This window comes from Lysobacter sp. CA199 (assembly GCF_052078715.1).
Lineage (GTDB): Bacteria > Pseudomonadota > Gammaproteobacteria > Xanthomonadales > Xanthomonadaceae > Lysobacter.
In genome coordinates, this window is the sequence record NZ_JBQJIL010000004.1 from 236,962 (window position 1) to 292,891 (window position 55,930).

The 55,930-nt window shown below is 67.7% G+C and carries 49 protein-coding genes, 1 tRNA gene and 1 pseudogene (1 of these 51 cut by a window edge); 28 read left to right on the forward strand and 23 right to left on the reverse strand.

Annotated elements, in window-relative coordinates:
- The first annotated feature begins 382 nt into the window (after positions 1 to 382).
- The 3 genes from ACTOWJ_RS08405 to folE all read left to right on the forward strand — a co-directional run bounded on the left by ACTOWJ_RS08405 (position 383) and on the right by folE (position 3,428).
- Positions 383 to 2,074, forward strand: coding sequence for a GGDEF domain-containing protein (locus ACTOWJ_RS08405; RefSeq protein ID WP_441334152.1), 1,692 nt, complete (start codon positions 383 to 385; stop codon positions 2,072 to 2,074).
- Positions 2,075 to 2,277: 203 nt separating this feature from the next.
- Positions 2,278 to 2,619, forward strand: a complete 342-nt coding sequence (locus tag ACTOWJ_RS08410) for a hypothetical protein (RefSeq protein ID WP_441334153.1) — start codon at positions 2,278 to 2,280, stop codon at positions 2,617 to 2,619.
- Between the two features lie 215 nt (positions 2,620 to 2,834).
- Entirely contained in the window at positions 2,835 to 3,428 is a 594-nt protein-coding gene (gene folE / locus ACTOWJ_RS08415; protein WP_336087190.1) for a GTP cyclohydrolase I FolE, read from the forward strand.
- A gap of 179 nt (positions 3,429 to 3,607) precedes the next feature.
- Here folE and ACTOWJ_RS08420 read toward each other — a convergent pair whose 3' ends face one another.
- Together ACTOWJ_RS08420 and gltB are read right to left on the reverse strand one after the other, a co-directional pair.
- On the reverse strand, positions 3,608 to 5,134 hold the full coding sequence (locus ACTOWJ_RS08420) for an FAD-dependent oxidoreductase (protein ID WP_441334154.1): 1,527 nt from the start codon (positions 5,132 to 5,134) through the stop codon (positions 3,608 to 3,610).
- Positions 5,135 to 5,477: 343 nt separating this feature from the next.
- Positions 5,478 to 9,947: a glutamate synthase large subunit gene (gene gltB, locus ACTOWJ_RS08425; protein ID WP_441334155.1), complete on the reverse strand. Its 4,470-nt coding sequence runs from the start codon at positions 9,945 to 9,947 to the stop codon at positions 5,478 to 5,480.
- Between the two features lie 511 nt (positions 9,948 to 10,458).
- Between gltB and ACTOWJ_RS08430 the strand changes: the two genes are divergently transcribed.
- The 3 genes from ACTOWJ_RS08430 to ACTOWJ_RS08440 all read left to right on the forward strand — a co-directional run bounded on the left by ACTOWJ_RS08430 (position 10,459) and on the right by ACTOWJ_RS08440 (position 13,206).
- Positions 10,459 to 11,730, forward strand: a complete 1,272-nt coding sequence (locus ACTOWJ_RS08430) for a TCR/Tet family MFS transporter (protein WP_441334156.1) — start codon at positions 10,459 to 10,461, stop codon at positions 11,728 to 11,730.
- An 86-nt stretch (positions 11,731 to 11,816) separates the two neighbouring features.
- Complete coding sequence (locus tag ACTOWJ_RS08435) at positions 11,817 to 12,047, forward strand: hypothetical protein (RefSeq protein ID WP_441334157.1); 231 nt, start codon at positions 11,817 to 11,819, stop codon at positions 12,045 to 12,047.
- Between the two features lie 79 nt (positions 12,048 to 12,126).
- Positions 12,127 to 13,206, forward strand: coding sequence for a DNA topoisomerase IB (locus ACTOWJ_RS08440; RefSeq protein WP_441334158.1), 1,080 nt, complete (start codon positions 12,127 to 12,129; stop codon positions 13,204 to 13,206).
- Here the strand turns inward: ACTOWJ_RS08440 and ACTOWJ_RS08445 are convergent.
- Genes ACTOWJ_RS08445 through ACTOWJ_RS08455 form a run of 3 tightly spaced genes read right to left on the reverse strand, consistent with a single transcriptional unit; the run spans position 13,176 to position 14,373 of the window.
- Complete coding sequence (locus ACTOWJ_RS08445) at positions 13,176 to 13,532, reverse strand: DUF6053 domain-containing protein (protein ID WP_441334159.1); 357 nt, start codon at positions 13,530 to 13,532, stop codon at positions 13,176 to 13,178. The genes ACTOWJ_RS08440 and ACTOWJ_RS08445 overlap by 31 nt on opposite strands.
- On the reverse strand, positions 13,457 to 13,894 hold the full coding sequence (locus ACTOWJ_RS08450; protein WP_441334160.1) for a barstar family protein: 438 nt from the start codon (positions 13,892 to 13,894) through the stop codon (positions 13,457 to 13,459). Before ACTOWJ_RS08450 ends, ACTOWJ_RS08445 begins: the two co-directional genes overlap by 76 nt.
- A complete protein-coding gene (locus ACTOWJ_RS08455) occupies positions 13,891 to 14,373 on the reverse strand; it encodes a ribonuclease domain-containing protein (protein ID WP_441334161.1) in 483 nt (160 codons plus the stop codon). The genes ACTOWJ_RS08450 and ACTOWJ_RS08455 overlap by 4 nt, the downstream gene beginning before the upstream one ends.
- A gap of 122 nt (positions 14,374 to 14,495) precedes the next feature.
- Between ACTOWJ_RS08455 and ACTOWJ_RS08460 the strand changes: the two genes are divergently transcribed.
- Positions 14,496 to 14,930, forward strand: a complete 435-nt coding sequence (locus tag ACTOWJ_RS08460; RefSeq protein WP_441334162.1) for a hypothetical protein — start codon at positions 14,496 to 14,498, stop codon at positions 14,928 to 14,930.
- A 57-nt stretch (positions 14,931 to 14,987) separates the two neighbouring features.
- On the opposite strand, the gene ACTOWJ_RS08465 is transcribed toward ACTOWJ_RS08460, so the two are convergent.
- The 4 genes and pseudogenes from ACTOWJ_RS08465 to ACTOWJ_RS08480 form a co-directional block, all read right to left on the reverse strand.
- Positions 14,988 to 15,395 (reverse strand): I78 family peptidase inhibitor, encoded by a 408-nt coding sequence (locus tag ACTOWJ_RS08465; RefSeq protein WP_441334163.1) that lies wholly within the window; start codon positions 15,393 to 15,395, stop codon positions 14,988 to 14,990.
- Positions 15,396 to 15,661: 266 nt separating this feature from the next.
- A complete protein-coding gene (locus tag ACTOWJ_RS08470) occupies positions 15,662 to 15,967 on the reverse strand; it encodes an I78 family peptidase inhibitor (RefSeq protein ID WP_441334164.1) in 306 nt (101 codons plus the stop codon).
- Between the two features lie 533 nt (positions 15,968 to 16,500).
- Positions 16,501 to 17,319, reverse strand: a pseudogene (locus tag ACTOWJ_RS08475) (ribonuclease H-like domain-containing protein); the annotation flags it as partial.
- 224 nt (positions 17,320 to 17,543) lie between these two features.
- Entirely contained in the window at positions 17,544 to 20,024 is a 2,481-nt protein-coding gene (locus tag ACTOWJ_RS08480) for a DEAD/DEAH box helicase (protein ID WP_441334165.1), read from the reverse strand.
- Between the two features lie 127 nt (positions 20,025 to 20,151).
- On the opposite strand from ACTOWJ_RS08480, the gene ACTOWJ_RS08485 reads away from it, so the two are divergent.
- From ACTOWJ_RS08485 to ACTOWJ_RS08495, 3 genes are all read left to right on the forward strand, one after another.
- On the forward strand, positions 20,152 to 20,670 hold the full coding sequence (locus ACTOWJ_RS08485; RefSeq protein ID WP_441334166.1) for a YcxB family protein: 519 nt from the start codon (positions 20,152 to 20,154) through the stop codon (positions 20,668 to 20,670).
- A 255-nt stretch (positions 20,671 to 20,925) separates the two neighbouring features.
- Positions 20,926 to 22,398, forward strand: a complete 1,473-nt coding sequence (locus ACTOWJ_RS08490; RefSeq protein WP_441334167.1) for an Hsp70 family protein — start codon at positions 20,926 to 20,928, stop codon at positions 22,396 to 22,398.
- Positions 22,399 to 22,501: 103 nt separating this feature from the next.
- A complete protein-coding gene (locus ACTOWJ_RS08495) occupies positions 22,502 to 23,179 on the forward strand; it encodes a DUF938 domain-containing protein (protein ID WP_441334168.1) in 678 nt (225 codons plus the stop codon).
- 190 nt (positions 23,180 to 23,369) lie between these two features.
- Here ACTOWJ_RS08495 and ACTOWJ_RS08500 read toward each other — a convergent pair whose 3' ends face one another.
- A complete protein-coding gene (locus ACTOWJ_RS08500) occupies positions 23,370 to 23,975 on the reverse strand; it encodes a YiiX family permuted papain-like enzyme (protein WP_441334169.1) in 606 nt (201 codons plus the stop codon).
- Positions 23,976 to 24,530, reverse strand: coding sequence for a GNAT family N-acetyltransferase (locus ACTOWJ_RS08505; RefSeq protein WP_441334170.1), 555 nt, complete (start codon positions 24,528 to 24,530; stop codon positions 23,976 to 23,978).
- 149 nt (positions 24,531 to 24,679) lie between these two features.
- Here ACTOWJ_RS08505 and ACTOWJ_RS08510 point away from each other — a divergent pair, with 149 nt between their 5' ends.
- Positions 24,680 to 25,495, forward strand: coding sequence for a nucleotidyltransferase domain-containing protein (locus ACTOWJ_RS08510; RefSeq protein ID WP_441334365.1), 816 nt, complete (start codon positions 24,680 to 24,682; stop codon positions 25,493 to 25,495).
- A 235-nt stretch (positions 25,496 to 25,730) separates the two neighbouring features.
- Here the strand turns inward: ACTOWJ_RS08510 and ACTOWJ_RS08515 are convergent, their stop codons facing one another.
- The 3 genes from ACTOWJ_RS08515 to ACTOWJ_RS08525 form a co-directional block, all read right to left on the reverse strand.
- Positions 25,731 to 26,357: a thymidine kinase gene (locus ACTOWJ_RS08515; RefSeq protein ID WP_441334171.1), complete on the reverse strand. Its 627-nt coding sequence runs from the start codon at positions 26,355 to 26,357 to the stop codon at positions 25,731 to 25,733.
- 80 nt (positions 26,358 to 26,437) lie between these two features.
- Positions 26,438 to 27,223: a hypothetical protein gene (locus tag ACTOWJ_RS08520; protein WP_441334172.1), complete on the reverse strand. Its 786-nt coding sequence runs from the start codon at positions 27,221 to 27,223 to the stop codon at positions 26,438 to 26,440.
- Between the two features lie 65 nt (positions 27,224 to 27,288).
- Positions 27,289 to 28,062 (reverse strand): SEL1-like repeat protein, encoded by a 774-nt coding sequence (locus tag ACTOWJ_RS08525; protein WP_441334173.1) that lies wholly within the window; start codon positions 28,060 to 28,062, stop codon positions 27,289 to 27,291.
- 121 nt (positions 28,063 to 28,183) lie between these two features.
- On the opposite strand from ACTOWJ_RS08525, the gene ACTOWJ_RS08530 reads away from it, so the two are divergent.
- The 11 genes from ACTOWJ_RS08530 (at position 28,184) to ACTOWJ_RS08580 (ending at position 38,976) form a co-directional block, all read left to right on the forward strand.
- Complete coding sequence (locus tag ACTOWJ_RS08530; protein WP_441334174.1) at positions 28,184 to 30,163, forward strand: UvrD-helicase domain-containing protein; 1,980 nt, start codon at positions 28,184 to 28,186, stop codon at positions 30,161 to 30,163.
- 164 nt (positions 30,164 to 30,327) lie between these two features.
- Positions 30,328 to 31,065, forward strand: a complete 738-nt coding sequence (locus ACTOWJ_RS08535; RefSeq protein WP_441334175.1) for a class I SAM-dependent methyltransferase — start codon at positions 30,328 to 30,330, stop codon at positions 31,063 to 31,065.
- 85 nt (positions 31,066 to 31,150) lie between these two features.
- Positions 31,151 to 32,176: a DUF4272 domain-containing protein gene (locus ACTOWJ_RS08540; protein WP_441334176.1), complete on the forward strand. Its 1,026-nt coding sequence runs from the start codon at positions 31,151 to 31,153 to the stop codon at positions 32,174 to 32,176.
- A 307-nt stretch (positions 32,177 to 32,483) separates the two neighbouring features.
- Complete coding sequence (locus ACTOWJ_RS08545; protein WP_441334177.1) at positions 32,484 to 32,993, forward strand: GNAT family N-acetyltransferase; 510 nt, start codon at positions 32,484 to 32,486, stop codon at positions 32,991 to 32,993.
- Positions 32,990 to 33,508, forward strand: coding sequence for a GNAT family N-acetyltransferase (locus ACTOWJ_RS08550; RefSeq protein ID WP_441334178.1), 519 nt, complete (start codon positions 32,990 to 32,992; stop codon positions 33,506 to 33,508). The genes ACTOWJ_RS08545 and ACTOWJ_RS08550 overlap by 4 nt, the downstream gene beginning before the upstream one ends.
- Before the next feature lie 205 nt (positions 33,509 to 33,713).
- Entirely contained in the window at positions 33,714 to 34,181 is a 468-nt protein-coding gene (locus ACTOWJ_RS08555) for a RidA family protein (RefSeq protein WP_441334179.1), read from the forward strand.
- 91 nt (positions 34,182 to 34,272) lie between these two features.
- Positions 34,273 to 35,133 (forward strand): alpha/beta fold hydrolase, encoded by an 861-nt coding sequence (locus tag ACTOWJ_RS08560; protein ID WP_441334180.1) that lies wholly within the window; start codon positions 34,273 to 34,275, stop codon positions 35,131 to 35,133.
- A gap of 229 nt (positions 35,134 to 35,362) precedes the next feature.
- Complete coding sequence (locus tag ACTOWJ_RS08565; protein ID WP_441334181.1) at positions 35,363 to 36,295, forward strand: 5'-nucleotidase, lipoprotein e(P4) family; 933 nt, start codon at positions 35,363 to 35,365, stop codon at positions 36,293 to 36,295.
- A gap of 307 nt (positions 36,296 to 36,602) precedes the next feature.
- Positions 36,603 to 36,677: transfer RNA gene (locus ACTOWJ_RS08570), tRNA-Ser, on the forward strand.
- Positions 36,678 to 36,690: 13 nt separating this feature from the next.
- The gene (locus ACTOWJ_RS08575; protein ID WP_441334182.1) at positions 36,691 to 38,259 is read left to right on the forward strand and encodes a hypothetical protein; all 1,569 of its coding nucleotides are present in this window, start codon (positions 36,691 to 36,693) and stop codon (positions 38,257 to 38,259) included.
- A gap of 51 nt (positions 38,260 to 38,310) precedes the next feature.
- Positions 38,311 to 38,976 (forward strand): hypothetical protein, encoded by a 666-nt coding sequence (locus tag ACTOWJ_RS08580; RefSeq protein WP_441334183.1) that lies wholly within the window; start codon positions 38,311 to 38,313, stop codon positions 38,974 to 38,976.
- A gap of 25 nt (positions 38,977 to 39,001) precedes the next feature.
- Here the strand turns inward: ACTOWJ_RS08580 and ACTOWJ_RS08585 are convergent, their stop codons facing one another.
- The 4 genes from ACTOWJ_RS08585 to ACTOWJ_RS08600 are packed head-to-tail and all read right to left on the reverse strand — an operon-like array spanning position 39,002 to position 43,622.
- Entirely contained in the window at positions 39,002 to 40,006 is a 1,005-nt protein-coding gene (locus ACTOWJ_RS08585; RefSeq protein WP_441334184.1) for a Csu type fimbrial protein, read from the reverse strand.
- Entirely contained in the window at positions 40,003 to 42,369 is a 2,367-nt protein-coding gene (locus ACTOWJ_RS08590) for a fimbria/pilus outer membrane usher protein (RefSeq protein WP_441334185.1), read from the reverse strand. Before ACTOWJ_RS08590 ends, ACTOWJ_RS08585 begins: the two co-directional genes overlap by 4 nt.
- Complete coding sequence (locus ACTOWJ_RS08595) at positions 42,344 to 43,108, reverse strand: fimbrial biogenesis chaperone (protein ID WP_441334186.1); 765 nt, start codon at positions 43,106 to 43,108, stop codon at positions 42,344 to 42,346. Before ACTOWJ_RS08595 ends, ACTOWJ_RS08590 begins: the two co-directional genes overlap by 26 nt.
- A 10-nt stretch (positions 43,109 to 43,118) precedes the next feature.
- Positions 43,119 to 43,622 carry a Csu type fimbrial protein gene (locus tag ACTOWJ_RS08600; protein WP_441334187.1) on the reverse strand — a complete coding sequence of 168 codons (504 nt, stop codon included), beginning with the start codon at positions 43,620 to 43,622 and terminating at the stop codon, positions 43,119 to 43,121.
- A 346-nt stretch (positions 43,623 to 43,968) separates the two neighbouring features.
- Between ACTOWJ_RS08600 and ACTOWJ_RS08605 the strand changes: the two genes are divergently transcribed.
- The 3 genes from ACTOWJ_RS08605 to ACTOWJ_RS08615 all read left to right on the forward strand — a co-directional run bounded on the left by ACTOWJ_RS08605 (position 43,969) and on the right by ACTOWJ_RS08615 (position 49,917).
- Positions 43,969 to 45,069, forward strand: coding sequence for a hypothetical protein (locus tag ACTOWJ_RS08605; RefSeq protein ID WP_441334188.1), 1,101 nt, complete (start codon positions 43,969 to 43,971; stop codon positions 45,067 to 45,069).
- Positions 45,070 to 45,626: 557 nt separating this feature from the next.
- Complete coding sequence (gene plsB / locus ACTOWJ_RS08610; RefSeq protein WP_441334366.1) at positions 45,627 to 48,404, forward strand: glycerol-3-phosphate 1-O-acyltransferase PlsB; 2,778 nt, start codon at positions 45,627 to 45,629, stop codon at positions 48,402 to 48,404.
- 262 nt (positions 48,405 to 48,666) lie between these two features.
- Positions 48,667 to 49,917 carry a hypothetical protein gene (locus ACTOWJ_RS08615; RefSeq protein WP_441334189.1) on the forward strand — a complete coding sequence of 417 codons (1,251 nt, stop codon included), beginning with the start codon at positions 48,667 to 48,669 and terminating at the stop codon, positions 49,915 to 49,917.
- A gap of 138 nt (positions 49,918 to 50,055) precedes the next feature.
- On the opposite strand, the gene ACTOWJ_RS08620 is transcribed toward ACTOWJ_RS08615, so the two are convergent.
- From ACTOWJ_RS08620 to ACTOWJ_RS08640, 5 genes are all read right to left on the reverse strand, one after another.
- The gene (locus ACTOWJ_RS08620) at positions 50,056 to 50,703 is read right to left on the reverse strand and encodes a hypothetical protein (RefSeq protein WP_441334190.1); all 648 of its coding nucleotides are present in this window, start codon (positions 50,701 to 50,703) and stop codon (positions 50,056 to 50,058) included.
- A gap of 10 nt (positions 50,704 to 50,713) precedes the next feature.
- Positions 50,714 to 51,367 carry a hypothetical protein gene (locus ACTOWJ_RS08625; RefSeq protein ID WP_441334191.1) on the reverse strand — a complete coding sequence of 218 codons (654 nt, stop codon included), beginning with the start codon at positions 51,365 to 51,367 and terminating at the stop codon, positions 50,714 to 50,716.
- Positions 51,364 to 51,987 carry a hypothetical protein gene (locus ACTOWJ_RS08630; protein ID WP_441334192.1) on the reverse strand — a complete coding sequence of 208 codons (624 nt, stop codon included), beginning with the start codon at positions 51,985 to 51,987 and terminating at the stop codon, positions 51,364 to 51,366. Before ACTOWJ_RS08630 ends, ACTOWJ_RS08625 begins: the two co-directional genes overlap by 4 nt.
- A 185-nt stretch (positions 51,988 to 52,172) precedes the next feature.
- Entirely contained in the window at positions 52,173 to 52,370 is a 198-nt protein-coding gene (locus ACTOWJ_RS08635; RefSeq protein WP_441334193.1) for a hypothetical protein, read from the reverse strand.
- Between the two features lie 66 nt (positions 52,371 to 52,436).
- Positions 52,437 to 52,646, reverse strand: coding sequence for a YdcH family protein (locus ACTOWJ_RS08640; RefSeq protein ID WP_441334194.1), 210 nt, complete (start codon positions 52,644 to 52,646; stop codon positions 52,437 to 52,439).
- A gap of 97 nt (positions 52,647 to 52,743) precedes the next feature.
- Between ACTOWJ_RS08640 and ttcA the strand changes: the two genes are divergently transcribed.
- The 3 genes from ttcA to ACTOWJ_RS08655 all read left to right on the forward strand — a co-directional run.
- A complete protein-coding gene (gene ttcA / locus ACTOWJ_RS08645; protein ID WP_441334195.1) occupies positions 52,744 to 53,655 on the forward strand; it encodes a tRNA 2-thiocytidine(32) synthetase TtcA in 912 nt (303 codons plus the stop codon).
- A 164-nt stretch (positions 53,656 to 53,819) separates the two neighbouring features.
- On the forward strand, positions 53,820 to 54,731 hold the full coding sequence (locus ACTOWJ_RS08650) for a recombination-associated protein RdgC (protein ID WP_441334196.1): 912 nt from the start codon (positions 53,820 to 53,822) through the stop codon (positions 54,729 to 54,731).
- A gap of 473 nt (positions 54,732 to 55,204) precedes the next feature.
- Positions 55,205 to 55,930: the 5' portion of a M48 family metallopeptidase gene (locus ACTOWJ_RS08655; protein ID WP_441334197.1), read on the forward strand. 75 nt of this gene lie beyond the right edge of the window; the window shows 726 of its 801 coding nt (coding positions 1-726); it begins with the start codon at positions 55,205 to 55,207; its stop codon lies off the right edge, out of view.

Sequence of the window (55,930 nt, forward strand, 5' to 3'; positions counted from 1 at the left end):
TGAACGCCCGCAGGCTATGCCTGCGGGCCGGATCGCCAAGCCGACGGGCCCGTACGCTTGAGCCGCGCTTGCGAACCAAAGGTTCGCGCGGCGCTGAACGCCCGCAGGCTATGCCTGCGGGCCGGATCGCTGGGTGGATGGCTTCGTAAGCTTGAAGAAGTGCGAGCCTCGGTCGGCAACAGCCACTCCCCGAGGCCACCTTTTCCAAATCGAGAATCGGTTGAGGGGCGTCGTCGGATCGAGCGGCCCGGGCGAACGCGAACCCCCGATCCCGCGGCTTCCCGAGGCAAATTCAGGCGCGAAAAGCACCCGATCGGCCGTCCCGCGCCATGCCGACTCCGGCTAGACTTCAACGCTCACTGTGGCGGAGGCGGACCTGGGTATGCGCAAGGCCCTGTGGGCGCTGATGATCGCGTTGGCCTGCGCCTGCCTGCCGGTCGCCGCGCAATCGCTGAAGGTCGAAGTGCTGCTGACCGACACCGACCTGCAGACGCCGCCGGTCGGCGCGCCGGTGATGCGCAGCCTGGTCGCTGAGCGCCCCGAGGACGCGATTCGCTTCGGCCTGCCGCGCCGTCAGGCGGGGTACTGGCTGCGCCTGACCAGTCAGCGCTCGATCAAGCCCGGCGATGGCCAGATGCTGGTGGTACGCGGTCCGCGCGCGATGGGTCCGCTGCTGTATTACCCGCCCGGCGCAGCCAGCCCGCGCGAGATCGAAGACGCCGAGCACGGCGGCGTGCCGCTGATGCGGCGCGGCTGGGTGCTGTCCCTGCCCAACGGCTGGCCGACCTCGACGGTGGCCTATGTGCGGGTCAAGGGCCGCGCGGCAATGAGCGAGATCCGCCTATCGTTCGCCACCATTCCCGAATTGGCCCGGCAAGAGCGCGGCGACGCGCGTTTCATGGCCGCCGCATTCACCGCGATGATGCTGATGGCGGTGGCGATGGTCGGGGTGTGGGTCGCGTTCCGCGATTTCGTCTATCTGGGCTACGGCGCGTATCTGGGCTGCATGGCCACCTACCTGCTGCTGCGCTCGGGCGACGCCTCGGAAATGTGGGGGCTGGCCGGGATGGCCAGCGAACCGGCGGTCGGATGGGCGCTGGCGACATTGGCGACCATCTTCCAGGTCGGTTTCAGCCTGCGCTTCCTGGATTTGCCGCGGTTGATGCCGCGCACCGCCTGGGTGCTGCGCAGCATCCAGTGGGCGAACATGTTCTGGCTGCTGGTGCTGGTGGTGTTCCGCGAGCACGTCTACAGCTGGTGGTACATCGGCGGCAATGCGCTGTTGCTGCTCGGCGTGCCGCTGATGCTGGTGATCGCGGTGGTGGCCTGGCGCAAGGGCGCGCCGTATGCCGGCTATTACCTGCTGGGCTGGACGCCGATGCTGGTGCTGGCCGCGGCGCTGGCGGCCAACATCCTGGGGCTGCAGGACGCCGAGTGGGCCGAACGCGGCCTGGCGCTGACCGCGGTATTGGAATCGGCGGTGCTGGCGCTGGCCTTGAGCCAGCACGCGGCCAACCGCCATCGCATCGTGCTGTTGGCGCGGCAGTCGGTCGAACGCGATCCGCTGACCGGCGCGCTCAATGCCCAGGTGCTGGAACAGATGCTGCAAGCCTGGTCCTCGCCGGGCAGTCTCAACGTCAACACCTACGGTCTGCTGCTGGTGGACGTGGACGGCTTCGGCGAGGTCAACGCGCGCTACGGCCGCGCGGTCGGCGACGCGCTGTTGCAACAGGCGCTCTCGCGCATGCGCGGCGTGCTCAGTCCGGACGACACCATCGCGCGCATGGAGGGCGATTGCTTCGGCATCGTCAGCGAATGCGAACGCGCCGAATGCGAACTGTTGGCGCGGCGCATCGGCGAGGCATTCGCGCAGCGACCGTTCCGCATCGACGGGCATGAGATCAGCATCAGCGTGAGCATCGGTCTGGCCATGTCGCAGCGCGGCGAGCAGGTGCCGGCGTTGTTCGAGCGCGTGCGCCTGGCCCTGCGCAACGCCACGGCGGCCGGCCGCAACGCGGTCAGCGTGGCCCAGAGCAGCGGTCGCGACACCGCGGTGATCCTGCAGGCCGAATGAGCCTGCCGGCATCGCCGGCCTGAAGCTTCGCCTGGCGCGGTTCCGGTGGCGAAATCCTCACGCGACACTAACGCAGCTGAGCCGATCGGCGCCGTTAGCTGAACATCCGCGCCCACGTGGCGCATCTTCACCTGCATTGCATCGGTCTGGGCCTAGCTTGGGTCCACGGACGCGTTGGGCGTTTAGGCATGTCGATGCAAGCCATGAGCAATCACAACGAAACGGACGTCGGCGCAGCGGTCGCCCAGGCGATCGACATGGGCGAATACCGAGAACACTTCCACCGCGAGTTCCGCTTTGCCCCGTACTACAGCGCCGGACGCGAATGGCCCGATTACGAGCCGGCCTATCGCTACGGTTACGACAGCTTTCTGCATTGCGGCGGTCGCCGCTTCGAGGAGGTCGAGGAGGAACTGGCGCGCGACTGGACCCATTGCCGGGCCGCGTCGCGACTGCACTGGACCGAAGCGCGCGATGCCGTGCGCGACGGTTGGCATCACATTGAGCGCAATCTGCCCCACGCGCTTGACCGGCCTCTGCGCTGACACCCCCGCGCACCGGCCCTGCTCCCTAGGTCTCTCTCCCCCGGGGAGTCTGCTGGTCGCCCTTGTCGGGCGACCTTTTTTTGCGCGGGATTCGAGATTAGGGATTTGGGATTGGAAAACGACGGCTATTGCCAAACCCGAATTGCCAAACCCGAATCCCCAAACCCGAATCCCGGCTTGATAGCATTCGGGTCCCACCGAACGGGCCCGCATCAATGGCCGACACCCCCGAAAAACCCAATCGCGCGCAAGCCGAAGCCGCGGTTCGCACCTTGCTGGCCTGGGCCGGCGAAGATCCCGCCCGCGAGGGCCTGCTCGACACGCCCAAGCGCGTGGTCGAGGCCTACGGCGACTGGTTCAGCGGTTACACCGACGATCCGCGCGAGTACCTGGCGCGCACTTTCGAAGAAGTGGCCGGTTACGACGAAATGATCGTGCTGCGCGACATCGAGTTCGAAAGCCACTGCGAGCACCACATGGCGCCGATCATCGGCAAGGCGCATGTGGGCTATCTGCCCAGCGGCAAGGTCGTAGGCATCAGCAAGCTGGCGCGGGTGGTGGAAACCTATGCGCGCCGTTTCCAGGTACAGGAAAAAATGACCGCGCAGATCGCTCAGTCGATCCAGGACGTGCTGCAGCCGCTCGGCGTGGGCGTGGTGATCGAAGGCGCGCACGAATGCATGACCACCCGCGGCGTGCACAAGCGCGGGGTCAGCATGATTACTTCGAAGATGCTCGGCATGTTCCGCGACGACGCGCGCACCCGCGCGGAGTTCTTGCGATTCATCGACGTGGGCCCGGGGCGCTGAGTTTGGGTTCCCGCTAATGAGCTCCCTCTCCCGCTTGCGGGAGAGGGCTGGGGTGAGCGTGCGCAATGTAGCGGTCTCGCGTCGTAACTTAGATCGCTTGCCCCCTCATCCGCCCCCCGCCTTCGCGGGGGCAGGCTCTTCGGGCACCCTCTCCCGCTTCGCGGGAGAAGGGTAAATTGTCAGCCGAACTTCGCCAGCTTCGTCTCATCCTGCACCGCCGCTCGCTCGCTCAACAGCGACACGATCCCCGCCGCCGCCTCGCGGCCTTCGAACGCCGCGGTCACCACCAGATCCGCGCCGCGCACCGCGTCGCCGCCGGCGAACACCTTCGGATTCGTGGTCTGGTAAGGCAAGCCCGCAGCCGCCTTGCGCTTGGTCGCGCAGCTGCCGGAGGTCGCCAGCACCTTGATCCGGCCGTTGTCGGTCAGCTCGATGCCCTGCTGCGCCAACCATGCCGGCGGATCGGGCTGGAAGCCGAAGGCGATGATGACCACATCCGCGTCGAGCACCGACTCGCTGCCTTCGACGATTTCCGCGCGCTGACGGCCGCGCGCATCCGGCGGGGCCAGGCGGGTTTCGGCCACGCGCACGGCGTTGACCGTGGTGTCGTCGCCGAGCAGTTCCATCGGCTGACGGTTGAACAGGAACTCCACGCCTTCCTCGCGCGCATTGGCGACCTCGCGCGCCGAACCGGGCATGTTGGCCTCGTCGCGCCGGTACACGCAGCGCACTTGCGCCGCGCCCATGCGCACCGCGCTGCGCACGCAGTCCATACCGGTGTCGCCGCCGCCGAGCACGATCACGCGTTTGCCGCGCAGATCCGGCAATTCGAGCTGATCTTCCCAGCCGGCGATCGGCGCCGAGCGCAGGGTTTCACCGTCGCCGTGCACCACGCGGCCGTTCTGCACCAGGAACGGCAAGGCAGGCAGCACGTTGCGCAGGTCCTGTCCCGGCAGGCCGCCGTCGGTATAGCGGTACGAGCCCAGGCCCAGGAACACCGCGTCGAATTGTTCGATCAATGCATCCAGGGTGATGTCGCGGCCGATCTCCACGCCGAGGCGGAACTGCACGCCCATGCCTTCGAGCACTTCGCGTCGTTGAACCATCACCGATTTTTCCAGCTTGAAGCTGGGAATGCCGAAGTGCAGCAGACCGCCGATGGCCTCGTAGCGGTCGAACACCACCGCCTGGATGCCGGCGCGCGCGAGTCGATCCGCGCACGACAACCCGGCCGGGCCGGCGCCGACGATGGCGACGCGATGGCCGGTGGCCTTCACCGTCGACAGATCCGGACGCCAGCCGTCGGCGAGCGCGTTGTCGACGATGTATTTCTCCACCGCGCCGATGGTGACCGCGCCGAAGCCGTCGTTGAGCGTGCAGCTGCCTTCGCACAGACGGTCCTGCGGGCACACGCGGCCGCAGACTTCGGGCAGCGGATTGGTTTCGTGGCACAGCGCCGCGGCTTCGTGCAGGCGGCCTTCGCGCGCCAGTTCGAGCCATTGCGGAATGTAGTTGTGCAGCGGGCAGGCCCAGCCGCAGTAGGGGTTACCGCAATCGAGACAGCGGCCGGCCTGCTTCTTGGCCTCGACCTCGGCGAAGCGGCCGTAGAGCTCGCCCCAGTCGCCGTTGAGGCGCAACTGCAGCGGAATGCGCGAGGGCATTTCGCGCGGGGCGTCGCGGAATTGGAAGACTTGCTTCTTGGTCATTGCTGCGGGCCCGGTTGGCGTTGTCGATGGGTGGCGGTGGCGATTGGAGCAACAGCAAGAGCGAATCCTCCCTGGCCCCCCTTTTTCAAAGGGGGAAACCCGATCGGTTTTTTCGATCGGGCGTGGAGGTGTTCGCTCGAGTGCTCGAATCGCGAATCAACAGCCATCGTCGTTACCGTCCTGACTATCGCCTTAGCCTTTGCCGTGCCCCCCTTTGAAAAAGGGTGAAGGGCCGCGGCTCGCGAACCGAAGGTTCGCGCGGTACTGAACGCCCGCAGGCTGTGCCGGTGGGTCGGAGGGCAGGGAGGATTCGCTCTTGCCGTTGCATTGAACACGCCTCCCATCACGCCGCACTCCTCAACGTCTCCGCCAGCGACTCCAAACTCGCCGCCTTCGGCTTGACCAACCAGAACTTGCCCAGGTAATCGCGCATCTCATCGAGGATCCGCCTTGCCCACGCGCTGCCGGTCAGCGCCACATGCGTTTCCAGCAGATCGTGCAGATGCGAGCGGTGATTCTCGAATCCGTCGGCGGAAATACGCAGGATGTCGATCAGCTCGTGGTTGTAGCGATCGACGAAATCGCGCTCGACATCGAGCACATAGGCCATGCCGCCGGTGAAGCCGGCGCCGAAGTTCAGACCGGTGCGGCCCAGCACCGCGACCACGCCGCCGGTCATGTATTCGCAGCAGTGATCGCCGGCGCCTTCCACCACCGCGGTGGCGCCGGAGTTGCGCACGCCGAAACGCTCGCCGGCGCGGCCGGCCGCATACAGCTCGCCGCCGGTGGCGCCGTACAGGCAGGTGTTGCCGAGAATCGGCGTCTCATTGGCGACATAACGCGCGCCGGCCGGCGGACGCAGCACGATGCGGCCGCCCGCCATGCCCTTGCCGACGTAGTCGTTGGCCTCGCCCGACAGTTCGAAGTTCAGGCCGCCGGCCTGGAATGCGCCGAAGCTCTGTCCGGCGGTGCCGGCGAAACGCAGGGTGATCGGCGCATCGTTCATGCCGCGATCGCCGTGGGCGCGGGCGATGCGTCCGGACAGGCGCGCGCCGATGCTACGGTCGGTGTTGCGGATCTTGTAGCTGTAATCGCCGCCGGCCTTGTCGGCGATGACCTGGGCCAGATCGGTTTCCAACTGCGCGGCCAGGCCGTCCAGCTCGGCCGGCGGCGCCGGCATGCCGCAATGGCCGCCGTGGGCCAGGCCGGAGCCGGCCAGCAGCGGCGACAGGTCCAGCCGCTGTTGCCGCGCGCTGTCGCCTTCGCTCTGCTTGAGCAGATCGGTGCGGCCGACGATTTCGCCGAGCGTGCGCACGCCCAGCGCGGCCAGCCACTGCCGCACTTCCTCGGCGAGCAGGCGGAAGAAGTTCTCCACTCGCTCGGGCAGACCGGTGAAATGGTCGCGGCGCAAGCCGGCGTCCTGGGTGGCCACGCCGGTGGCGCAGTTGTTGAGGTGGCAGATGCGCAGATACTTGCAGCCCAGCGCGATCATCGGCGCGGTGCCGAAGCCGAAGCTCTCCGCGCCGAGCAACGCGGCCTTGATCACGTCCAGGCCGCTCTTCAGGCCGCCATCGGTCTGAAGAATCACCCGATCGCGAAGATCGTTGGCGACCAGCGCCTGGCGCGCTTCGGCCAGGCCCAGCTCCCACGGCGTGCCGGCATAGCGGATCGACGACAGCGGGCTCGCGCCGGTGCCGCCGTCGTGACCCGACACCGTGATCAGGTCGGCCCCGGCTTTCGCAACGCCGGTGGCGATGGTGCCCACGCCCGCGTGCGACACCAGCTTGACCGAGATCAGCGCCTGTGGATTGACCTGACGCAGATCGTGAATCAACTGCGCCAAGTCTTCGATCGAATAGATGTCGTGATGCGGCGGTGGCGAAATCAGGCCGATGCCGGGCATCGCATAACGCAGCCGCGCGATCAGCTCGTTGACCTTATGCCCCGGCAACTGGCCGCCTTCACCGGGCTTGGCGCCCTGGGCGATCTTGATCTGCAGCACTTCGGCGTTGACCAGGTACTCCGGCGTAACGCCGAAGCGGCCCGAGGCGATCTGCTTGATCTTGGAGACCTTGTCGGTGCGATAGCGCGCCGGGTCTTCGCCGCCTTCGCCCGAATTCGAACGGCCGCCCAAACGGTTCATCGCGATCGCCAGCGCTTCATGCGCTTCGGGCGACAACGCGCCCAGGCTCATCGCCGCCGAGTCGAAGCGGCGCACGATGTCGGCGATCGATTCGACTTCTTCGATCGGGATCGCCTTCGACGGATCGGCGTTGAGCTCCAACAGATCGCGCAGCGCCGCGGTCGGGCGTTCGTTGACCGCTTCGGCGTAATGTTGCCAGTCGCTCCACTCGCCGCTGCCGACCGCGCGTTGCAGGCGCGTGACCACATCGGGATTGAACAGGTGGTATTCGCCGCCCGGGGTGTACTTGAGCAGGCCGCCGATCTCGGGCAAGCGGTTCGCGTCCCAGCCGATGTCGGCCAAGGTCTGGTTGTCTTCCTGCAGCAACTCGAAGCCGGCGCCGGCGATGCGCGAAGGCGCGCCGGTGAAGCACATATCCACGACTTCGCGATCCAGGCCGATGATCTCGAACAACTGCGCGCCGCGATAACTGCCGATGGTGGCGATGCCCATCTTCGAGATGATCTTGAGCAGGCCCTTCTTGATCGCGCGCCGGTAGCTGCGGCCGATCTGCGCGACCTCGCCGTGCTTGGTGCGCAGGATGCCGCGCGCGCCCAGATCGTGCAGGGTCTGGTACGCCAAGTACGGATACACCGCGGTCGCGCCGAAGCCGATCAGGCAGGCGAAGTGGTGCGGATCGCGCGCGGTGCCGGTTTCGATGATGAGGTTGGCTTCGCAGCGCAGGCCGACCTTGCACAGGTGCTGGTGGATCGCGCCGGTCGCCAGCAGCGCATGCATCATCAGCGCATCGCGGCGCGGGCGCCGGTCGGTGACGATCAGCAGTACGATGCCTTCTCGCGTGGCTTCCTCGGCCTGCGCGCACATCCGCAGCAGCGCGGCCTTCAGGCCTTCCTCGGCGGTGTAGTTCAGATCGATGTAACGGTGCGATTGATCGTACGGCGCCATCGACAGCAACTGGCGCAGCTTGCGTTGGGCCAGCACCGGCGAGTTGAGATGGATATGGCCGACGTTGCCCGGCCCGTCGACGAACACGTTGCCCTCGCGCCCGATCTGGGTCGCCAGCGACATCACGCAATCCTCGCGCAACGGGTCCATCGGCGGATTGGTGACCTGGGCGAAGGCCTGGCGGAAGTGGTCGTACAGCGGACGCACTTGTTGCGAGAGCACCGCCATCGGCACGTCGTCGCCCATCGAACCGGTGGCTTCCTGCTCGATCTCGGCCAGCGGGCGCAGCACTTGCTCGCGTTCTTCGCGGGTCAGCTGGAACAGCTTCTGGAAACCGGCCAGGGTTTCGTGATCGAAGGGCTCGGCGGCCAGATTGGGATCGATCAACTCGCTGTGCAGGTAGGTCATGCCCTGCTTGAGCCAGCGCTTGTACGGCGCGCGCGCGCGGTTGATGCGGTCGATGGCTTCCGAATCGAGCAGCTCGCCCTGGTACAGGTCGGCGGCGATCATCTCGCCGGGGCCGAGCTTGCCCTTGGCCTCGATTTCCTCGACCGGCAATTCCCACACCCCGGCTTCGGAGGCGATCAGGAAGTGGCGGTCGCGCGAGCGCAGCCAGCGCGCCGGGCGCAGGCCGTTGCGGTCGAGGGTGCAGGCGGCGTAGCGGCCGTCGCAGGTGACGATGCCGGCCGGGCCGTCCCACGGATCGGTGTTGAGCGCGTAGTACTCGTAGAACGCGGCCAGATCGGCATCCTTGTACTCCAGCGACTGCGTTGCCGGCGGAATCAGGATGCGCATGGCCTTGAGCAGATCCATGCCGCCGGCCTGCAGCACTTCGAGCATGTTGTCCAGGCTCTGCGAATCCGAGCCGTCGGTGCTGACCACTTGCTCGAACTCGCGCAGATCCAGGGTCGGGGTGCGCCAGGTATAGGCGCGCGCCTGCGCCCAGGCGCGGTTGCCGGCGATGGTGTTGATCTCGCCGTTGTGCGCGAGCAGGCGGAACGGCTGCGCCAGCGGCCAGCGCGGGGTGGTGTTGGTGGAGAAGCGCTGATGGAACACCACCGCGCTGGCGGCCAGTTCGGGCCGCTGCAGGTCCGGATACAGCTGCATCAGGCGGTCCGGCAGCACCATGCCCTTGTAGCCGATGCTGGCCGAGGACAGGCTGACCACGTAGAAGTCGCGGCTCGGGAAGGCGTCGCTTTCGCGCAGGCGTTGTTCGGCGCGGCGGCGCGCCAGGAACAAGGAGCGCTGGAATCCGGCCGGATCGAACGGCGCGGCGGCATCGACGAAGACCTGCTCGATGCGCGGCATGGTCTTGCGCGCCAGATCGCCGCAAGCGTCCAGATTCACCGGCACCACGCGCCAGCCGGTCACGCGCATGCCTTCGGCACGCAGGGTTTCGTTGAGGACGTCGCGGGCGTGTCCGGCCAGGTTCGCATCGTGCGGCAGGAACACCAGGCCGGCGGCGAAATGCGGGCCGGGGCGGATGTTGGCCTCGCGCGCGATCAGCCGCAGGAAGGCGTCCGGATGGCGAATGAGCAGGCCGCAACCATCGCCGCTGAGGCCGTCGGCGGCTACGCCGCCGCGATGGGTCATGCGCGAGAGCGCCTCGAGGGCGCGATCGACCAAAGCTCGGCTAGGGCGATCGTCGAGTTGCGCGATCAGTCCGAAACCGCAGCTGTCCCGCTCGTCGCGGGGGTCGTACAAACTTTGTTGCCTGGCTTGCATCGCATCTCCGGGACGTTAAGGGTTCCGTGGATCGCTAGCTCGCTACCGCATTCGCGTTGTGGTCTTGCCTGTCTCAGTGGGCCCGGCGGCCGCGCATCGAGGATGCGGCGGCCGCTCAGATCGGCTTCGACATGGTGCTTTGCCAACGCGAGTCGTGGTCGCGATATCGCTGTGTCGTTTGCCGTCGCGCAGGGAGCATTCGCCGCTGGCGCGGGATTTCTCCCGCACTGGCGGCGTAATGACCGAGCGTGTTCCGACTAAAGCACAAATTGTGCGATGCGGCAATTCACCCAAAGGCGCGGGAATTGCCGACGTTGCGGCGGCGCGTTTTTGTTAGCGCGCGTGCTTACATACGATTTTGTAAGTGAATGATCCTGCAAGAAAAATAGAAGCTTCGCCGGGCAATTGGTAACGTCGGAAACCATCTCCGGGTGACAATCGTCCCTGCCGGAGGGGTCCTCGCGCGCTAGACTGCGCCGATCGGATTACCTCAGGCCGGCCGCCTACTCCCATGACATCTGCTTCCGCTCCCGCTCCGGGCGCGCGTCGTGCTGCGCTCGTCTTCATTTTCATCACCGTCTTGATCGACGTGCTGTCGTTCGGCCTGATCATTCCGGTGCTGCCGCACCTGATCGAGCGCTTCGTCGACGGCAGCACCGAGCGCGCGGCGTACTGGGTGGGCCTGTTCGGCGCCGTCTACGCCCTGGTCCAGTTCGTGTGCTCGCCGATCCAGGGCAGCTTGTCGGACCGGTTCGGCCGGCGCCCGGTGATCCTGCTGTCGTGCCTGGGCCTGGGCCTGGACTTCATCTTGCTGGCGGTGGCCAACACCCTGCCGCTGCTGCTGATCGGCCGCATCATCTCGGGCATGACCTCGGCCAGCTTCACCACCGCCAACGCCTACATCGCCGATATCACCCCGCCGGAGCAACGCGCCAAGAGCTTCGGCATGATCGGCGCGGCGTTCGGCGTGGGCTTCGTGATCGGTCCGTTGATCGGCGCCTACCTGGGCGAGATCGATCTGCGCCTGCCGTTCTGGTTCTCGGCCGGGTTGGCGTTGCTGAATTTCTGCTACGGCCTGTTCGTGCTGCCCGAGTCGCTGCCGCCGGAGCGGCGCAGCGCGCGCTTCGACTGGTCGCACGCCAATCCGCTGGGGTCGTTGAAGCTGCTCAGGCGCTACCCGCAGGTGTTCGGTCTGGCTGCGGTGGTGTTCATCGCCAACATGGCGCATTACGTGTACCCGAGCATCTTCGTGCTGTTCGCCAGTTATCAGTACCACTGGGGCCTGCGCGAGGTCGGCTGGGTGATGATGGCGGTGGGCGTGTTCAACATCATCGTCAACGTGCTGCTGATCGGCCGCGTGGTGGCCCTGATCGGCGAGCGCCGGACGCTGTTGGTCGGGTTGAGCTGCGGCGCGATCGGTTTCGTCATCTACGGTTTGTCCGAGGTCGGCTGGTACTTCCTGCTGGGTCTGCCGATCAGCGCGTTGTGGGCGATGGCCGGGCCGGCCACCCAGGCCCTGATCACCCGCCAGGTCGGCCCGGAAGTGCAGGGCCGCATCCAAGGCTCGTTGATGAGCCTGATCTCCTTGGCCGGCGTGCTGGGTCCGGCGACCTTCGCGGGCAGCTTCGGTTACTTCATCGGCAACAGCGCGCCGATCCACCTGCCGGGCGCGCCGTGGTTCATCGCCTCCGGACTGCTGTGTCTGGGGTTGTTGATCGCTTGGCGCTATGCACGCGCGCCGGCCGCCTTGCCGGCCGCGAACGAGGCCGAAGCGGCGGCCTGAACGGATGCGCGTCCTCCCTGACCGATGGCACAGGTAGGGATCGGCGGCGCTCGGCATCTTCGCGGCGTACCGGCCCGGAGAATCCCATGCGCGCAGTCGTTCTTTCCGCACTGATCGCCGCGGCGCTGAGCGCCTGCGGCGGCCTTGAGTATCGCGACACCAATGCCGCCGTCGACGCGCGGCCCGAATGCGCCAGCGGCCCGCTGCGTCCCGGCGAAACGCCGCCGGCGTGGTGCGAGCGCAAGGTCGAGACCGTGCGCAGCGAGCGCCCGGACGAGAAGATCGATTTCAAGAAGAAGGACGACGACGGCCGCTGAGCGGTCCCGCGGTCCGGGCCAATACAAGCGCGACGCGCCCTTGCCGCTGCCTTGACGCGGCGGCCCGTATTGCTGGCGCATGAGCGGACCCGACCTTCCCGCCGCAGCCAATCGCCGCGCCGCGCGCGCGGCCGGCCTGCGTTACGTCAACGACGGCGAGCCGGGGCTGCGCCGGCTGCGCGCCGGCCGCGGCTTCGCCTACCGCGACGCGCGCGGGCGGGCGGTGCGCGCGGCCAAGACCTTGCAGCGGGTGCGCGCGCTGGCGATTCCGCCGGCCTATACCGAGGTGTGGATCTGTGCCGACGCGCGCGGCCACTTGCAGGCCACCGGCCGCGACGCGCGCGGCCGCAAGCAGTATCGCTATCACCGGCAATGGCGGTCGATCCGCGACGAGGGCAAGTTCGAGCGCGTGATCGGGTTCGGCCAGGCCTTGCCGGGACTGCGCCGGCGGGTGCGGCGCGATCTCAAACGGCCGGGCTTTCCGCGCGAGAAGGTGCTCGCGACCGTGGTGGCGGTGATGGCCGAAACCCTGCTGCGCATCGGCAACGACGAGTACGCGCGCAGCAACCGCTCCTTCGGTCTGACCACGTTGCGCAACCGCCACGTCGAGTTTCTGCGCGGCGGCCGCGCGCGTTTCCGTTTCCGCGGCAAGGGCGGGCAGGCGCAGCAGGTCGAACTCGACAACGCGCGCCTGACCCGACTGGTGCGCGCTTGCCAGCAACTGCCCGGACAGGCGCTGTTCCAGTATCGCGACGACGACGGCCGCGTGCAGCCGGTGGATTCGGGCGCGGTCAACGAGTATCTGCACGAGGCGATGGGCGCGGATTTCACCGCCAAGGATTTCCGCACCTGGGGCGGCACGCTCGCGGCGTTCCGGCGCTTGGCCGCGTTGCCGCTGCCGGCGCCGGCGCGCAACGGCGCGCCGAGCGAACGCGCGCTGACGTTGGTCCAGAACGCGGTGATCGGCGAGGTCGCGCAGGCGTTGCGCAATACGCCGGCGGTGTGTCGCAAGGCCTACATCGACCCGGCGGTGTTCACCGGTTGGCGCGACGGCCGGCTGGTGCGTCATGCGCGCGATGCGAGCGGCGAACTGCAATGGGAACGCGCGGTGCTGCGTTTTCTGCGCGCTCAGCGGCGCGGGGGTGAGCGAGGCGGGTGAGCGTGGTGGAGGCGGCAGGACGTTGCGTCGGTTGGAGGTCTTCGCTGTTGCGGGAGGGCTTGGGCTGTTGTGGGAGGGCCTTCAGGCCCGACGCTTTTCTTCGGGTTCGCGACGATCCGATCGAAAGCGTCGGACCTGAAGGCCCTCCCACAACAGCAGGTCGTTCCATTAAGAACGGGGCGTCCTGCAAGAACATGCTCTCCGATAAAAGCAGGTCCTTTCAAGAAAGCAGGAATTCCCGCAAGCGCGCTTACGGCACCATCTGCGCCAGTTCGGCTTCCGGCAGCGGCAGCAGGGCCCAGAACGCGACGCGCGCCTTGGCCCAATCCTGGGCGGCGTCGTTGAGGATTTCGACCAGCACCGTGGCTTCGTCCGGATGCGCGGCCTGCCACGGCCCCGCGCGTTCGATCAGCAGCAGATAACCCGGCGCCGGCCACCACGACATATCGTTGACGCTGTCGCTCAAGGCGTCCCAGTTGGCGCCGAACCATTCGGGAAAACGCAGCCCGGCGGCGATGCGCCGCAAGGCCTCGTCCTTGTCCGCGCAGCCGGCGAAATCCACCCGCACCACCGCGAACTCCAGTTCGGCGGCCGCGTCGGCCAAGGCCTGCGCATCGCGCGCATCGATGAAATAGGCGCCGGCCTGGGCCGGATCGGCGAGCAACTCGTGCGGATCGACCGGGCTCATCGCGCGGCTCCTTCGCCCGGAACGTCGAAGCGGCGGAAGCTGCGGTAGTGATCGTCGCTGTAGTAGTACTCGACCGGCGGATCGCCGCCGGTGACGATGCGGCGCGCGCCGCGGTCGTCGGAGCCCGGTGTTTCCACGGTGTACTCGCGGTAGTAACCGCGCGGCTGCCTGGGCAGGCGCTGCTCGCGGTTCTGGAACACGCCACCGTCCTGGCGATGCTCGAATCGGCCGCCTGTGGCGATGCGGCGCAGGACGTCGTGGGCCTCTCGCGGCAGGAAATTTGGATAGGTTGCCGATGAGCCGCCTTCGGCCACATCGGCGGGCGCTCGGGGGTCGGTACGCGCAACGGACGGCGGCTGGGTCGTGCCCGTGTGTCCGTGTGCGCCCTGCGGGGCCGGCGCCTGGCGCTGCCACAACCACAGTCCCACTATCACGATGGCGACGATCAGCCAGAGCTGGCGGCCGGCGGGCAGGCGCATGGGAAGGGTCCGGTAAGTGGCAGCGGGCATGAGTGTAGGCCACCCGCGGCGAGCTCCCAAATCGCGTCGTCGGCTTATCATCCTGCATCTTCGACCGGGCTCTTGGCAGCGGCAGGTGGGCAATGGGTAAATCGATCGCCTTCACCAAGCTACGGTTGCAAGACGGCCGGCTGGATCTGCGAATCGAGACCTGCGACGAGCGCGGCGTGGTCTCATGCGAGATCCACGCGACGGACCGGGAACTGGAACGGTTCGCCGACGATCTGCACGGCTTCAGAAACGTGTCGAACCAGAGCGCGTGCGAGTTTCAGCTGGGCACATTCGAACCCGAGTCCGCGAACGGCGGCATTCGTATCCGGATCCGGTTCCACGCCCCCGGAACGCTTGCGCTTACCGTATCGCAGCGGCAAGCGCCGCAGGAACCGGGTGGCGACCGCGTGCATGCCGCTGCCAGCATGCATGTTCTCAGCGAACCCGCGCTGTTGGACGATTTCATTTCGCAGTGGAGTGGCCTCGTCGCCGGCTCGCGCGACGAGGCCACGTTGCGATGCCTCTGAGCCGGCCCGCCGTTTGCGGCCGGCGGCCGGCTCATTCGCAGATCGCTTAGCGCGAACTCAACCGCAACCCACCTCGACGATCACGTTCTTCTCGTCGACATGCACATTGACCCGTCCGTCCATGTACTCCTTGGTGATCGCCTGGCCGGGCTTGAGCACGCGCACGGTGTGGCCGCCGGCAGCGGCGCGGATGCTTTCGACGGTGGCGGCGTCGGCGGTCTTGCCGATCGCGCCGGCCTTGGCGGCATCGGCATTGCAGGTCGGAGCGGCGGGCATGGGGTTGGCCTGTGCGGTCGGAGCGGCTTCGGCGGCGGGCTGGCCCGCGGTTTGTTCGGCGGAACTGGACATCGAATCGGCCGCGCGCGGGCTGGCGCAGGCGCTCAGCGCCCACGGCAGCGCGGCGCTCAGCACGAATGCCGCCAGCCAACGGGAGCGGGCGGGACGGGCGTCGGTGCGGTTCGGCATGGCGGTTTCCTTCGCGGATGCGCGCTCGGCGCGATCCGGCGAGCCTGCGCCGCGATGGCTGTGTCGCGGGTTAACGCGGTGTCGCGATGCGTCGAATTCGCGACTGTGCGCACACGCCGGCGCGATCGTGTCGGTGCGATGCGAACTGGAACGGCCGTGAGCCTCGGCGCTGTGCCGCATCGCAGCACGCGCGTTGCGACGCAGCCCGCGCGACAGCGCTACGGCCGCTGACGGACCGTAGCGTCGGCGCAGGCCGCAGTGCGATATCAGCCGCAACGCAGGCCGGTGATCGCGCCGCGCTCGTTGACATCGATGTTCAGACGATCGGGGCGGAAATCCATGGTTGCGGCCATGCCGGGCTTGAGCACGCGCACATCGCGGCTGCCGGTTTCGGTGCGGGCGCGTTCGACCGTCGCTTCGTCGGGTGCGCGGCCGATCGCCCAACGCGCGGCTTCGGCGTTGCAGGCGGCCGGGCTGATGTTGGTCGGCGGAATCGGCGTGGCGCAGGCGGCCAGGGCCAGGCACAGCGCGGCGACGGGCAGGGCGGTGCGGAGGAAGGAATTCGAAAACATGGCGATGCTCCTGGCGAGGCTCGTCGGGAATCGGTGCCGCGAGCCTGCGGCCGGCGGCGTGTTCGGCGCATGAAGGCCGGGCGCCGAGTGTAGCGATGTCGCGCGGCAGTGGACGCGTCTCGATCAGGCGGCATTCACGCTGTCCAGGCAGGCCACGTATTGCACTGTAGGAGCGGCGCGAGCCGCGACTGCGGGGCCGCAGCCGTGGCTTGAATCGGAGCAGCCATCGAAGGCGAGAACGGCGTGAAACACGATGCAGGAAAGTGGGTTCCGAGGTGGGCGCGAGGTCGCGGTCGCGGCTTGCGCCGCTCCTACAGGGAGGCCAGGTGCGGTCGTGGTGGGTGTGCATCAAACGCAAGCCCCGTACTGCACTGTAGGAGCGGCGCAAGCCGCGACCAACCGAAGAAGCCGAATACCACGCAGCCCGCCGAAGCGATAACCCAACGGCTTTTCATGCCGAGCGCTCCCAATGGCCGAGCTTCGGAGACAACGCTGCCGTACGTCGCTTCGGTTGGTCGCGGCTTGCGCCGCTCCTACAGAGGGGGCAGCTCGCGTTCGTGGTGGGTGCGGATCAGTTTGAGCATCAGTTGGGCGAGGGTCGCCACGTCCTGGTGGTTGTGCGCGACGACTCGCTGCAGCAGCGATGAGGACCCGCCGCGCAGGTAGTGCAGCCACGCGGCCGGCGCCTGCGAACCGGGCAGATCGTCTTCGCGCACGATCCGCAACAGTTCGCGCTCCATGGTCGCCAGGCGGCAGTTCTCCCACACGCCGCGGTACATGCGCCGCGCGGGGAACAACAGGTCGACGTGATCCAGCCCGCTGAGCGGATTGGCGACGCGCGCCAGCCGATAGCGCGTGTTCAACAGCGGCGTGTCGTAGCAGCGGCCGTTGTAGCTGGACAACACCGTGTCGGGCGCGATCCATTGCGCGAATGCGCGCAGCATCGCCGGTTCGGCCGACAGCGTGGAGATCATCAGCTGGCGGATGCGCAGTCCCTCGCCCTCGCGCGGGCAACGGTGCCAGTCGGCCGCGCCGATCATGAAGGCGCGGGTGCCGGTGCCGCCGGCCAGGCCGGTGGTTTCGGTGTCGAAGAACAGCAGCCGGCGTGGGTCGAGCGCGTCGTCGGGGCGTTTGGCGAAGGCCAGCGACAGCGCACCCGTAGGTGCGGACAGGGGCAGATGCGCTTGGATCAGATGCAGGCCCGGGGCGATCTCCTCGCCGGGCAGGTTGCGATCGGCGGACGTAGATAACGCGGACAGTCGCGGTGGGGCATGGGCCGACGAGATGTGGGGCGCGGCGGGTTTGCGTTCGCGCTGGGCGATCAAGCGCCGCAAGGCGTCGAGATCGGTGCGCGAAGATCGAATCTCCCCCAAGCCCTCTTTTCCAAAGACGGGAGTGCTGGCGTCGAGGGCGGATGGGACGTTCGGCTCTGGAGTATCGGCGTGGCAATCCGCGAGCGACACCTCCGCTTGTGTCCCCTCTTTGGAAAACAGGGGCCGGGGGAGATTCGCTTTTGCGTCAGGCTCAACCCGCCCGGCCTGCCGTTGCAAGGCGCGCAGCTTGGCGATATCCAGACTCATGCGGCCTCGCCGTCGCCGAGCAGACGCAGCACCTGCAGCGCGAGCGATTTGGGCGTGACGCCCGGGCCGGTCTCGTCGCTGGCCAGCACCGGGCCGACGCAGGCCGGGCAACCGGCGCGGCAGTCGCAACGTGCGATCAGCTCGGTCGCGCGCGCGACCAATTCGGCCTGGCGCATCCACAACGGCTCGCTGAGGCCCACGCCGCCGGGAAAATTGTCGTAGAGGTAGACGGTCGGCACGAACTGCTGCACTTCCAGCATCGCCATCGAGCCGCCCTGCAACGGTTCCTGGCCGCCGCCGCGCAGTTGCCCGCGGCCGTCGGCATCCTGGGTGGCGAACCACGCGCCATCGCCGTTGCCGACCGATTTCTGCAGATCGCGCGCGTCGGCCATCACCGCCACCGTGGCGACGATGTGCAGCGCATGCGCGGCGCCGAGAAACCCGTCGAGCGCGTCTTGCTTGGAGGCGAAACGCGACAGCAGCACGCCCTGCGGCAACTGCCACCACACCGCGGTGGTGTGCAGTTCCTGGTCGGGCAGATTGACCGGCCCGTAGCCGATGCTCTCGTGCGTGTAGTAGCGGATCTTCTTGTAGCCGGCCACGCGCCGGACCACGTGCACCTCGCCGTGATGGCTGTCGCCGCGGCCGGCCTCGCCTCCATCGAAGCGTTCGAGCACCTTGAGCTTGGTGTAGTCGATCGAGTCGGTGTAGTAGTCGACGTGGGTGCGGGTGACATAGGCCTTGCGGCCGTCCCAATCCAGGCGTTCGACCTGATACGGCACCGACTGGATCATGTGGATCGCGCCTTCGTACAAGGTCAGCGCCGCGGCGGAGTAATCGACCTCGGCGATGATGGTCTGGCGTCCGTCGCTGCGATCGACCACGACGAAGTTGCCGTCGGCGACCGAGCGCAGGCTGACCGCATTGGCCGGGTAGCTGTCGGCGATCCATTCCCAGCGTTCGCCTTCGCGATGGACCACGCCGGTTTCGGCCAGCGCCTGCAGAAACACCTCCGGATCGATCGGGCCGAAACCTTCGCCGTGCTGGAACGGCAGTTCGAAGGCGGCGCAGCGGATGTGATCGAACAGGATCAACGGCTGGTCGGGGGCGATGCGCGCGTGCTCGGGCGAGGCGTCGGCGAAGAAATCCGGATGCCGCACCACGTACTGATCCAGCGGCTGCGAGCTGGCGACCATGACGCCCAGCGAAGGCTGTTGCCGGCGGCCGGCGCGGCCGAAACGCTGCCAGGTCGCCGCGACCGAGCCCGGATACCCGTTGAGCACGACCACGTCCAGCGCGCCGATGTCCACGCCCAGTTCCAGCGCCGAGGTCGACACGATTCCGTCGATGCGCCCGTCGCGCATCGCCCGTTCGGCCTCGCGCCGCTCGCTGGGCAGGTAGCCGCCGCGGTAAGCGCGGATGCGCGCGGGCTTGCGCGGATCGTGATCGAACACGTCTTTCAGATACTTGGTCAGCACCTCGACCATCAGCCGGGTCTGGGCGAACACCAGCGTCTTCAAGCCGGCCTTGATCGCGATGCGGGCGATGCGGTTGCTTTGCGAACGCGCCGAGGCGCGCAGACCCAGGTCGGCGTTGACCACCGGCGGATTCCACAGCAGCACGTGTTTGTCGCCGGTCGGCGCGCCGGAATCCAGGATCGCCCGCACCGGTCGTTCGATCAGCGCCTCGGCATGGGCCTGCGGATTGCCGATGGTCGCCGAGCACAGGATGAATTGCGGTTGCACGCCGTAGAACGCGCAGATCCGGCGCAAGCGCCGCAGCACGCCGGCGACGTGGCTGCCGAACACGCCGCGGTAGGTGTGGATCTCGTCGATGACGATGTAGCGCAGGTTCTCGAAGAACTGCGCCCACTTGGTGTGATGCGGCAGGATCGCCTGATGCAGCATGTCCGGATTGGACACGACGATGTCGCCGTGCAGGCGGATCGCCTGGCGCGCATCGCCCGGCGTATCGCCGTCGAAGGTGAAGGCCTTCACGCCCAACTCGCCGGCGCGGTTGAGCTCCAGCAGTTCGGCGACCTGATCCTGGGCCAGCGCCTTGGTCGGAAACAGGTACAGCGCCTTGGCGCCGCGGGTCATCGCAGCGGCGACCACCGGCAGGGTGTAGCACAGCGATTTGCCCGAAGCGGTCGGGGTGACCACGGCGACGTGCTCGCCGGCCTGGGTCGCCTCCCACGCTTGCGCCTGATGGCTGTAGAGCCGCTCGATCCCGCGCGCGCGCAACGCCGCCTTGAGCGATTCGGGCAGATCCTCGGGCAGCGGCGCGTAGCGGCCTTGGCGGCCCGGGATCGTGAAGCGGCCGGTGATGCGGTCGCGATAACGCCGTTGCAGCCGGTCGGCCAGCGCGCCGCCGTGTCGGGCGTCGACAGGTTCTTCGCTTTCGCTGCGCGCCAACGCGCGGGCGCTGGCGGCCGAGGGCGCGAGATCGCGCGAGGACGGGTCGATCAGAGCGGACATGATGCGGCGTCGAGGACGGAGCGTCTCGTTGTACGCGACGCTGGTCTCAGCGTGTGAGACGGCGGAATGGCGGATGCGGTTGCCAGGCGGGGTCGCCGATGAAATGCTGGGGCGAAGGAGATCGGCCATGAACGCAGCGCCAGCCCGACATCGGGTGAAGTACACGCAGGCCATGGCGAAGGACGCCGTGCGCGTCTTCGTCTGGCGGCGGGTGGTCGTCGCCGAGAAAGGCTTGTGGACCGTCGCCGCGCTGCTGTTGGCGCTGGTGCTGTTCCATGTGGCGCGTGGCGACCGGGACTGGTGGGTCGGCGCGCTCGGCGTAGTCGTGCTATTGCCGCCGCTGCTGCTGATCGGCGTGTGGCGCGCGCATTACCGCAATACGGTCGGCCGGTTCCGCGCGATGCCGGTGCCCGAGGCGGTGTTCGTGTTCGAACAAGACGCCCTGGCGATCGAGTCCGGAGTCGGCTCGATGCGGATCCCGTGGTCCAGCCTGAGCGAGGTCTGGGAGCGTCCGGACTACTGGATGTTGTTTACCGGGACGGCGCAATTCTTCACCCTGCCGATTGCGGACCTGTCCGAGGACGATCTGGCTTGGCTGCGCGATCGATTGCAGGCGGGGCGGAGCGTCCAAGCGGTGCCGGACTGATCGAAGTCGCCGCTTGCTTTGGCCCTGTCTGCTTTTGCTCGTCATCCCCGCGAAGGCGGGGATCCAGAGACTTCAAGCGTTCTTGCACGAAAGGCCTTGGATCCCCGCCTTCGCGGGGATGACGCCCGGGGGGCGTGCGGTACTCCACGGCAGGGGATACGAAAAGAGACGCCCGACAAACCGCACCACCCCGGAGTTCAGGTCGCACGCCGCCGCAGCGAGTATCCTTGCGCGCCGCGAACCAGACCCAGCGTCATGAAGATCGGTATCGATTTCGGCACCAGCTATTCCGCCGCCGCCGCGGTCGTCGACGGTCGGGTGCGCACCGTGCGCTTCGGCGAGGAACAGCAATTCCGCACCACGGTGTATTTTCCCGAGGCGGTGCCCGACCCGAATCAGTTCGAATTGACCGATGCGCTGGAAGCGCAGGTCGACGCGATCGTGCGCAGCGCCCGCGCGCAGCAGTCCCGCGCCGCGAGCGATGCCCTGACCGCTCGCCGCGAGCAGGCCGCACGGTTGCCCGCAGATCAGCACGGCCAACGCGACGCCGCGCTGGCGTCGATCGCCGTGCCGGCCCAGCGCAGCGAGACCGAACTGCGTCGCGAATCGGTCCGCGCGGTGCGCCGGCAATGGTTGGAAGAACAAGTGCGCGAGGCGCGCGCTTCGGCCGCCACGCTGCAGAACGCGGTGTACGGCGAAGACGCGGTCGAGGCTTACCTGAGCGAAGGCTTCGGCAATCTGGTCCAGTCGCCCAAGTCGATGCTGGGCTATCAGCTCGCCCCGCACGTGCGCCGGACCATCGTCGGCATCGCCGGCTACATCCTCGAACACATCCGCCTGAGCGCCAGCCAGCAGCTCGGCGCCAACGTGCGCGAGGCGGTGCTGGGCCGGCCGGTGCAGTTCCGCAGTTCGATGGGCGCGGCCGGCGGCGATCAGGCGCTGGAAATCCTGCGCGAGGCCGCGACTGGCGCGGGTTTCGACGAGGTCGAGTTCCTGGAGGAACCGGTCGCCGCGGCCTTGGCTTATCACGCGCAGAGCGATCACCGACATCGCACCTTGGTGGTCGACATCGGCGGCGGCACCACCGACATCACCCTGGCCGAGGTCGGCGGCGCCGCGCCGCCGCAGGTGCTGGCGTCGTGGGGCATCGCACGCGGCGGCGTCGACGTGGACCTGTCGCTGAGCCTGTCGCGTTTCATGCCGCTGTTCGGCAAGGGCGCGACCCGGGTGCCGGCGCATCATTACGTCGAGGCGGCGACCGTGCACGACGTGGTGCGCCAGCGCGATTTCCAGCGTCGCGACGCCTATCGCGAGGTCGACGACCCGTATGGCCCGCGCCTGATCGCGCTGCAACAACCCGGCAACACCACGCGCCTGAGTCGTGCGGTGGAAGCGGCCAAGGTCGAACTGAGCACGCACGACCGACACCGCGCCGCGCTTGACTACATCGAACCGGCGTTGGACATGGCCACCGGCGCGGCCGACCTGGATCGGGCCGCCGAACCGTTTCTGGGTTTTCTCAGCGAGCTGTTGCGCGAAGTCGCCGCCGACATCGACGCGCGCCTGGGCGACGCGCCCTCGGCGGTGTTCCTGACCGGCGGCATGTCGCGCGCGCCGTACGTGCGCGAAGCGGTGCGGCGTTGTTTTCCGCAGGCGCGGCTGGTCGCCGGCGATCCGTCGTTGGGCGTGGTGTCGGGGCTGGCGTTCGCGGCGGTGCGGGCGGGCTGACCACACGGCCAGACCGGACCTCGCCGGATCGGCGCGGTTGCGGTCGCGGCGGTGTTGGCACGACGATGCCGTGGTCCGCGATCGATCGCGATGGAGCCACGCCATGTCCGAACGCCCGTATTCGCCGTCGTGCGAGCGCAACCGCGAGCCGATTCTGGTGGTGCTGCATCGGCATTTCGCCGATCGTCGCAACGTGCTCGAGGTCGGCAGCGGCACCGGTCAACATGCCGTGCATTTCGCCGCGGCGATGCCCTGGCTGCGCTGGCAATGCGCCGATCGCGCGGAGTATCTGCCGGGCATCCGTGCATGGCTGGAGGATGCGCGATTGCCGAACACGCCGGCGCCGATCGAACTGGAGGCGGTGGCCGCGCCGGTGCCGGGATTCTCGCCGTGGCCGATTCGGGTCGACGTTGCAAGCGCGGCCGCGATCGAGGCGACCGGCTCGATCGCGCCGGCGACGGGCGCCTCGGCCTTCGATGCCGCCTTCAGCGCCAACACCTTGCACATCATGGGCTGGCCGCAGGTGCGGGGCTTCTTCGCCGGTCTGGATATGGCGCTCGCGCCGCAGGCGACGGTGGCGGTGTACGGGCCGTTCAATTACGGCGGACAGTTCAGCAGCGACAGCAACCGCGAGTTCGACGGCTGGTTGAAGGCGCGCGATCCGGTCTCGGGCGTGCGCGACTTCGAAGCGGTGGATGCTTTGGCGGCGGGCATCGGCTTGCGATTGATCGAGGATGTGGCGATGCCGGCGAACAATCGTTGTCTGATCTGGCGTAGATAGGCGATGCGATGGGCCCGCGCGGAGCGGCGAGGTCTTTTGTCGGAGGGGCTTCAGTCCCGGCGCTTTTCGATCCGATTGCCAGGCACTGTCCACAACTGATCGAAAAGCGTCGGGGCTGAAGCCCCTCCCACAAAAAATTTCAGGCATCTGAAGCATTTGGAGGGATGTCTTCCAACTGCGACCGGCGAGTTCAGTCGGCCGCCACCGTGGTCAACAACGGCGAATCGAACATCGCCGCCGGTGAGATCACCGGCTCGGCCAGCGGTACGCGCACGCCGTAGCGTTCGCGCAGCTTGGCCTTCACCGCCGGGTCGTTGAGCTTGAACTCGCGCAGTCGCTGCAGGCGGCCGATCTCCACCCCCAACGCGCGGTCGTACATCTTCCAGACCAGCTCCGAGCAATACATCTTCCGGTCCGACCATTCGAAGCTCATATCGTAGGCGAGTCCGCTGAACGCGCCGGCCTGTTTGCGCAACTCGCGCTGTTGTTGCGCGGTCAACGGCGTGCGCAAGCGCTTGAGTACGTAATGCCCGCCTTCGCCGCGGGCGATCCAGCGCGCCAGCGGCGTGTACACGGTCGGGCCGATGGCTTCGTACACATACGGTTTGCCGCCCTGGTGCAGGATCACGCCCATATGGCTGTAGCGCGAACCGGTGGCGCGCTGGATCGCCAGGCTTTGCGCCGAGCGCGAGGCGTGGAAGATCAGATCGCCGTCGCGCGCCTGCGGTGGTTGCGCGCCGATGCAGCCGATGCACGGCAGGTACAGCGCGAGCGCGGCGGCGAGGCGGGCATGCATTCAGGCGTCGGTACTTTCGGCGGTCGCGGCCGGATCGCGTGCCGTCGCGGCGTCGACGGCGGTGGAGAACAGACGCAGATCCTCCTCGCCGAGCCGCACCATGCGTTCGAAGCTCAGGCCGAGCCGTTCGAGCACCTTCATCGAGGGCTGATTGTCGGGGTCGGTGATCGCCAGCACTCGCGGCAGCGCCAAGGTCTCGCGCCCGTAACGCAACGCGGCGGTGCCGGCTTCGACCGCATAGCCGCGCGACCAGTAGCGCGGCAGAAAGGCGTAGCCCAGGTCCGGATCGGGCAGGGTGTCGCGCTTGAGCAGACCGCACAGGCCGATCGCCTCGCCGCTCTCGCGCAGGTCCACGCGCCACAGGCCGTAGCCGTTGCGCGCGTAGCTGAGCACCGGGCCGTCGAGGATGTAGCGCACCGCGCCGTCGAGATCGCGCACGCCGCGGTCGCCGATGTTGTCGATGAACGACGGCTCGTTGAGCAGTTCGAGAATGAAGCCGGCGTCCTCGGGCGTGAGTTCGCACAGCAGCAGGCGTTCGGTCTGGATCGTGGGCATGGGACGGATCGGTCGGCGGGCGGTACGGTCAACGATACGACAGCGTGGGCGGACAATGGCCGGTCCGGGTGAGGCGAGGATGAAGCGGCCGCGCGCGGCTACACTGGCCCGCCCGAACGCGCGCCGCCGCCATGCTCGATCCGTCCCGCCTGCCCGAGATCCACCCCATCGCCGAAGACAAGCGCCGCGCCGTGCTCGACGCATTGGCGGCGATCGAGCGCGAGCACGCGGTGCGCATCGTGTATGCCTGCGAATCGGGCAGTCGCGGCTGGGGCTTTTCCTCGCCCGACAGCGATTACGACGCGCGCTTCGTCTACGTGCACGAGCGGCCGTGGTACCTCACCGTCAACGAACGCACCGGACCGGGCGAGCCGCAGCGCGATGTGATCGAACTGCCGATCGAGAGCGATCTGGACGTGAGTGGATGGGATCTGCGCAAGGCATTGCGATTGGTGTCGAAGTCCAATCCGACCCTGCTGGAGTGGCTGCGTTCGCCGATCGTCTACCGGCAGGACGATGCGCTCAGCGCCGGCCTGCGCCAGTTGACCGAAGAGTTCTACTCGCCGATCGCAGCCTGGCACCACTACTTCAGCCTGGCCCGCGGCACCTTGCGCAGCCATCTGGGCGGCGAGCAGATCCGCACCAAGAAGTACCTGTACGTCCTGCGCCCGGTGCTGGCCTGCCAGTGGATCGAATGCGAAAGCGGCGCGCCGCCGATGGCCTTCGAGGACTTGCTCGAACGGCTGTTGCCGGACGGGCCGGTGCGCGAGGCGGTGGATGCGCTGCTGGTACGCAAGCGGCAAAGCGCAGAAGTGGCGGCGGGGCCGCGGATCGCGGCGATCAGCGATTATCTCGAGGCGCAGATCGAGCGGATGCAGGCGCGGCAACCGGCGCTGCCGCCGGGGACGGGCAGTGCAGATCGGCTGGATACGTTTTTCCGCATGGCGTTGGATCGAGGCGCCTGACTCGGGCCACTGCGTCGCCGCGAAGTCTTTTGTGGGAGGGGCTTCAGCCCCGACGCTCTTCGATCAGTATGCTGCGGGACCTGTCACTGCTCTTGAGGCAAAAGCGTCGGGGCTGAAGCCCCTCCCACAAAAGACTTCGCGGCTTCGATACGAACGCTCGTGCCCCGCTCGAAAGTCGCGGGAATCTCGTGACTTCAATCGCGCCCGTCGGCTCGGGTGGCTTGCGCGCCCTGCTTTAACTGGACAACGGCAACGGCTGCTGCAACGGCTCGATCGTGCCCTCTCCGCGCATCACCTTCTTGTACTCGGCGCGCGAGACCGAGATGTAGCGCTCGTTGCCGCCAATCTCGACCTGCGGGCCGTCCTGCACCGCGCGTCCGGCTTCGTCGACGCGCACGTTCATGGTGGCCTTCTTGCCGGAGTGGCAGATGGTCTTGATCTCGGTGAGTTCATCGGCCCAGGCCAGCAGGTACTGGCTGCCTTCGAACAACTCGCCGCGAAAATCGGTGCGCAGGCCGTAGCACAGCACCGGGATGCGCAATTCGTCGACGATCTCGCTGAGCTGCCAGACCTGGGCGCGGCTCATGAACTGGGCCTCGTCGACCAGCACGCAGTGCAGCGCGCCGCGCGCGGCGATGTCGGCGTGGATCAGCGCCTCCAGGTCGGTGTCGCGGTCGAAGGCGACGGCGTCTGCGCGCAGGCCGATGCGCGAGGCCACCGTGCCGCTGCCGGCGCGGTGATCCAGGCGCGGGGTCAGGATCGCCACGCGCATGCCGCGCTCTTGGTAGTTGTGCGCCGACTGCAGCAGCGTCGTGGTCTTGCCGGCGTTCATCGCCGAATAATAGAAATAGAGCTTGGCCATGCCCGCAGTTTAGGCCGCGCGGGCGCGGCGCTACAGACTTGACGCTGCGCCGTCGCCGGGTTTGCGGCCGGCCGCGCGCGTCAGGGCTTGGGCTCGGGCGACTGGGCTGGTTCGGGCGCCGCTGCCGGGGCCGCGCCGGGTTCGCCCTGGCCCAAGGCCTGGATACCGCCCACGTTGACCGTACCGCCGAAATGCTGCCGCCAGGTACGGTCCTGGGCAGCCCAGTACAGCTGGGGATCCCAGTGGGTCCGGGCGTAGAACACGCCGACCTTGTTCGACTCCTGGTACACGCCGTCCCTGCCTTGGCTCACCGCGATGCCCACGTCCATGCCGAGATGGCTGCCGGTGATCTGATTGCGCAGTCGGGTCAGCCGTTGCGCGTAGCGCGGCTTCGCTGCGGCGTCGCCGTAGGTCCGATACAGCGCCGGGCCTTGTTGCAGCGCGCGTTCGCGCTCGGCTGGCGTCATCGCCGCCCAGTAGCGCTCGCGCAGTCCGACCAGATCGCGATAGCCGCGCTCGGCGGCCAGATCCATCCAGACGTAAGCCAAGGCGCGATCGGCGGGCGCGCCTTCGCCCTTCCAGTACATCTGCGCGACCAGGCTTTGCGAGGGCTTGTCGCCGAAATAGCCAGCCCGGCGGAAACGCTGCAGCGCGGTGGCCAGGCGTCCGCGTTTGTAGGCCTGCTGGCCCGACTGGCGATACTCCACATCCGGATGCAGTTCCATGTAGCCGATTTCGGCCATGTACGGATCTTCGGCCGGATCGGTGGGGGCGGCCGCGACGGCGTGGCCGGGCAGGACGGTGCACGCCGCCGCCAAGGCCAAGGTCTGGCACAGCGATGGCAAGGGTCGATACGGCGCCTTCATGGCGGGTCTGCTCCGGAGGGACGCGCCGATAAGGCGCTGTCGGAAAGGGTTTGGTGGTGGCCGTTTCAGGGACGGCCGGACGCGGGCAGGGTTTGGCTGGGCCCGACCTCGACGTTGCCGCCGCTCTGCCAGACCACGTCCTCCACCGCCCAATAGCGTTTGCTGTCCAGGCGCCAATCGGCGTACATCGGGCTCAGGTCGATGGCGTTCGAACCGCCCCATTCGCCGTCGCGCGAGGCGTACACGTCCAGCTTGCCGGTGCTCAGGCCGGTGCGGGTGCCGGTGATCCGCGAGCGCGCGCGAGCCACGGCGCGCTCGAAGCGCGGCTTGGCCGCGGCGTCGGCGTACTGGTCGAACAGCGCGACGCCCTCGCGCAGCGCGCGCTCGCGTTCGGCCGGTTCGAGTTCCTGCCACATCTTTTCGCGGATCAGTACGAATTGCGGATACAGGCGTTCGGCCGCCAGATCGGCCCAGGCGTAGGCCAATGCGCGGTCGCGTGGCAGGCCCAAGCCGTGCCAATAGATCAGGCTCAGCCGGTGCTGCGAATACTTGTCGGCATAGCGCGCGGCATGGCGGAAATGCGCCGCGGCATCGCTCCACCGGCCCTGGCCGGCGGCCGCGGAGCCGTACAGGCGGTAGAGCTCGTTGGGGTAGTGGGCGGCCAGGCGCTGGCGCGTATCGAAATCGGTCAACGCCATGCGGTCGGTTTCCGCGCTGGCCGCGCGTTCCGGGCTCGGCGCGGCGGCCGGCTCGGCCGCGGTTCGGGCGCCCGCGTAGGCCGGCGTCGCCGGCAAGACCAGTGCGGCGCAAACGATCCAGCCCGCAAAACCACGTGCCATCGTGACCTCCGACCGTCCGGAGCCATCCGGGCTCCGTGGGTGTCTAGCCTAACGCCGGCGCGGCCGGTCCGGGCGGTTAGACTGTGCGGCCGATCCGGCCCCGCCGACGACTCAGTTTTCCATGCACGGCCTCAATCCCCCCCAACGCGCCGCCGTCCTGCACACCGAGGGCCCCTTGCTCGTGCTCGCCGGCGCGGGCAGCGGCAAGACCCGCGTGATCGTGGAGAAGATCGCTCATCTGATCGGCTCCGGCCGGATGCCGGCCAAGCGCATCGCCGCGATCACCTTCACCAACAAATCGGCCAAGGAAATGCGCGAGCGCGTGGCCAGGCGGATCAAGGGCGACGCCGCCGACGGGCTGACCATCTGCACCTTCCACGCGCTGGGCCTGAAGTTCCTGCAGTTTGAACACGCCAAGCTCGGCCTGCGCCGCGGCTTCAGCGTGTTCGACAGCGACGACAGCAACGCCCAGATCAAGGATCTGCTGCCGGCGGGCACCAAGCCCGACGTGCTCGACGACATGCGCAATCTGATCTCGCGCGCCAAGAACGCCGGCCTGTCGCCGCAGCAGGCGCTCGCGCAGTCGCGCAGCCCGCGCGAGATCGAGGCGGCGACCGTGTACGAGATGTACCAGGCGCGCCTGACCACCTTCAATGCGGTGGACTTCGACGATCTGATCCGATTGCCGGTGCAATTGCTGGAAGCCGACAGCGAAGTGCAGTTGGCCTGGCGCGAGCGCATCGGTTATCTGCTGGTCGACGAGTGCCAGGACACCAACGACGCCCAGTACCGCCTGCTCAAGGCCATCGCCGGCCCGCGCGGCCTGTTCACCTGCGTGGGCGACGACGATCAGTCGATCTACGCCTGGCGCGGCGCCAATCCGGACAATCTGCTGGAACTGGGCAAGGACTATCCGAGCCTGGAAATCATCAAGCTCGAACAGAACTACCGCTGCAGCAACCGAGTGCTGCGCGCGGCCAACGCGCTGATCGCCAACAATCCGCACGAGCACCCCAAGACCCTGTGGAGCGACCAGGCCGACGGCGAGCGCATCCGGGTGTGGGAATGCCGCGACAGCGCGCACGAGGCCGAGAAGGTCGCCAGCGAGATCCAGTTCCTGGCGCAGAAGAACAACGCGCCGTGGATGGACTTCTGCATCCTGTTCCGCGGCAACCATCAAAGCCGCGCGCTGGAAAAAGCGCTGCAGCTGTTGCGCGTGCCGTATCACGTCAGCGGCGGTACCGCGTTCCTGGAACGCGGCGAGGTCAAGGATGCGCTGTCGTGGCTGCGCCTGATCGCCAATCCCGACGACGACGCGGCGTTTCTGCGCGCGGTGACCTCGCCCAAGCGCGAGGTCGGCGCGACCAGTCTGGCCAAGCTGGCCGAGATGGCGCAGAACGCGCATATCCCGATGTCGCGCATGGCCGAATCGATCCACGCGATCAAGCAGCTCACGCCGCGCGCCGGCAACGCGCTCGACGGGTTCGTGCAGATCGTGCGGTTCCTGCGCGAGGAAGCGCAGCGCATCTCGCCCGGCGAACTGGTCGGGGTGCTGGCCGAGCGCAGCGGCCTGCTCGCTTCGATCCGAGCCCAGTGCAAGGACGAGGCCGGTTTCCAGCGGCGCAAGGAAAATCTGGCCGAACTGTCGGGCTGGTTCGACGGCGGCAAGGGTTCGGGTCCGGGCGAACTGGCCGCGCAGCTGGCCTTGCTTTCGCATGCCGACAAGGGCGAGGCCGGCAACCAAGTGCGCTTGATGAGCCTGCACGCGGCCAAGGGTCTGGAATACCGCTATGTGTTCATCGTCGGCGTGGAAGACGGCAACCTGCCGCACGACGCCAGTCTCGATGAAGGTCGCCTCGACGAAGAACGCCGTCTGATGTACGTGGGCATCACCCGCGCCAAGGAAGCGCTGTACCTGTCGCATGCGCGCGAAACCCAGCGCTGGGGCGAGCGCATCCGGCTCAAGCCCAGCCGCTTCATCGATGAACTGCCCGCCGACGAGATTCAGCGCGACGGCGCCGACCCGGTGGCGGATGCGGCGCGCAAGCACGAGCGCGCTACGGCGGGGTTCGCGGCGATCAAGGCGTTGTTGGAAGGCTAGTTGGAATATTCCGCCGTGGCTGCGATTACCTTGAGGTTGCTATTTCGATAATTCATCGATAGCTTTCCGGTTTGACCGGCCGCAGTCGCTGGTCTGGGGCGTTAAGGGATCAATAGTCAGCCGATATCGCGCAGTACGGGATAAGGCCAGCCAGGAAAGTGCCAATGAGTTTTTTCTTGAAGAGTCATGGTGTTTGCCCTACGTGTTCGCAGCAAAGTAGCTTTACCGCCACGCATGAATGGTTGCGCGATAGTTTTGTTTGCGATCTTTGCGGTAGCGTTCCGCGCGAACGTGCCTTAATGCACGTAATTGATCGCTTTTTCCCACAATGGCGAGAGTTGCGGATCCATGAAACCTCGCCGGCGATGCGTGGCGCCAGCGTGCGTCTGAGCCAGGAATGCGCCGACTACATTCCCTCGCAATTCTTCCCTGGGGTAGCCCCAGGCGATTTCGTTTCCGGCATGCGTTGCGAGAATTTAGAAGCCTTGTCGTTCGCTGACGAAAGCGTCGATCTGCACATTTCGCAAGACGTGATGGAGCATATTTTCGATCCCGCCCAGGCTTTCGCCGAGGTCGCCCGTACCTTGCGACCTGGCGGCGCGCATATTTTTACCGTGCCTATCGTGCACAAGCATTTTTCCTCGGTGCGGCGCGCGCGCATGAACGTCGACGGAAGCATCACGCACATAAAAGAGGCGCAATATCACGGCAATCCGATCAGTGACGATGGGGTTCTGGTAACGGTCGATTGGGGATACGACATCTGTCGCTACATCCATAGCGCTTGCGGCCTGTATACGCACATGCTGCATATCGACGACCTGGAGCGGGGCATCCGCGCCGACCTCAACGAGGTCCTGGTGACCGTCAAGCCCGTGCCTGAAACCATCAGTTGGGTGTGAGCGTGCGAATCGTAGGCCGCGGTCCGGAATGAGCGGGTGCGACTTGCGCTAATCTTGGTAAGTCATCCACCGACTACGCACCGCCATGGCCCTGCTGATCAACGCTTACTCCACGCTCGCCTCGCCGCCGCCGCCGGAATTTCTCGATGCCGCGCCCTCGCGCCGCGACCGCAGCGATCCGGAACTGGTGCCGCATCTGCAAGGTTTCGTCGGCTACGTGCTGAGCACGGTCAGCGAAGGCATGGATGCGCGCACCTTCGGCGTATTGCGTCATCTGCAGCGCGTGCAGATCCACTACAGTTTCGAAGTGGGCGAGCACGCGTTCGACGCGCTCGCCGCCTGGGGCGAGGCCGCCAACGTGCTGTGCTTTCTGCCCGACGGCAGCGTGCGCGATGCGGCCGGCAACGTGCTGGTCAGCCGCGGCGAGCCGCCGGTGGAGGCCGACGCGACCCTACCGTATCCGCCCGATGCGCGCGATCGCAAACAGCGCAGCGAGGCCGAGCTCAAGCAACTCGGCGCGCAGCCACCGGCGCATCTGCCGCCGGTGCTGGGCGAGGGCGAAGTGCGCCTGCGTTCGCCCGAGGAAACCATGCGCCGCATGCTCGCGCTGTGCGCGGTCGCGGTGCGCGCCGAATCGTTGAGCTCGCAGCGTCTGTCCGAGCCGGAGATCCGGGCCAAGCTCGGTCCCGGCGTGGACGCGCTGACTCCGGCCGAGCGCGGCTTCCTCGACAGCGATGCGCCCGACGAGGAAACCTGGGCCAACCACGGCTGGCGTTACGAAAGCGCGGTGCTGCTGCAATGGGCGCTGGGCCTGACCGATGTCCTGCCGCCGCCGACCGCGATCTGCGATGCCGGCGCCGTCGCCCGCATCGCCATCGACCATGCTGACCCGGCCAGGATCGCGCAGGCGCGCCTGCGGCCGGTGCCCGAACTGCTCGACGCGCTCGATGCGGTCTACCGCCGTCATTGGCTGGTGCGGCAGGCGCGTCTGGACGAGCGCGAGCCGGTGATCGGTCTGCATCCCAGTGTCGTCTACGAACGTCACTACGCCTTGAACTGGCTGCTGCGTTTCGACGAACACGATTGGGACGAGGTCGGGACGCCTACTTGAGTGGAGTGGACGTGTTGGAGCGGCGTCGTCCGGATGCCGTCGCGTCGCGTGGCCGAAGGCGCGCGGTCGCGGCTTGCGCCGCTCTTACGGATAGCGTCCGAGGCATACGCTGCCTCATGAAGGATTGCCGGCCTGGGCCGCTGCTGCCTCGCACAGCCGTGTCCTTCGATCGCTACCTGTAGGAGCGGCGCAAGCCGCGACCGCGATACTGCGCAGACCGACGCCACCGCCCATCCGCCGACGATTTCCGGCACAACACCACACGACGCATTCGCATTGCCCGACACCGCTGCCGCATACTCGCGGCATGAGCCTGAGCATCCGCAACGTCACCGCTGCCGACCATCCGTCGGTGCTCGCCCTCAATCTGGAATCCGAAGCGTTGATGAGCCCGCTGGACGCCATGCGTCTGGCCCGCCTGGATCGCCAATCGGTGTATCACCGCGTCGTCTGCGACGGCCAGGACATCGTCGCCTTCCTGCTCGCGTTCCGCGAAGGCGCCGATTACGACAGCCCGAACTACCTCTGGTTTTGCGAGCGCTACCCAACCTTCCTGTACGTCGATCGGATCGCCGTGGCCGAAAGCCATCGCGGCCGCAAGCTCGGCGGCCTGCTGTACGACGATCTGTTCGCCTTCGCGCGCGACCGCGGCTTCAACCAGATCGCCTGCGAGTTCTACATCGTGCCGTTCAATGAAGCCTCCAGCCGCTTCCACGCGCGTTACGGCTTCGCCGAAGTCGGTACGCAGTGGGCGGTCGACGGCGCCAAGCAGGTCTCGCTGCAGGTCGCGCCGGTGCCCGCCGCCGCGCCGGCATGATGCCGCGGCTGCATCGGGTCGGCCTGCACCTGCGGCCGATCGCGATGGCCGATGCGCCGGCGTGGTTCGCCTATCTGTCGATGCCGGACGCGGTGGAGCACACCAGTTGGGCGCTCGACGGGATCGAAGTCTTGTATCCGCAGATCGCCGAGTCCAATCCGTTCAATCGCGATGCGCCGGCCTTGTTCGCGATCGTCGACGATCTGGACGAACTGATCGGCACGGTCGGCTTCCACACCGTGTGGACGCAGCCGCGCGGCGGCGAGATCGCCTACAACCTGCATCCGGCGTACTGGGGCCGCGGCATCGCCAGCGAAGCCTGCGAGGCGGTCGCGCAATGGGCGTTCGCCGAACGCGACTACGCGTCCATCGATGCCTACGCGCTCGACAGCAACTCGGCGAGCCAGCGCGTCCTGGAGAAGAGCGGTTTCTTGCCGATCGAACTGATGCAGGGTCTGCGCACGGTGCAAGGGCAAGCGCGCGATTTCTGGCGCTATCGACGGACTCGGGATTGAGAATGCGGCCGCGCCGATCTCAGAAGCCGGAGCCGACAGGCCATGCGGGTTCGAGTCCCGCCTCAGGCATCGAATGCGGCAGAGAGGAACACGGCTTGCGCAACGATCGGTGTCGCGCGCGAGGATTGGTTATCGCCGTCACTTGCGCATCACGGCATACGATTCGATGATCGCCGGACCGTTGGCCTACTCCCCCGGAGGTCTTATGCGTTCGCTCGCTTCGATTTCGATGTGGTTGCTGCTCGCCGCGCATACGGCCGCCGCCGGCGAGGCGCACAAGCCCGAATTCCTGCGTTCGCCCGACCCGGCCGCGGCCGCGTTGCCGTTCTCCGAAGCGGTGCGCAGCGGCGATGTGCTGTTCCTGTCCGGCCAGATCGGCACCGTGCCGGGCAAGAACAATGCGCTGGCCGAAGGCGGCATCCAGGGCGAGACCGAGCAAACGCTGAGCAATATCCGCGCCGTGCTCGAACGCCACGGCGCGTCGATGCGCGATGTGGTCAAATGCACGGTGTTCCTGGCCGACATCAAGGATTGGCCGGCGTTCAACGAGGTCTACCGCAAGCACTTCAGCGCGCCGTTCCCGGCGCGCAGCGCGCTGGCGGCATCCGGGCTGGCCTTGGGCGCCAAGGTCGAAGTCGAATGCATCGCGCAGGCGCCGCATAAAGGCAAATAAGCGCCGATCCAACGATGACTCAAGAACGGCTCGCGCCTGTGGCGCTTGGGCCGGGCATCTTTTTTCGATTGCATGACAAGGAAAACGGGCGATGACGCTTACTAATAACGCCAGCGACGAGCGGGTCGAACTTCATAGCCAGGCGTTCGGCGATCCCAGCCATCCGCCGGTGCTTCTGGTGATGGGCATGATGGCGTCGATGCTGTGGTGGCCCCAGGGCTTCTGCGAAGCGCTGGCGCGCAGCGGCCGTTACGTGATCCGATACGACCAGCGCGACACCGGTCTGTCCACGTACTGCCCGCCCGGCGAGCCGAACTACGGCATGGCGGATCTGGCCGACGACGTATTCCTCATCGCCGGCGAGTATCGGCTCGAGGCGGTGCATCTGGTCGGCATGTCGATGGGCGGAATGGTCGTTCAGCGCGCGGCCCTGGCGCATCCCGAGCGCGTTCTCAGCCTGACCTTGGTCGGCACCTCGCCCTTGGGCCTCGACGGCCTCCCGCCGATGGACGCGGCCTACATCGAGCATTGCGAGAGCGGCGAGTCGGTGGATTGGACCGATCCGGCCGCGGCCTTGGACTACGTGAGTCGCGACGCGGCCGCCATCGCCGGAACCCGGCATCCGCACGACGCCGACGCGGCCAGAGCGTTCATCCGCGCCGACATCGCGCGGGCTCGCAACTACGCCAGCGCAACCAATCATTTCGAGCTGGTGGATGGCGATGACACCCAGTTCCGGCACGTGCGCGATTTGAAAATGCCGGTGCTGACGATCCATGGCACCTCAGACCCGATCTTCCCGATCGGGCATGCCGAAGCGCTGACGGCCGCGGTGGACGGCGCGAAGTTGCTGCGCATCGAAGGCGGTGGACACGAACTGCATCCGGCCGACTGGGCGGCGATGATCGAGGCGATCCTCGCGCATACGGCGACTGCCGGTTCGGCTCGATAGTCGAACGCAAGTTCGTTCTTGCTCGTTCAGCGGCGGTGTCCGGGTCTGGTCTCGCCCGTGGCCAGGGCCCGCGGCGAGGGCCGATCCGACTCACGCTTTGAGCGCTTGCAGGCCATCGGCGGGTCCGCGCGCGCAGGCCCGGGGCGCGTGCGGCGTCCCGGACGACCGGAATCGACACGCTTTTGCGCCGGGGCCTACACTCCCGCCTTTCCCACGGACCCCATCGCGCATGCAGATCCGCGCCCTGCCTCTGACCGTCCTCGCCTGCGCGCTCGCGTTGGCCGCGTGCAAGCCCCAGCCGGGCCGGCCCGCCGATGCGACGGCCCCGGCCGACGGCAAGCCCGCGCCCGCCCGGTCCGCCGCCGACGCCCGGCCGGCCACCGCGGTCGCCGCCGACGACAACCTCAATGCGGTGCTGTGGATGCAGCGTTCGGTCGAGTACCGCGCCAGCACCGAAACCATTTACCGCGCCGCCGCCGACAAGCTCGATATCGCGCTCAAGCAGCCCAACTGGGACGCGCTGGTGCCGGAGGAGCGCGGCAATTCGGCCAAGGGCCTCAAGCCGGCGGTGGTGATGGACGTCGATGAGACCGTGCTGGACAACTCGCCGTATCAGGCGCGGCTGGTCCGCGACGGCAAGGAATACGACGAGGTCACCTGGGACGCCTGGGTGGCCGAGAAGAAGGCCAAACCGCTGCCGGGCGTGGTCGATTTCGCCAAGGCCGCTCAGGCCAAGGGCATCACCCTCCTGTATCTGTCCAATCGCGCCGTGCATCTGAAAGAAGCCACCCTGGCCAACCTGCGCAGCGCCGGTTTGCCGGTCGCCGACGACTCGGTGTTTCTCGGCCTGGGCACGGTGGTCGAGGGCTGCGAGCAGAACGGCAGCGAGAAAAACTGCCGCCGCCTGTTGGCCGGCAAGCAGTACCGCGTGCTGATGCAGTTCGGCGATCAACTCGGCGATTTCGTCCAGGTGGTGGCCAACACCCCCGAAGGTCGCGACGCGCTGCTGAGCCAGTACCACGACTGGTTCGGCGAGCGCTGGTGGATGTTGCCCAATCCGAGCTACGGCTCGTGGGAGGCGATGACCTTCAATAACGATTTCAGCCAGCCGCGCGATACGCGCCGCCAGGCCAAGCGCGCGGCGCTGGATGTGGCGCCCTGAGCCGGTCTCAGACTCCGTGGCGGTGTTGCAATTTATAATCAATAAGTTACATCCCAATACTTCAGGTGTTGCATTAACTTGCAAGGGGCGTTAGGCTGCCGCCATCCCGGTGCCAGCCGGGGCCGTGCCACAACTCGTAATCTTCCGGCGCGAGCCGGTTTGAAGGAGGCTTCGGCCTCCTTTTTCTTTGCCCCACGCGCGCTGGCCCGCGCCGTCGGTCGGGTCGTCAGCGGCCGCCAGCGGCGGCGTGCGCCATGCCAAGATAGGCCCGCAGCACCGCGGCGACCCGATGCGCCGCGCACACCGATCCGGGGTAGTTCAGCGGCAGAACACTCGGCTGCTAACCGGGCGGGCGCTGGTTCGAATCCAGCCCCCGGATCCATTCGAGGCCAGGCATGACGACGGGTCAGGACGACAAGCGCGCCGGCAGCGGCGCGGCCGCTTCCGGAGTAAATCCAGGCTACGCCCAGGCGCAACTCGACAAGGCCTTGGCGACCGCCGTCGAGCACGCCGATCCGGTCGTGCGCGAACGCGCGCTGGAGCGAGTGCGGCGCTGGCAGGAACTGTTGCGCACGATGCTGCTCGGCACGCTGGCGCATGGCCGGCGCGCGCCGGTGGCGGACCTGCCGGCCTGGGCTACGCTCGAGGTCGTGCACGGCGGATTCGCCAGCGGCCAGGCGCTCGCCGGCGGCCCGCTGCACCCGCACGAACGCGCGCTCGCGCGTGCGCTCGGCGCGGACGAGGCCGGGACGCGCGCGGCGATCAATGCCTGGTACGCCGGGCCGGACGGTCAGGCCGAAGCCTTGCGGCGCCTGAGCGACGGCCGCTATCGCATCCAATTGCCGGAGGAAGGCGCGCTGCTCGCCGTTGCCGCATTGGTCGCGCTCGGCGAAAGCGAGTCGGCGGCGCAGTTGCTCGCCCAGCTCGCTCCGTACTTCGACCGCCTGCGTTTTTATCCGCAACCTTCCGATACGCCGCAAGACCACGATCCGCGCGTGCAAGCGCGCGATGTCGCCGCGGTGATCGCCTCGCTGCAGGCGGTACGTCCGCAGCAACAGCTGCTCGCGCAGAAGGAGGCGGTCGAAGTCTGGGCGCCGTACCACGATCGCGTGGTCGCGCTGTTCTTGGAAACCGTCGAAGACGGCTGGCCGTGTCGCCGTTATCCGGCCGATTGGGCGTCGCGTGCGCGCGCCTTGCTGCACGAGTACGCGCGCTTGCGCCATCGCCACGGCTTGTCCGGCGCGCCGGAGCGTCGCAACCGTCATCCCGCGCAGCTGCGCGATTTTCTCGCCTGCTGCGCCGCCCGACCCGAGTCGTTGGACGGCCGAGAAGTCGGCCGCATCCGCCTGATCGTGCAGCGTCATCTCGACAAGCACGGCGAACCCGGCGGCGAACGTTGCACCGTCCAGCGAGCACGGCAACGCGCGGACGTGGCCGGCCCGGCGTGGCGCGATCTGGCCGGGCTGGTCGCGTCGCGGTTGAGTGATCGGCCGCCGCAATTCGGCCTGAACGACATCGAGCCGCCGCTGCGCGCGGTGGATGCGCAGGAAGCGGCGGCCCTCGGCATCGCCGGCGATACGCCGATGCCCGAGCCGGTGCGTCGCCGGGTCGAGCGCTGTTTGCGCGCGATGTTGCCCGAGTTGGTCGCGCGCGGCCTGGTCGGTTCCGGCGAGGAAGTGGCGCGGCTGCTGCCGCCCGCCGTTTCGCGGCTGAGCGCGCAAAGTCTGCCCGCGTCGCAGCTACGTTCGCTGTACGCGGCGTTGTATCGCGCGTTCCGTCGTCGCCGCTCGTTGTTGCTGCTGGATCTGCAATCGCAGGTGCGATTCGAGGAACTGCCCTGGGTCGCGAGCCTGGACCGTCTGCGCGGCGAAGGCGCGCAAGCCGCTCCGGCGGTGCGGCGCGCCCTGGACGAAACCGTGGCGATGGTGTGGTCGGCTTTCCCCCAGGCCTTATTGCCGAACTAGCTGATCCGCGAACTCGACACGTTGGCGGATCGGGCCGGACTGGATCTGCCGTTGACCGAGGAACTGGCCGCCGACATTTTCACGGGCGAGTTCGCACCGGTGTTCCTGCGCGCGGCGCGACAGGCGGCGCAGACGATGGAGGGCAGCGTGTACGCGCGTTACTACGACGTCGATCGCGCGCAGATCGAGACGTTGAAGGACGACAAAACCTCCTTGGCCGCATTGTGCGCCGCGCGCGCGGGCGTGCAGCCGGGCCGTTCCGGGGCGGCGGCCAACGGCATGGTGCTGGAGCAGCAGCAGATTCTGACCACGCACAATCTGGCGCAGTTGTATGCGGGGCTCGATCTTGGCGACGCCTTGCGAGGACAACTCGCGTCGATGGCGCAGCGCTGCCTGGACTGGAGCGTGGCGCGCTATCGGATGAAGGTCGACGGCCGCCATGCGCGGCTGATCCGGCTCAAGCAGATCGCTTATGCGTGGCGGCAGATGCTGTTCTTTCTGTCCTGGCTGCCCGAATCGGAGCAGCGCGAGTTCGCCGATGCCGCGGTCGCCTCGTTCGCCGCGCAGCCCGCGCAGATGGCGGCGCGCTTCGCGCCCATCCTGCGTGGCCTGACGCTCGCCGTGGCCGGCGAACGGCTGGATTCGCGCACGCTCCATGCCCACGGTGCGCAACGCCTGCTGGGTTGGACCACCGGCGCGCACCCGCTGTTGGCTTGAGCCTGCGTTCCGGCGCGGCTTGCGCTCAGTACGTCACCGTGACGGTAATCGTGTCGCTGTAACTGCCCACCGTCGCCGTCTGCGGCGTGACCCGGCCGTAGACCGTCTGCGATTGCGCGGTGCCGGTCCCAGTGCCGCCCTGAGTGTCGGTGCCCACGGTGTTGCCCCAACGCTGGATGTGATTGCTGTCGCGGTACAGCTCATAGGGAACGAATTGACCGCCGGCGTTGCGCATGCGGCGGATCGTGCCGCTCGCGTACAGGCCGTTGTTGAGTCCGATCTGCCAGGCGGTGTGGCCGGTGCAGGTCAGGCCGATCGCGGTGGTGCGGTCGACGTTGGATGCGATCAGTCCGGGCACGTTGCCGAAGGCGAGATCGGGCACCGGCTTGGGGGTGAGCGTGCAGGTGTTGGGCACCGAGCCGTTGACGGTGAAGGGGAACGAACTCGCGGTGCCGGCGCTGCCGCCGCTGAGGCACGAGGCCGGCATGGGAGGACTGCCGAGCAGGGCTTCGGCGTAGCGGAACTCGATCAGCGTATCGGGGCCGGCGGTGAAGCGGTTGACGTAGGTGCCGGCGTTGAGCGCGGTCTGGGCGGGGATGCGGCCGTACAAGGTCGCGGTGAGGGTTTGGCTGCCGCCCAGCAGCGGCACTGCGTAATCGAACTGCAGCGGCACGAAGTTGGGCACGGTGGCGTTGCCGCGCGCGCCCCAGATCGCGCTGCGCGCCGCGTCGCTGTAGAGCTGCATCTGCAGCGGGTCGTTGAAGCCGTTGATCATCCTTCGCGGCGCCAGCGTGCCGCCGCCGTCGGTACCGCTGAAGATGCTCACGCACATGTTGACCTTGGCCCGCGCCAGCAGCGACAGCGCGCCGGTCGAGCAGGTCACGGTGAGGGTGGCGGTGGCGTCGCTGATCGCGCCGGTGGTGGCGGGGAAATTGAGATTGGTCATGCTGGCGGTGCAACTGGTCGCCGCGCGCGCAGGCGCGGCGAACCACAGCAGGCACGACAACAGCGCGAGCAGGCCATGCTTCATGGCGAGGCCTGCGCGGTGCACGCCAGCGGACCGATCCGGACGATGCCCTGCGCATCGGCCGGATAATCGAAACGCACGCGACAACGGCCCTGCGGCGTATCCACGCGCAGTTCGTTGTGGTCTTGCAGCGATTCCAGATAAGTCTCGCCGTCGTAGCCGACCACCGCCGTGCCGCCGTCCGCACCATGCACGCGCGCGCCCACCGGCAAGGGCTGGCCGGCGCCATCGCGCAGGATCAGCACCGCGGCGCGGATCTTCTGGATCGAGAAGCGCACCACCATGCCGGAGCGGTCTTTCGGCGTGGCCTGGGTCTCGACCTGATCGAGCTTGGTGTCCGGCGGCAGTTCCATCGGATCGATGCCGATGCGGTTGCGCTGCCAGGCGTTGAGCGGCGTCACCAGCAACATGCCGTCGCGATCGGTGCGGCCGAACGGCCGGTTTTCCAGCAGCACCGGCACGCCGGGTACGCCGGTGGAGACCACCGCGAAGGCGTCGCTGACGTTGCGCGCGGCGAACATGTGTCCGCCCATCCACACCAGCGCGCCGCTGGCGCTGGCGTAGCCGTAATCGTGGTCGCCCTGGCGCGCCACGCCCACATTGAATCGGCCGGCGTTGTTGAGCCAGCCCGCTTCGGCCAAGCCGCCTTCCTCGCCGTCGCCGCCGCGCGCCTGCAGGCGCCAGCCGAAGCCGCCGTCGCCGGGCACCGGCCGGGTCAGGTCGATGACCGCCTGATCGCGGTCGCGGGTGCGTTGCGCCGACACGCTGAGCTGAGTGCTGCGCCGGTTGGGATCGTCGAAGTTGTAGCTCAGCCCCAGGAACACGTTGCGATCGGCGCTTTCGTCCAGGTTCTGGTTGTACGACAGGCTCAGCGCGGCACGGCCGCCGAAGCTGCGGCTCCAGGTCGCGCTGGCGTAACGCGCCGGAGTTTCGCCGCGATAGATCAGGCGCACGTAGCTCAGCCCGAGGCTGCCCACAAGGTGGCCGCTCCAGCTGACCACGGCGCGCTCGCTGACCCGCGGCGCGCCCATGCCGTAGCGCGATGCCAGATCGCGATACTCGCCGTGCGTGCGTTGCGTATCGGCCGAGAAATTAAACCGCCCATTGCCCCAGTTGTACGCCGCGGCGTACAGCCAACCCGAGTCGTCGCGATCCTGCCCGTGCGCGAGCGACGCGCTGACCACGCCGGCCTGGCCGAGCAGCCACACGCCGCCCACACCGCCGTTGACCACGCCGTCGCCGCCTTCGCCGTGCGTTTCGACGGTGAAGCTATCGCTGACGCCATAACGCAGATCGCCGCTGAACAAAGGCTCGTTGCCGTAAGAGAACGAACGCACCGCGTAGTCCTCGCGCGCCAGGCCCAGGCTCAGAGACCAGTCCGACAAACCCTTGGCCAGCAGCTGTTGCGCGGCATAGAACGGAAAGTCGAGCGTGCGGACGCGGCCGAAGGCATCGGTGACCACCAACTGCGCGTTGCCGACGCCGGTGATACCGGGAATGGTCGCCAGTTGGAACGGTCCGGGCGCGATTTCGCCGCTGTACTGGCGGATGCCGTTGACGTACAGATCCACCGCCGAGGGCACCGCGACTTCGCCGAGCAAGGTCGGCAACGGCGTGGTGATGCGATAAGGCTGCAGGCCGAAATCGCGACCGATGCGCACGCCGCCCAGGCGCAACGGCCGGCTCCAGTCGAGCTGGCCGCTGACCACGTCGCCGACGGTGACGCTGAACATCGACTCGGGTTTCGACCAGCGCCAACTGCTGTCCAGTCGTACCGAGTCGGTGCGGCGCCGATCGCCTTCGTTCTTGTAGCTGCGGGTGACCGCGGTCTGACTGAGAACGCCACCGCCCAGGCCGAACGCGCGCAGTTCGGCGAAGGCGGTGGTGCTGTCGCCGCGGTCGTCGCGGCTGGTGTAGAGGTCGTAGTTGAGCAGCAGCCCGGGCGAGGCGGTGGCGACGGGGACATCGGCGCCGGGCGTGTTGAGCCGCGCGGTGGCCAACGACAGCAAGGCCAGCGGCGCGTCGATCGCCACGCGCTGGACCGCCGCGTCGAAACGCACCGAAACGCCGTCCAGGCTGTCGGGCGCGAGCACCTCGCCGCTGTCGCGGCCGTCCAGGGCGAAACCGATCGCGCGCAGCGTGGCCACGCTGGCATGCAAGCGTCCGTCGCGCAGCTCGAACGGCTGCGGCGCGCCGTAAGGCATCTGGTTGAGGCTTACTTCCAGGTACAGCGCCATGTTGGCCGCCTGCGCTTCGCCCGCGCGCGCGATCGTCAACGGCGGCGGTTCGACCGCGTGGCTGGGTGGTGATGCCACCAGGAGCAGGCCGGCCGGCATGGCTTCAGCGAGCCGGCGGGTCCAGCGCAAGCGCCTGCTCGTCGGATTCGCCATTGATCCTCGCTTTGAACGTACCCGGACCGCGCAACAGCGCCGCCGGGGCCTTGAGCGCCCAGCGCATGCGCTGGCCGGGGAGGGCGTAGCCGAGCAGGCCGGGCGCGATCGGATGGCGGCTGCCTTGCGCGTCGATGAAGGTCAGGTCGGCCAGCTGCGCGTGCTGGCCGCCGCGGTTGCCGACCGCGAGCCACGGTGTGTCGCCTTCGAAGCTCAGTTGCGCGCTCAGCTCGGGCCGGATCGACGGGTCGCCGGCCGGCGCCACGAACACCGGTACCGAATAGCGCAACACGAACTGCAGGCCGCTGGTCTGCGCGGTCTGCTCCAGCGGCAGTTCGTCGACGATGAGGCGGTAGGCGGTTTCGCCGGCCGGCGGCGCGCCGAGCCGGATCACCCGCACCAGTTGGCGCGCGCCCGGCGCCAGTTCGATCATCGGCGGACTGATCGCCAGGCCCTGGCTGGGTTCGAAACGCTCGCTGCCGTCTTCCTGGACCCAGCGGAACACCCGCACCTGGGCGCGCAACAGGGTGTCGCCGGTGTTGTTGAGCCACAAGCCGTCGGCCTGCTGGCGCGCCTGCAAGGTCAGCGAAGTCGGGGTGACCTGCAGACCGGCCGCGGTGGCCGGTGCGAGCAGTTGCGCCAGCGCCAACACGGCGCATAGCGCGAACCCGGCCGGAGCGGCCCGGACTGCCCGATGGAGCCGGCCGCGGATCATCGCCCTGAAATCAATAGGTGACCGTGGCGACTACCAGGTCATTGTAAGTACCAACGGGAAAGTTGCTGCTGGGGGTCCGCCCGTAGACCGGGATGTTGACCGCCGCGCCGGTGCCGCTGCCGGCCAGCACGTTGCCGCCCACGCCGGTGGTGCTGCCCCAGACATCGGTGGCGCCGCGCGCGCTGTTCCGATACAGCTGATACGGCACCAGATTGGCGCCAGACGCCATCTTGCGGCTGTTCACGTCGGTGCCGTTCTGACCATTGCCCAGGGCGATGGTGTACGCCGTGCCTGGGGTGCAGGTAAGGGTCAGCTGGCCCTGCTGGTCGACGTTGGTCTGGGCCGAGTCGACCGAGCCGAAGTTGACCGGCAGCGGAGCCGTGGTGTTGATGCTGCAGATGCTGGTGATGGTGATGGTGACATTGAGATTGGCGTTATCGGTGGCCGCGAACGCGGGACCGGTAGCAGCCAGGGCCAACACAGCGAGGAACAGGCGGGACGGGGTAAGACGCATGGATCGTTCTCCTGCGCTCGAGGCGCGTTGGCGTGCCGGGTGTCACCGGTTTTGCCTACTTGGAACGCATAAAACATGCCAGTAGGCCGGCACCATATCCGGACATAAACGGACAGAGCGTGATACGGGTCACGGGATGCCTCCCTCTCCCTGTTCAGCCACAGTTTTGTGATTTTTATCACATAAAAAGCGCAGCCCCATTTGCGCTTCGTTTCGCCCTTGTTCGTCAAAAATTGCGCGACCGGGTCGAAAACGTGAGCGAGCGTGAGTCAACGGCTTGTGCGCTTCCGGACGCCCGGCCAAGATGCCCCTCCGCGGATGCTCCTCCGCGCAAGGGGGAGCCCCGATGTCCTTCATCCGACGCGCCAGCCTCGCCGTGCTGACGACTGCCGTGCTGGCGGCGTCCGGCTGTGGCCCGGAACCGGCGACCGCCGACCCGGTCCCGACCCTGCCGGCCCAGGCGGTGACCCAACTGGTCGCCGACCTGCGCGACAACGACCTGGCCGGCTACGCCCGCCATGCCGTGCCGCCGGCCCTGCATGCGCGGCTGGAAACGGCCTGGGGCGAGGGCCGCACGGTCTGGCCGCTGACCGAGCTGCCGTTGGACGACCGCTTTCCTTCGTTCATCCACGCCCTGGCCGAACAGGACGCCGAGCGCAAACTGGTGGCGAGCTACCGGCGCCAGTTCGCCGGCGCCGATGCCGAACTGCGCTCGGCGGCCAAGACACTGGGCCTGTTCGCCACCCAGTACGTGCGCGGCGAACCCGGTTACAGCGAGGCCGAGCGCGATCACCACGCGCAGTTGATCGAAGCGATCAGCGACTGGGCGCAACAGGCGCCGTTGGGCGACTCCAAGCGCGCGCGCGAGGCGATCCCGCAGTTGGTGTCGGCCGCCCGCGCCACCGGCCTGGCCGCGCCGGACGCCTTCGCCAAGACCGGCATGGATCGCAGCCTGCGCCGGCTCGGACCGTTCGTGGCGCGGCTCAAGCAGGTGCTGAGCGGTTACGGCTTGAATCTGGACCAGGCCCTGGACAGCGCCGATGTCAGCCTGGCCGAGCAGACCGGCGACACCGCGCGGGTGCGGATTCGCTATCAACTCGCTGGCGGGCCGGTCGACGCTTATGTGTTGGTGCAACGCATCGACGGCCGCTGGTACCTCAGCGACGTGCTGCGCCACGCCCAGGCCGAGGCCGACGCGCCGGCCAAGGCACCCGCCTCGCCGGCGGTCGCCGAGCGGCTCGCGGCGGTGGCCAAGTTGCAGGCGCGTCCGCGGGTGCCGGCGGCCAAGCCTGCGGCCGCAGGCGCTGTTGTGAACCCGCCGGCCACCGTGGCGGCGCGTACTTCGTCGACGGACACGGCGCCACCCGCGGCCGAGCCGCCGCCCGCTCCGGTGGGCAACAAGCCGGCCGCGACGCTTAACCCGAAGCCGTCACCCCAACCGCGATGATAACCTGCCGCCGCGGAACCGCGGCTGGGGACAGCGTGGCCTCGGGTCCGAGGCGGCTCAACGGCGGGACACGGGTTACCCGCGACCTGAGCGAACGGCGTCGGGGCTGAAGCCCCTCCCACAAAAGACCTCGAAGCAGTCGAGGTGTTTTCCCACCAAAGACTTCGGAGCGATCGAGGTCTTTTGTGGGAGGGGCTTCAGCCCCGACGGTTTCAGGTCGCCACGAGCCTTCCCCGCCGCCGCCGGACGAAATCGGCACCCGAGCGCCGGGTCGGGCGCCATCCACCGCGACGGGGTGACGGTCCGGTCACCCGACGGCCACGCCGCTGTCCCGTCGCCGATCGCTCTGGTGCGCAACATCCGCCCGAGACGCGTATCGGGAACGAATAGGCATAATGCCGGCAATGCCGAAACAGACGCCCCTGCCTTTCCCCGACGCCGCCCCGGCCGATGCCCAGGCATCGACCGGCGAGTCCGCGCCGTCGCCGGCCGGTCATTCCGAGCCGGCCGCCGCCCGCGACCCGGACGGCGCCAGCGCGAATCCGCTTACCGAAACCATGTCTCCAGCGTCCGTTCCGAACGATTCCGACCCCACCGCCGCAGTGCCGCAGGCTCCCGCCGAGCCGTCGCCTGAAGCCGAACCCGCCACGCCCGCCGCCGCCGATGCGGACCTCCAGCCCGCGCCGGTCGGATCGGCGTCTGCCGCTGCCGCCCAACCGGCCGCCGCCGAGCACGACCCGGAGCAGCCCGAACTGCCGATGGCCGCGCCGCCGTCGGGCCCGGGCGATGAGCCTTCGCCCAGTCCGCGCGCGGCCTCGGCGCATCGCCCGTGGTGGGCGCGCCTGCTCGGCCAGCTGATGGCACCGTGGGTCACCCTGACCATCGAGCCCAAGAGCCCGAAAGAACACATCGCCGAGGAATGGCACGGCCGCCCGGTCTGCTACGTGCTCGAAGACTACGGCCTGTCCAACGCGCTGATCCTGGAGCGCGCCTGCCTGGAAAGCGGCCTGCCTTCGCCGCTGCAGCCGCTTCCCGGCGATCCGCTCGGCCGCAAGCGCGCCTATGTGGCGCTGTCGCGGCGCAACGCCGGTTCGCTGGCGCCGTCGGGTCCGCCCTCGGCCAAGACCCATTCGGGTTCGCTCGCCCGCCTGCTCGATGCGCACCGCGCCGATCCGGCGCTGGACGTGCAGTTGGTGCCGGTGTCGATCTTCGTCGGCCGCGCGCCGGACCGCAGCAGCGGCTGGTTCTCGGTGCTGTTCTCGGAAAACTGGACCCTGGTCGGCCGTTTCCGCCGGCTGCTCGCGATCGCGCTCAACGGCCGCCACACCATGGTGCGGTTCTCCCCGCCGGTGTCGCTGCGCGGCATTCTCGACGAAGGCCTGGAACCCGAACGCACGGTGCGCAAACTCTCGCGCGTGCTGCGTACCCACTTCCGCCGCATCCGCGCGGCGGTGATCGGGCCCGACCTGTCGACCCGGCGCATGCTGATCGATCGCGTGCTCGCTTCCGACCCGGTCAAGGACGCGATCGCCGATCAGGCTCGTCGCGACAGCAGCAATGTCGCCGAGGCGTGGAAGAAGGCCCACGCGATGGCCTACGAAATCGCCGCCGACTATTCGCATCCGGTGGTGCGCTCGCTGAGCTTCATCCTCACCCCGGTGTGGAACCGCATCTACCGCGGCGTGCTGGTGCATCACCTCGACCAGCTCAAGCAGGACGCGCCCGGCCACGAAGTCGTCTATGTGCCTTGCCATCGCAGCCACATGGACTACCTGCTGCTGAGCTATCTGCTCTACGCCAAGGGCATCGTGCCGCCGCACATCGTCGCCGGCATCAATCTCAATCTGCCGGTGCTCGGCGGCATCCTGCGCCGCGGCGGCGCGTTCTTCATCCGCCGCAGCATCCGCGGCAGCGCCTTGTATTCGGCGATCCTGAGCGAGTACGTCGCTCAGTTGGTGTCGGGCGGCTATTCGATCGAATACTTCATCGAAGGCGGGCGCTCGCGCACCGGTCGTTTGCTGCAGCCCAAGGGCGGCATGATCGTGATGACCGTGCGCGGCTTCCTGCGCCAGCCCACCCGTCCGGTGTTGTTCCAGCCGATTTATGTCGGCTACGAAAAACTCATGGAGGGCAACAGCTACCTCGATGAGTTGTCCGGCAAGCCGAAGGAAAAAGAGTCGATCTGGCAGTTGCTGTGGGGCATCCCCAAGGTGCTGCGTTCCAACTACGGCCAGGTCGTGGTGAATTTCGGCGAGCCGATCCGGCTCAACGACGTGCTCGCCGAGTACGCCCCGGAATGGGACGGCCAACCGGTCAACGAAGACGACAAGCCGCAGTGGCTGTCCGACACCGTCGATGCGCTGGCCGAACGCATCCAGATCAACGTCAACCGCGCCGCCGACGTCAATCCGATCAACTTGCTCGCGCTGGCGCTGCTGTCCACGCCCAAGCACGCGATGGGCGAGGCCGACCTGATCGCCCAGATCGCCCTGTCGAAGACTTTGCTGGCCGAGCTGCCGTATTCCGACCGGGTCACCGTCACCCCGCACACGCCGCAGGAAATCGTCGCCCACGGCGAAGAAATCAACGTGCTCGAGCGCATCGCCCATCCGCTCGGCGACGTGCTCGGAGTGGACGGCGAAGACAAGGCGGTGTTGCTGAGCTATTTCCGCAACAACGTGCTGCATCTGTTCACCGCGGCGTCGTGGATCGCCTGCTGCTTCCAGCACAACCGGCGCATGAGTCTGGCCGGCGTGCTGCGCCTGGGCCGCAGCGTGTATCCGTTCCTGCAGGCCGAGTTGTTCCTGCCGTGGAGCGAAGACGAGTTCGCCCAGCGTCTGGCGCGCACGGTAGACGTGTTCGTGCGCGAAGGCCTGCTCGAACGCGTCAGCGAAGACGACGGCGGCATCCTCGCGCGCAACGCCGGCCAGACCGACGAAGTGTTCCGCCTGCGCGCGATCGGCCATTCGCTGCAACAGGCCTTCGAGCGTTACTACATCGCCATCAGCGTGTTGGTGAAGAACGGTCCGGGCACGATGTCGGCCGGCGAACTCGAAAGCCTGTGTCAGCTCGCTGCGCAGCGTTTGTCGCTGCTGTACGCGCCGGCCGCGCCGGAGTTCTTCGACAAGACCCTGTTCCGCGGTTTCATCCAGAAATTGCGCGAACTCAAACTGGTGTGGCCCGACAGCGAAGGCAAGCTGACCTTCGATGCGCGCCTGGACGCCTGGGCCAAGGACGCCAAGGTCATCCTGGGCCGCGAGCTGCGGCATACGATCGAGAAGATCAGTCCGGAGATGGCGGCCAAGCCGGCGCAGAACACCGCTGCGGAGTCGTAGACGAACGGTCGCGGCCGGGCGACCAGGGCCCGGCCTATCGGATTCTCCCAGGAAAGCAGGGCGATTCGTCTTTCAGCTCGGCGGCCGCGAGCTCGGCGCCGGATGGTTGGTTTCAAGCCGACCATCCCGGCGCGCCGTAGCGATCCGATCGCAGATTCGAGCACGCGCGCGCCGGTCTGATACTCGTCACTGCAAGCCCGCGGCGAACGCGGGTTACCATCGCGCGACCCCGTAACGCGCGCCGCCGATGGCTTCCAACACGATGTCCGCTTCCACGCTCGCATCCGAACCGTCCGCCCCCGGCGCCTGGCGCGAAATCCCGCGGCTGACCGCGCGCCTGCTGTGGCGGCATTGGCCGGCGCTGGCGTTCTGGTTCTTCGCTCAGCGGGTGTCCTACAACCTGCTGATGGACTTGGCGGTCAAGCTCGGCGAGCGTTCGGCGCTGCTGTCCTTCGCGGCGTTGTCGGTGCTGATCGTGACCCAGCTGGCCGGCACCATCTTGATGTTCCAGTCGCTGCGGCCGTCGCTGCCGATGCTGGCGGGCGGGGCGACCACGCCCGATACCGCGGCGGTGCGCAAGCAATGGATCACCGCGCTGGCGATCGCGATGCTGCCGTTCTTCGCCTATTACGCCGGTTGGGGCCTGCTGGAAGATCTGCGCCGGCAGTTCCGCGCCGAGTACATCTTCAGCGTCTGGGACAAGGAAAACCTCAACCGCGTGCTGCAGCTCAAGGGGTTGTGGATCGCGCTCGCGGTGGCCTGGGCGGTGCGCTGGTTCAGCAAGCGCCGCGCGGCCACGACCGGGCATGCGGTGTGGAACGTGGTGGCCACCAGCTGCGAAGCCTATTGGGTGTTCGTCGGCGTGGCGGCGATCGCCCAGCTGATGAAGACCGGCAAGGATTGGTGGCACGAGCGGGTGGTCTACGTCGCCGCGACCGATTGGTGGGAAAGCCCGACCGCGTTGTTCAAGACCTTGGCGCCGACCAAGCGCGCGCTGGCGCCGTTGTGGGATTTCCTCAGCACCGCCGCCGGCGCGGTCGCGCTGCCGCTGATCTGGCTGGCGATCACCGCGATCATCTACGGCATCGACCTGCGCCGCGCGCAGCGCATCGACGCGGCCGACGAACACCTGGGCAAGGTCGTCGAACGCTTCAAGGCCATGCACTTCACCTTGCGCATGCTCGCCGACAAGGCCAGCGCGGGCTGGAGCAGCAAGGGCGTGCCGGTGGTCAATAGCCTGCGTCTGGTGCTGCGCGCGGGTTTGCCGGCGCTGCTGACGCTGTGCGTGTGCTGGCAGCTGCTGTCCTACATCGATTCGTGGTCGTGGCGGCTGATGCAGCAGTTCGTCGGCCCGCAGGATCAGGGGTGGCAACGGGTCAGCGGACAAATCTATGCGGTGTTCCTCAACACCCCGTTGTCGTTCCGCACCTCGCTGCTGACCGACGTGCTGCGCGTGGTGCTGTTGGCGGCGACCTTCGATCGCGCGATAGCGCGGCTGCCGCGCAGCGCCTGAGCGGAAGACACCTGGGCGCCGCGTTGCAACGGATCCGACTGTAGGAGCGGCGCAAGCCGCGACCGCGACATCGCAGTTACGAGGTAAGCGTGGTCCCGCAGTCGCGGCTCGGGCCGCTCCTACAGGATGAGGTTTCGCTTACAGCGCGAAGTCCAGATACCGGCCCTTGGCGGTTTGCGAATTGGCGAACTCGATCCGCGCGTGCAAACCGTCCAACTGCTGCCCGCGCGGCAACAGGTAGGCGTGCTGGAACGCGAACGGCCGTCCCGGCACTGCGAGGATCTGCTTGTACTGCGCGTCGTAGCCGCTGCCACAGGTGTTGGGCAGCTTGGGCCCGCCCAAACGCGGCAATCTGCTCGGATTGGCTTCCCAACGCCGACCCTGCGCATCGGTGACGGCGCCCCGGCAAGCGTCGAGCGCGGCGGTCTTGGTGCCCGAATCGGGGATCACTTCGAAGCGGACCAGCAACACGCCCGCATCCTTGCGCAGCGGCCCCAGCAAGCGCGGGTCGCGCGAAATCAGCGCTTCGGCGCCGACCAGACGCCAGCGCGCGCCTTCGAACGCGGTCCACTCGCCCTTGCCGGCATGCACCGGATAGCTGGGATGGCGTTCGCGATAGGCGCTCAGCGCTTCGCGGTAAGGCGCATAGATCGCCCAGGTGCCGAGTACGGCGATGCCGAGCAGCCACCACACGTTGCGGCGCCACCAGCCGGTCGGCTTGGGCGGAAGCGCGGCGCCCGCGGAGGCGGGAATCTGGACCGGTTCGGGAGTCGTCGTGGAATTCATCGTGCGGCGCTCACATGCGCAGGTCCAGGACCGGTTTGGCTTCGGCGGCGAGCTTGCGCGCGCCGGCTTTGTCGATGCCCAGATCAACGTCGACCAAGCTGTCGCCGCCGCCCGGTAGTCCCAAGCCCCAATACAACTGCAGATGCGCGCCTTCGAGTTTGTCGGCGGGAATTTCGAAGAACCACGCGCCTTCTTCGACCAGCCCCGGCGCCAGCGCGCGGTCGCGCAGGTTGATGCCCTTGAGCTTGGGCCGGTTGTCGCTGGAGGCGACGTAGACCAGACCGTCGCGGGTGCGTATTTGCGCGCTTACGTAACCGGGCCGTTCGCTGGTCTCGACCTTGGCCAACACCGACAGCCACAGGCCCGGGGTGCGCAGCACATAGTCGCCAGGACGCGCGTAGTCGCCCTTGAGCAGATAGGCGTGGGCGGCTTTGACCCTGCCCACCTCGACCGCGAAATTGCGCCCGACCACCCGTCCCGGCGCCTTGGCCGCCTGCACCAGCGGCGCATCGCGCTCTTCGTAGCTCGATTCGCCCTTGCGCAGCGCCACCACCGCGACCAGCGCCAGCGCGATCCACAGCGCATCGCGCCAACGCCAACGCGGCAAACGCCAGCGGCCGTGCGCGGCCTGTGCGCCGGTCGCGCTTTCGCCCGTCGTGCTCATGGGGCCACCATCCGGTTGCGCAGGTCTTGCACGGGAACGAGGAACTTGGCCGCCGGCTTGCCCTGCACCCAGGCGCCCTCGTCGTTGAGATGGGCCTTGGCCTTGTAGTCGCGCGCGAACACGCCGAAGGTCGCCTGCGGCGAATAGACGTAGCCCTTCGGCAGGGTCCAGACCACGTCCACGCGCTGCTTCATGCGTGGATGCAGATCGACGGCGAGCGTGTGGTCTTCGGCGATCAGCAGGGTTTCGGCCGACACCGGTTCGCCGCCCTTGCCGACCAGGATCAGGTCTTTGATCGGATACATCAGGCCGCCGAAACTGCGCGGCGTGCGGTTCTCGATATCCGCCTGCAACACCAGATACAGCTTGTCCGGATTGAACCGGTCGATCTGGCCGCCGGGTTTGTAGCGCGCGACCCAGGCGCGCAACGGCGTCACCGCCATCGCGCCGCCTTGAAAGCGGTGGCCGGCCTGATACTGGGGCAGAGGCTTGGTGACGCTTTTGGCTTGCTGGAAACCACCCAGGGCTACGGTGGCCACCAGGGCGATCAGCGCCAATCCCGCGGCCGCCTGCCACCACGGATTACGCGCCGCTTTGACCAGTTCGTCTTTGTTCGCCATGCGCTTGCCTGCTGCGAGTGGCGGCACCCTAGCACAGCGACTGCGCCGCGCCGGTCACCGATTTCGCATTCCTCCGGTTTCGATTCGCGACGATGCCGCAACCGTTTCGAGCTGCGCACTGACATCTGTCAGGTGAATGCGATGGGTCGGCCCCGATGCATCGAGCAGGCCGCGGTCGTGACTGGTCAGGACGAAGGAGCCCGGCCACGCATCGAGCAGGGCGATCGGCGCGTCGCGGCTTCCATGTCCGAGTGATCGCTGGGTTCATCGGGCAACAGCAGCGGCTGATACGCGCTTTCCCAGGCCGGCCCGGCAGAACCGGCCGGGTCGTCGGTCCGGCGCGGGGCGTCGGCGTCGCTGCGTTCGTCGGCGATCCAGGTCAACCCGCCGCCGGCGGCCGACAGCAGGGCCGGCTCCCGACCTGACCCGGCCGCGGCCCCGCCGACCGCTCAGGCCGGTTCGTCGGGAATCAGCGCGCTTTCCAGGCGGGCGATGCAGTCCTTGAGCCACAGCTTGCGTTTCTTCAGCCGCTTGACTGTTAGCTCGTCGGCTTGCGGGTCCAGGTTCAGGCGCTCGATCGCCGCGTCGAGGTCGCGGTGTTCCAGTCGCAGGTCGGCGAGCTGGCGGGCGATCTCGGCGGCATCGGCGGTGGCGGTCATGCGCATCAGCTTAACGTGCCGCCCGCGAGCGCGTCATCGGGCCGGCCGCGATACCCGGGACGTGTTCACGGACCCGTAGCGTAGAATCGCCGGTCTGATGAGTACCGTCCTGCCTCTCGCCGAACCCGTCCGCCGCGCCCGCGCGGACCTCGCCCCGATCGCCGCCGACGGCGAGCGTCTGGCGACCCGTCTGCGGCATCAGGTCGGCCGCGCCATCGCCGACTTCGGCATGATCGAAGACGGCGACAAGGTCATGGTCTGCCTGTCCGGCGGCAAGGACAGCTACACTCTGCTCGATATTCTTCTGCAGTTGCAGAAGAAGGCGCCGGTGAAGTTCGAGCTGGTCGCGGTCAATCTGGACCAGAAGCAACCCGATTTTCCCGAGCATGTGCTGCCGGCCTACCTCGAATCGATCGGGGTGGCGTACAAGATCCTTGAGCAGGACACCTATTCGGTGGTCACGCGGGTGGTGCCGGAAGGCAAGACCATGTGTTCGCTGTGCTCGCGGCTGCGGCGCGGGGCGCTCTATACCTACGCTGCGGAACAGGGGTTTACCAAGATCGCGCTCGGCCATCATCGCGATGACTTGGTCGCCACGTTCTTCCTGAATCTGTTCTTCCACGCCAAGCTCAGCGGCATGCCGCCCAAGCTGTTGTCCGACGACGGCCGCCACGTGGTGATCCGGCCGCTGGCCTACGTGCGCGAGGACGACATCGCCGACTACGCGGCGATCAAGCGATTCCCGATCATCCCGTGCAACCTGTGCGGCTCGCAGGAGAACCTGCAGCGCAAGCAGGTCAAGCGGATGATGGACGCCTGGGAGCGCGAGACGCCGGGCCGCATCGAAACGATTTCGCGCGCGCTGGGCGATATCCGTCCCTCGCAGTTGAGCGATCCCAAGCTGTTCGATTTCCTGGGGCTGGGCAAGGCCGGTGCGGCGCCGATGGCGGATGCGCCGGTGTGGTTGGACGGCGCGTCGGCTGAAACGAACGAAGCGCCAATTGGTTAACCCCGCACCTCCCTGGCCGTCATCCCCGCGAAGGCGGGGATCCAGTGCCTTTCGTGCGAGAACGTGTGAAGTCTCTGGATTCCCGCCTTCGCGGGAATGACGAGCAAAGGCAGTGCAACCTGCCGTTCCCGAATCCCCTATTCCCTATTCCCGGTCTTTATTCGATGTTCTTTCGCAACCTGACCTTCTTCCGCTTCCCCACCACCCACAAACTCGACGATCTCGAAAAAGGCCTGGAAGAGTGCGCGCTCAAGCCGGTCGGCCCGCTGGAGTTGTCTTCGCGCGGCTTCATCTCGCCGTTCAGTCGCGCCACCGAGGACGCGCAGATGCTCAACCGCATCGGCGACGCCATCTGGATCACCGTCGGTGGTGAAGACCGCTTGCTGCCCGGCGCGGTGGTCAATGACATGCTGGCCAAGAAACTCGCCGAGATCGAGCAGAAGGAAGGCCGCAAACCCGGCGGCCGCACCCGCAAGCGGCTCAAGGACGAGTTGATCGTCGACCTGATGCCGCGCGCCTTCATCAAGCCCAGCCGCACCGATGCGATGATCGACCTGGAGCACGGCCTGGTGATCGTCGACACCTCCAGCCGCAAGACCGGCGAAAACATCATCAGCGAGATCCGCCGCGCCGTCGGCAGTTTCCCGGCGCTGCCGCTCAACGCCGAGATCGCGCCGCGTTCGATCCTCACCGGCTGGGTCGCCGGCGAGGAGCTGCCCGACGGCATCAGCCTGGGCGACGAATGCGAACTGCGCGATCCGGTCGATCAGGGCGCGGTGGTCAAATGCCAGCGCCAGGAACTGGAAAGCGATGAGATCGCTAAGCATCTGGAAACCGGCAAGCAGGTCACGCGCCTGGCCCTGACCCTGGACGACCACGTCTCGTTCGTGATCGGCGAGGATCTGGTGGTGCGCAAGTTCAAGCTGCTCGACGGCGCGGTGGATCAGCTCGAACACAGCGACAGCGACGGCCTGCGCGCCGAACTCGACGCGCGCTTCGCGTTGATGAGCGCGGAGGTGAAGCGCTTGTTCCGGGTGCTGGAATCGGCGTTGAAGTTGTCCAAGGTCGAGGCGTAACGAGACCCACGCCTGTGATCGCAGGTCCGGGCACCTCCCTGTAGGAGCGGCGCGAGCCGCGACCAACCGAAGTAGGCGTACGTAAGCGAGGCAGCCGAAGCCGGCATGGCCTGGATGCTCACAGCGGAGGCGTTGTCGCTTCGGTTGGTTTGGTGATACCCGGCTTCTTCGGTAGTCGCTGTACGTAAGCGAGGCAGCCGAAGCCGGCATGGCCCGGATGCACAAAGCGGGACCGTGGGCAACCGCGAGACCGCAAGCATTGCGTAGGGTTCGCCGTCGTTGAGATGGCGAGGTCGCGGCTCGCGCCGCTCCTACAGAGGCGGGTGTCGTCGCTTCGGTTGATCTGGTGGTATTCGGCTTCTTCGGTTGGTCGCGGCTCGCGCCGCTCCTACAGCGGTAACCCGCAACCGGCATCGCGACCGGGTAAACGCTTCGCCCAAGCGCTATGCTTGCGCCATGGCGGTCCCCCACCCATGACGAGCCTTCTGCGTCTGCTTACCGGCCCACTCAAGGCCGCGCCGCGCGCGATCTCGCGCGAAACCATCGCCGTCACCCTCGCCAACGGCCAGACCGTCGAAGTGCTACGGGTGCGCGACCCACGCGCGCGCCGGATCAAACTCAGCGTCGATGAGCGCGGGCCGCGTCTGACCCTGCCGATGCGCGCCAGCGACATCGCCGGCCAGCGTTTCGTGATCCAGCATGGCGACTGGCTGCTGGCGCAGATCGCCAGCGCCGGCAGCGATGCGCCCGATCTGCAGGCGCACCTCACCGCCTATCTGCCCCTGCGCGGCCGCGACGTGCCGGTGCGCTGGCAGGTCGCGCGTTATCTGCGGCTGCAACTGGACGAACACGAGGACGCGCTGCTGATCGCCGCGCCGGAAACCGTCAACGCCAAGGTCCTGCGGCGCTCGCTGCGCGATTTCTACGAGGGCCAGGCCCGCGCCGACGTCGGCCGCTGGCTGCCGAAATACCTGGCGGGTCTGCCGCGCGCGCCCTCGCGGCTGCGCTATCGGGTGATGTCCTCGCAATGGGGTTCGCTGGCGCCCGACGGTGCGCTGTCGCTGGACCTGTCGCTGGTGCTGGCGCCGCCGGCCGCGTTCGAATACGTACTGGTGCACGAGCTGTGCCATCTGATCCATGCCGATCACTCGTGCGCGTTCTGGCGCGAAGTCGAACTGCGGTGCCCGGCGTGGCGCGAT

Bases quoted from the DNA above. Each gene is read 5' to 3' on its own strand.
- ACTOWJ_RS08405 (WP_441334152.1), top strand. From the start codon at position 383: ATGCGCAAGGCCCTGTGGGCGCTGATGATCGCGTTGGCCTGCGCCTGC.
- ACTOWJ_RS08410 (WP_441334153.1), top strand. From the start codon at position 2,278: ATGAGCAATCACAACGAAACGGACGTCGGCGCAGCGGTCGCCCAGGCG.
- folE (WP_336087190.1), top strand. From the start codon at position 2,835: ATGGCCGACACCCCCGAAAAACCCAATCGCGCGCAAGCCGAAGCCGCG.
- ACTOWJ_RS08420 (WP_441334154.1), bottom strand. From the start codon at position 5,134: ATGACCAAGAAGCAAGTCTTCCAATTCCGCGACGCCCCGCGCGAAATG.
- gltB (WP_441334155.1), bottom strand. From the start codon at position 9,947: ATGCAAGCCAGGCAACAAAGTTTGTACGACCCCCGCGACGAGCGGGAC.
- ACTOWJ_RS08430 (WP_441334156.1), top strand. From the start codon at position 10,459: ATGACATCTGCTTCCGCTCCCGCTCCGGGCGCGCGTCGTGCTGCGCTC.
- ACTOWJ_RS08435 (WP_441334157.1), top strand. From the start codon at position 11,817: ATGCGCGCAGTCGTTCTTTCCGCACTGATCGCCGCGGCGCTGAGCGCC.
- ACTOWJ_RS08440 (WP_441334158.1), top strand. From the start codon at position 12,127: ATGAGCGGACCCGACCTTCCCGCCGCAGCCAATCGCCGCGCCGCGCGC.
- ACTOWJ_RS08450 (WP_441334160.1), bottom strand. From the start codon at position 13,894: ATGAGCCCGGTCGATCCGCACGAGTTGCTCGCCGATCCGGCCCAGGCC.
- ACTOWJ_RS08455 (WP_441334161.1), bottom strand. From the start codon at position 14,373: ATGCGCCTGCCCGCCGGCCGCCAGCTCTGGCTGATCGTCGCCATCGTG.
- ACTOWJ_RS08460 (WP_441334162.1), top strand. From the start codon at position 14,496: ATGGGTAAATCGATCGCCTTCACCAAGCTACGGTTGCAAGACGGCCGG.
- ACTOWJ_RS08465 (WP_441334163.1), bottom strand. From the start codon at position 15,395: ATGCCGAACCGCACCGACGCCCGTCCCGCCCGCTCCCGTTGGCTGGCG.
- ACTOWJ_RS08470 (WP_441334164.1), bottom strand. From the start codon at position 15,967: ATGTTTTCGAATTCCTTCCTCCGCACCGCCCTGCCCGTCGCCGCGCTG.
- ACTOWJ_RS08480 (WP_441334165.1), bottom strand. From the start codon at position 20,024: ATGTCCGCTCTGATCGACCCGTCCTCGCGCGATCTCGCGCCCTCGGCC.
- ACTOWJ_RS08485 (WP_441334166.1), top strand. From the start codon at position 20,152: ATGAACGCAGCGCCAGCCCGACATCGGGTGAAGTACACGCAGGCCATG.
- ACTOWJ_RS08490 (WP_441334167.1), top strand. From the start codon at position 20,926: ATGAAGATCGGTATCGATTTCGGCACCAGCTATTCCGCCGCCGCCGCG.
- ACTOWJ_RS08495 (WP_441334168.1), top strand. From the start codon at position 22,502: ATGTCCGAACGCCCGTATTCGCCGTCGTGCGAGCGCAACCGCGAGCCG.
- ACTOWJ_RS08500 (WP_441334169.1), bottom strand. From the start codon at position 23,975: ATGCATGCCCGCCTCGCCGCCGCGCTCGCGCTGTACCTGCCGTGCATC.
- ACTOWJ_RS08505 (WP_441334170.1), bottom strand. From the start codon at position 24,530: ATGCCCACGATCCAGACCGAACGCCTGCTGCTGTGCGAACTCACGCCC.
- ACTOWJ_RS08515 (WP_441334171.1), bottom strand. From the start codon at position 26,357: ATGGCCAAGCTCTATTTCTATTATTCGGCGATGAACGCCGGCAAGACC.
- ACTOWJ_RS08520 (WP_441334172.1), bottom strand. From the start codon at position 27,223: ATGAAGGCGCCGTATCGACCCTTGCCATCGCTGTGCCAGACCTTGGCC.
- ACTOWJ_RS08525 (WP_441334173.1), bottom strand. From the start codon at position 28,062: ATGGCACGTGGTTTTGCGGGCTGGATCGTTTGCGCCGCACTGGTCTTG.
- ACTOWJ_RS08530 (WP_441334174.1), top strand. From the start codon at position 28,184: ATGCACGGCCTCAATCCCCCCCAACGCGCCGCCGTCCTGCACACCGAG.
- ACTOWJ_RS08535 (WP_441334175.1), top strand. From the start codon at position 30,328: ATGAGTTTTTTCTTGAAGAGTCATGGTGTTTGCCCTACGTGTTCGCAG.
- ACTOWJ_RS08540 (WP_441334176.1), top strand. From the start codon at position 31,151: ATGGCCCTGCTGATCAACGCTTACTCCACGCTCGCCTCGCCGCCGCCG.
- ACTOWJ_RS08545 (WP_441334177.1), top strand. From the start codon at position 32,484: ATGAGCCTGAGCATCCGCAACGTCACCGCTGCCGACCATCCGTCGGTG.
- ACTOWJ_RS08550 (WP_441334178.1), top strand. From the start codon at position 32,990: ATGATGCCGCGGCTGCATCGGGTCGGCCTGCACCTGCGGCCGATCGCG.
- ACTOWJ_RS08555 (WP_441334179.1), top strand. From the start codon at position 33,714: ATGCGTTCGCTCGCTTCGATTTCGATGTGGTTGCTGCTCGCCGCGCAT.
- ACTOWJ_RS08560 (WP_441334180.1), top strand. From the start codon at position 34,273: ATGACGCTTACTAATAACGCCAGCGACGAGCGGGTCGAACTTCATAGC.
- ACTOWJ_RS08565 (WP_441334181.1), top strand. From the start codon at position 35,363: ATGCAGATCCGCGCCCTGCCTCTGACCGTCCTCGCCTGCGCGCTCGCG.
- ACTOWJ_RS08575 (WP_441334182.1), top strand. From the start codon at position 36,691: ATGACGACGGGTCAGGACGACAAGCGCGCCGGCAGCGGCGCGGCCGCT.
- ACTOWJ_RS08585 (WP_441334184.1), bottom strand. From the start codon at position 40,006: ATGAAGCATGGCCTGCTCGCGCTGTTGTCGTGCCTGCTGTGGTTCGCC.
- ACTOWJ_RS08595 (WP_441334186.1), bottom strand. From the start codon at position 43,108: ATGATCCGCGGCCGGCTCCATCGGGCAGTCCGGGCCGCTCCGGCCGGG.
- ACTOWJ_RS08600 (WP_441334187.1), bottom strand. From the start codon at position 43,622: ATGCGTCTTACCCCGTCCCGCCTGTTCCTCGCTGTGTTGGCCCTGGCT.
- ACTOWJ_RS08605 (WP_441334188.1), top strand. From the start codon at position 43,969: ATGTCCTTCATCCGACGCGCCAGCCTCGCCGTGCTGACGACTGCCGTG.
- plsB (WP_441334366.1), top strand. From the start codon at position 45,627: ATGTCTCCAGCGTCCGTTCCGAACGATTCCGACCCCACCGCCGCAGTG.
- ACTOWJ_RS08615 (WP_441334189.1), top strand. From the start codon at position 48,667: ATGTCCGCTTCCACGCTCGCATCCGAACCGTCCGCCCCCGGCGCCTGG.
- ACTOWJ_RS08620 (WP_441334190.1), bottom strand. From the start codon at position 50,703: ATGAATTCCACGACGACTCCCGAACCGGTCCAGATTCCCGCCTCCGCG.
- ACTOWJ_RS08625 (WP_441334191.1), bottom strand. From the start codon at position 51,367: ATGAGCACGACGGGCGAAAGCGCGACCGGCGCACAGGCCGCGCACGGC.
- ACTOWJ_RS08630 (WP_441334192.1), bottom strand. From the start codon at position 51,987: ATGGCGAACAAAGACGAACTGGTCAAAGCGGCGCGTAATCCGTGGTGG.
- ACTOWJ_RS08640 (WP_441334194.1), bottom strand. From the start codon at position 52,646: ATGACCGCCACCGCCGATGCCGCCGAGATCGCCCGCCAGCTCGCCGAC.
- ttcA (WP_441334195.1), top strand. From the start codon at position 52,744: ATGAGTACCGTCCTGCCTCTCGCCGAACCCGTCCGCCGCGCCCGCGCG.
- ACTOWJ_RS08650 (WP_441334196.1), top strand. From the start codon at position 53,820: ATGTTCTTTCGCAACCTGACCTTCTTCCGCTTCCCCACCACCCACAAA.